We start from the raw sequence: 56587 nt of genomic DNA on the forward strand, positions 1-56587 counted from the left end.
GCCCCTCACCGGGCCGGGCACCAGGCCCTCGTCGTGCCGTCGCCGTCGCCGGAGCTACGCGTCCGACTCGACGTCCGTGATCCGCAGCCCCGCGTGGGCCTTGTAACGGCGGTTCACCGAGATGAGGTTGGCGACCAGCGACTCCACCTGGTGGGCGTTGCGCAGCCGGCCCGCGAAAACCCCGCGCATCCCGGGGATCCGGCTCGCCAGCGCCTGGACGAGGTCGGTGTCCGCGCGTGCCTCGCCCAGCACCATCACGTCCGTCTCGATCCGCTCCACCTCCGCGTCCTGGAGGAGCACCGCGGAGAGGTGGTGGAAGGCGGCGGTCACCCGTGAGTCCGGCAGCAGGGCGGCGGCCTGTTCGGCCGCGCTGCCCTCCTCGGGCTTCAGGGCGTACGCGCCCTTCTTGTCGAAGCCGAGCGGGTTGACGCAGTCGACGACCAGCTTGCCCGCCAGTTCCTCGCGCAGCGACTCCAGCGTCTTGGCGTGCCCGTCCCACGGCACGGCGACGATGACGAGGTCGCTGCGGCGCGCGCAGTCGGCGTTGTCGGCCCCCTCGACGCCGTTGCCGAGTTCGGCCGCCGCCGCCTCGGCCCGCTCGGCCGCCCGGGACCCGATGATCACCTTCTGTCCGGCCCGTGCCAGCCGGTAGGCGAGCCCCTTGCCCTGCGGCCCCGTACCGCCCAGCACGCCGACGACCAGCCCCGAGACGTCGGGGAGGTCCCACGGGTCCTTGGCGGCGGGCCTGGCCGCGGGCTGAGCGGGCTGGTTCGGCGTGCTGCCACTGTCCGTTGAAGTCATGGTCAGACTCTACGGGTCGGTAACCGGGGCTTCCGACAGCCCCGTTCGCCGGGTGCCGGGCCCCCGGTCCCCGTTCGGGTGAGACGTGCCGGGATCCGCCACGCCCGGCGCCCTCCTGCGGCAGGATGCGGGCCCATGGATGCCGTACGCGTCGCACTGCTCCGCGAAGTCCTCACCGGTACGGAGTGGCCGTCGGCGACCCGGCGGTTCGCGGGGGCGCTGCGCTCCTCCGTCGTACCGCACGGCGGCGGCCTGCTGCTGGTCGGGACCGAGGCGTACGAGCCGTGGCACCTCGCCGCGCATCTGGTGGACGAGGCGGCCTGGTCCGGTCAGCCGGAGCTGAACCCCACCCTCGTACGCCACCGGGTGCGGCCCGGCGATCCGGCGCATCTCGCCGTCGGGCTCGGCCGTCTGGAGGCGGCGGGCCGGGGTGAGACCCTGCTCGTCGTGGCGCCGGAACGGCCGGACGGCGGGCTGCTGGAGCGGGTGCACGACGCGCGGCGCGCCGGGGCGACGGTGCTGTCGCTGGACGGCGGCGACGCGGAGGTACGGGGGCTCGCGCACGACGCGCTGACGGTGGCCGTGGCGGACGCGGCACAGGGCGTGGACCTGGACACCGTGCAGCATCTGGTGGCCGCCGCCACCGGCGAGAACACCCTGCCCGCGTCACGCGGCCGGCGGCGCTTCCGGGACCGGTTGTCGCGCCTGGCGGACCAGTTGACGGCGCCGCCGCCCGCCCGCTGGTGAACCGCGACCTCCCTGGTGAGCCGCACGGTCTCCGACGGGCCGCCCGGCCCCGCCCGTTGAGCCACCTGGCCTCCCCGTGGAGCCACCCGCTCCTCCCCGGGCGCGTCACACGATCGGTTTGCCGTAACACCCCCACCCCACGCACCATGGCCTCTCGTGACCACAGCCCCTCTCCGTTCGATCCGCTCGATCCTGCCGGATCTCTCCCCGTTCCGCTCCTCCCGGGATTTCCGGCTGCTCTGGGTGCAGGGGCTGGTGACGACCTTCGGCAGCTTCATGGCGATGATCGCGCTGCCGCTCCAGATCAAGGACCTCACCGGATCCCCCCTCGCCGTCGGCGCGATGGGCGCCGTGGAGCTGGTGCCGCTGATCGTTTTCGGACTGTACGGCGGGGCCCTCGCCGACGCCGTCGACCGGCGCCGCGTCATCCTGCTCACCGAGGCGGGGCTCGGCCTGCTGGCCGCCCTCCTGCTGCTGAACGCCCTGCTGCCGCAGCCCATGCTGTGGCCGCTCTACGTCGTGGCCGCCGGGGTCTCCGCGCTCGCCGGGCTCCAACGGCCCGCGCTCGACTCGCTGATGGCCCGCATCGTGCCGCACGACCAGCTCACCGCGGCGGCGGCGCTCAACGCGGCGCGCTGGCAGCTCGGTACGATCGCGGGCCCCTCGGTGGCGGGCGTGGTCGTCGCGTACGCCGGTCACGCCACCGCGTACGGGATCACGATCCTGGGCTTCGCCGCCTCCGTACTCCTCTGCCTGCGCCTGTCGCCCGCGCCCGCCGCGCACGACGCCGAGCGCCCGTCGCTGCGCGGCATCGCGGAGGGCGCGCGCTACGCGTGGAGCCGGCCGGTGCTGCTGGGGACGTACGCGATCGACCTGGCCGCGATGTTCTTCGCCTTCCCGAACGCGATCTTCCCCTTCCTCGCCGACGAACTGGACGCGCCCTGGTCGCTCGGGCTGATGTACGCGGCGGGCGCGGTCGGTTCGGTCATCCTCAGCGTGACCAGCGGCTGGACCTCCCGGGTGCGGCGGCACGGCCTCTTCGTGGTGTTCGGCGCCGCCGGGTGGGGGCTGGCGATCACGGCCGCCGGGTGGTTCTCCAACATCTGGCTGGTACTGGTCTGCCTGGCCTTCGCCGGCATGGGAGACACCCTGAGCGGGCTGGGCCGCTCGACCATCTGGAACCAGACGATCCCGGAGGAGCTGCGCGGCAGGCTCGCGGGCATCGAGGTGCTCTCGTACAGCATCGGCCCGCAGCTCGGCCAGGTGCGCGCGGGCGCGATGGCGGGCTGGACGGGGACCAGGCCGGCGGTCTGGAGTGGCGGGATCGCGTGCCTGGCGACGGTGGGGCTGCTGGCGGCGGTGCTGCCGAGGCTGGTGACGTACGACGCGGACACGGACGAGGACGCGCTGCGCCGCCGCGCCCAGAAGGAGGCGTCCGCTCCGGGGGCGGTCGCGGGGACGGCGACGGGGACGGCGGTGCCGGGCGCCACCGCTCCCGGTACGCCCGCTCCCGGTACGGAGACGGCGGCGCCCTGAGCCGGCGCGGTCCGCGAGAGCCGGACGGCGGGACGGCCCGGATTCATCCCACAGCCCACGCAGGCCCGTCAGGCCCGTTCAGGCCCATCGGGGCCTTCAGGTCCGTCAGGGCCGCTCTTCGACGCGTCGTGCCAGCGCGGGTCCGTCTCCCACTCCAGGTTCCGTTCCCGCGCCGTCTCCATCGCGTGCTCCGCCTCCTGGCGGTTGGGGTACGGCCCGAAGCGGTCCTTGGCGGGGCACTCGGGCCCCTCCTCCACCTTCTGGTGCAGCAGGCAGTAGTACCACTCGCCGGGCTTGCCGACCGTGCGCTTCTTGAACAGGGCCATCATCGGCTCCTTCCTCTGTCCTCTGACGTCATGCTGCCCCACCTGGACCGGTTGAGCCCTGCCATAGACTCGCTGGCATGTCTGGCCAGTCGCTGCTCGCACCAGGGGAGATCTCTCCCGCCCGTTCCGTCCCCGGAAAGATCCGGCGCCCCGAGTACGTCGGGAAGCCCGCTCCCACCCCGTACACCGGGCCGGAGGTGCAGACCGCCGAAACGATCGAGCTGATGCGGATCGCCGGACGCATCGCCGCCCAGGCGATGGAGGAGGCCGCGAAGCTCATCGCGCCGGGCGTGACCACGGACGAGCTGGACCGGGTCGCGCACGAGTTCATGTGCGACCACGGCGCCTACCCCTCGACGCTCGGTTACCGGGGGTTCCCCAAGTCGCTCTGCACTTCGGTCAACGAGGTCATCTGCCACGGGATCCCGGACTCGACCGTGCTCCAGGACGGCGACATCGTCAACCTGGACGTCACCGCGTACATCAACGGGGTGCACGGCGACAACAACGCCACCTACTTCTGCGGGAACGTCGACGAGGAGTCGAAGCTCCTGGTGGAGCGGACGCGCGAGGCGCTGAACCGCGCCATCAAGGCGGTACGGCCGGGGCGCAGGATCAATGTGATCGGGCGGGTCATCGAGTCGTACGCCAAGCGGTTCGGCTACGGCGTGGTCCGGGACTTCACCGGGCACGGGATCAGCTCGTCCTTCCACTCCGGGCTGATCATCCCGCACTACGACAGCCCGCACGCCACCACGCTGATCGAGCGGGGCATGACGTTCACGATCGAGCCGATGCTCACCCTCGGCACGTACGAGCACGACATGTGGGCCGACGGCTGGACCGTGGTGACGAAGGACCACAAGCGGACCGCGCAGTTCGAGCACACGCTCGTGGTGACGGAGACGGGCGCGGAGATCCTGACGCTGCCGTGAGCCGCGCGGACGCCTGACCACGCGAAACCCCGGTATTGCCCTGTGGCGGTACCGGGGTTACGTTTTTACCGACAGGACGTCGGGAACCATTGACTTAGGTAAGCCTAAGTAAGAGTATCGGTCATGGCGGCCGTCCGTGCCTACGCACGTACGCCGGACCCGGCGCCAGTCCGTCCTTCCCGTCCCCCTCGGTCTCCGGAGGCCCGCCTTGGACGCAACCGCCACCACCGCCACCCCCTTCTCCACGCTGATCCGGGTCGCCTCGCACCAGCAGCACACGGAGGCGGAGACGTCGTCGTTCATGAGCGACCTCCTCGGCGGCCGGCTCGGGGTGGACGCGTACACCCGCTACACGGAGCAGCTCTGGTTCGTGTACCGCGCACTGGAGGGCGCTTCCGAGACGCTGAGAGAGGACCCGGTCGCCGGGCCCTTCATACAGAACGAACTGGCGCGCACCCCCGAGCTGGAGCGCGACCTGGCCCACCTGCGGGGCGCCGACTGGCGTACGGGGCTTGAGCCGCTGCCCGCGACCGCCGCGTACGCCGCGCGGGTCGAGGAGTGCGCGCGCGAGTGGCCCGGTGGGTTCGTGGCGCACCACTACACGCGCTACCTCGGGGACCTCTCCGGCGGCCAGATCATCCGCGACAAGGCGGAGAGGACCTGGGGCTTCGCCCACAAGAGCGACGGCGTACGGTTCTACGTCTTCGAGGGGATCTCCAACCCGGCCGCCTTCAAGCGCGGATACCGGGAGCTGCTGGACGCGGTCGCGGCGGACGACCTGGAGAAGCAGCGGATCATCGACGAGTGCAAGCGGGCGTTCGACTTCAACGGAGCGGTGTTCCGGGAGCTGGGCGCGGAGTTCCCGCTGAGCGCGTAGCCGTACGTACGGCGCTCAGCGGGCGTGCTCCGAGAGCAACCGCACCCGCCCGCCGAGCTCGATGGTCCCGTCGGGTCCGGGGGCGGTGATGAGCTGCGAACCCCGGCCCTGCGTGATGTTGAGCGCACGGCCGAGCCGCGCCGTGAGCAGCAGGGCGGCGGCGCCGGTCGCCTCGTCCTCGACGATGCCGTCGTCCCGGCGCGGAAAGGCCCGCGCCCTGACCCGCCCGGCGGCCTCGTCCTCCCAGGCCCACGCGTACAGCCACCCCTCGCCGGGCGGCGGCCCGGGCAGCGCGTCGACCTCGGCGGCGGAGGCGTACCGCTCCAGCGTGCGCGGCGGCGCCCACTCGGGGCGCGCGGTGATCCAGGTGAACTCGCCGTCCTGCCGCACCCAGACCTCCCCGGCGGGCGGGTTCACCGCCTCCAGATCGAGCAGCCAGGCCGCGCCGACGAGCGGATGCCCGGCGAACGGCAGCCGCAGCCCGGGGGTGTAGATGTCGACCACGCCCCGGTCGGGATCGTCCACGAACACGGTCTCGCTGTAGCCGAGTCCGGCGGCGATGGCCTGCCGCGCCACCCGGTCGGGGTGGTGCCGCCCCTCGCGGACGACCCCGAGCAGGTTGCCGTGCCGGCCGTCGGGACCGCAGAAGACGCTGAGTACGTCGATGTCGGCCACGGTCGGGGTCGGGGTCGGGGTCGCAGCCCCAGTCACAGTCACAGTCACGCACGCATTCAAACATCACCCGCCCTTGGCCCACCCGCACCCCCGGCGGTGGGCACGGTGGCCGGCCGCGGCCCTTCACCCCGCAAAGCGGAACGGCGTTCCGCGTTGCCGAAGTCGAACGGCGTTCCGTTTACGCGCCACAGCGGGCGGCAGCGGACAGCCAACGCAGAGGGAGCTCCATGAAGTACCGCACACTGGGCAGGACCGGCATCAAGGTCAGCCCGTACCGCCTGGGCGCGATGATGTCCGGCGCCGCGGGGAACCCGGATCACGAGGACTCCGTCCGGATCATCCACAAGGCGCTGGACGCGGGCATCAACTTCGTCGACACCGCCGACGCCTACTCACGCGGCGAGTCCGAGGAGATCGCCGGGAAGGCCCTCAAAGGCCGCCGGGACTCGGTGGTGCTGGCCACCAAGGCCCATCTCCCGATGGGGAACGACCCCAACCAGCAGGGCAATTCGCGGCGCCGGCCGGTCCGCGCGCCGGAGGACTCGCTGCGCCGCCCGGGGACCGACCACGTCGACCTGTTCCAGGTGCACAGGCCCGCACCGGACACCGACGTGGAGGAGACGCTTTCGGCGCTCACGGACCTCGTGCGCGCGGGCAAGGTCCGGACCATCGGCGCCTCGACGTTTCCCGCCTCGGACATCGTCGAGGCGCAGTGGGTGGCCGCCCCGACGAGCCCTCCGCCGCCTGAGGGCACGGCCGGGCCGCTCGCGGAACCGCCGCGCGTTCCCGTCGGCCCGCCCTGAGCGGCATCCGGTACACAGCGGCGCGGCATCGCGATCACCAGGGCTGGAGGGCCGGCCCCAGGGTGCCCAACGCGCCCCGGGGCGCCCCCGGACCCCTCCGGCGCGCACCCGGCCCCCCCGGTACGCGCCCTCGGCACACACCCTGATTCATAGATCCGATGTGTCGAGAGAAACTGCGGCTGAATCCACGCCTGACACCACACCTGGCGCCGCCTCATCCATTGACAGGCAGTCAGCCAGTCCGTACGTTCCCGCAATACACCCGATGTATTGACGGTCCATCAGGCATGGAGGGCACACGCATGACCTCACAGCCGAGAAAGGTCTTATCGACACGCAGAGCCGTACTCGGCTCCGCGCTGGGCGGCGCGGCGCTCGCGTCGTTGCCCGGGACCGCCCACGCGGAGCCGGGCGCCGCCGGGGGCGCCGCGACAGGGGCGGAGGCGGCGCGGGCGCAGCCGTGGAAGCTGAGCAACCGCATGTCCGGCAGCGGCGACTGGGCCGGCTTCCTGCGCCGGCAGGACCTGGTCTGGAGCCGGCTGCCCGCCCTGTGGCACGAGGGGCCGTTCCTGGGCGACGGGCTCCTGGGCAGCATGGTCTACAAGGAGCCGGACGCCAACAAGATCCGCTTCACCGTCCAGCACGGGCGGGTGCAGGACCACCGGCCCGCCCTCGGCAGCGGCTGGGGCACCTGCCGGCTGCCGGTGGGGCATCTGACGCTCGACCCGGTCGGCACCATCACGGCGGTCGACTGGCGGCTGAGCCTGTGGAACGCGGAGCTCAGCGGTACGGTCACCACCTCGTCCGGCACGCTCACCCTCACCGTCTTCATCCACGACGAGATCCTCGTCGCCCGGGTGCGGGCGGGCGGCGGCGAGCGGGTCCGCTGGACGTTCCACCCCGAGGCGGCGATGAGCCCCCGGCAGATCAGTGAGGAGCCGCCCGCCGACTACGTCGCCAACCCGGCCTGGTCGACCCGTACCACCAGCGGCGTCAAGCAGGTGCTCCAGCCGCTCACCGGTGGCGGTCAGACCGCGACGGCCTACCGGCAGACCGGTGACGTGTTCCTGCTCAGCGTCGCGCACAGCCACCCCTCCACCAGCGAGGCGGCGGCCGTCTCGCTCCGGAAGATCCAGCGGGCCGAGGCGTACGGAACCCTCCGCGACGGGCACCTCCGCTGGTGGCACGACTTCTACCGCAAGAGCTTCGTCTCCCTGCCCGACGAGCGGTTGCAGAGCTTCTACTGGATCCAGCTCTACAAGGTCGCCTGCGCCACCCGGGCGGGCACCCCGGTGATGGCCACCTCCGGGCCGTGGCTGGAGCCCACACCGTGGCCCGCGGTGTGGTGGAACCTCAACGTCCAGCTGGAGTACTGGCTCATCCACGGCTCCAACCATCTGGAACTCGACTCGCTGACCGCCACCCTCCGCCAGAACCAGGAGCGGCTGACCGCCAATGTGCCCGCCGCCTACCGCGCCGACAGCGCCGGGGTGGGCCGCAGTTCGGACATGTTCGCCACCCGGAGTGTCGGAACCCCGGGCAGCGGCGCCGAGGTCGGGGACCTGACCTGGGCGCTGCACAACGTGTGGCTGAGCTACCGGCACACCATGGACGGGACGCTGCTGCGGGACACACTCTTCCCGCTGCTGCGCCGCGCGATCAACTACTACCTGCACTTCCTCACTCCGGGCAGCGACGGCAAACTCCATCTGCCCAGCACGCTCTCCCCCGAGTACCCGGTCGTCCCGCCGCAGGACACCAACTACGACCTCGCGCTGATCCGGTGGGGCTGCCAGACCCTCCTCGACGCCTCCGCACGCCTCGGTGTCGACGATCCGCTGAAGCCGCGGTGGCAGGAGGTGCTGGCCCGGCTCACGCCGTACCCGACCGACAAGAACGGCTTCATGATCGGCGCGGACACGCCGTACGCCCAGTCGCACCGGCACTACTCGCACCTGCTGATGGTGTATCCCCTCTACCTCGTCAACTGGGACCAGCCGGAGAACCGCGAGCTGATCGAGAAGTCGCTCGTCCACTGGCACGCGCTGACCGGCGCCCACCGCGGCTACAGCTACACCGGCGCCGCCTCGCTGTACGCGATGGCGGGACGGGGGAACACCGCGCTCAGCTATCTGGAGCTGTTCTTCGACCCCACCACCCGCTTCCCCTGCCGTGCCAACACCCACTACACCGAGGCCGGACCGGTCATCGAGACGCCGCTGTCGGCCTCGCAGTCCCTGCACGACATGCTCTGCCAGAGCTGGGGCGGAACCGTCCGGGTCTTCCCCGCCGTCCCGGACGCCTGGAAGGACGTCACCCTGCACGATTTCCGGACGCAGGGCGCGTTCCTCGTCAGCGCGGTGCGCGAGGCGGGCGTCACCCGGTTCATCCGGGTCAGGAGCCTGGCGGGCGAGCCGCTCAAGCTCAAGCACGGTCTGACCGGCACCCTCACGGTGCTGCTCGACGACGGCACACCGGCCAGGACGGAGGACCTGGGGAACGGCACGCTGGCCATCACCGTGCCCAAGGGCCGTGAGGTGCTGGTCCACTCCGGGGCCCGGCCTGACCTGGTCATCGCGCCGGTCGGCATCTCGGAACCGGGCACCGCCTGGGGTCTCCCGTAACCCTTGGGTTCTCCTGTGGTCGCCGTACGCGGGAAGGGCCGGGTACGGCTCAGGCCCCCGGGGCCATATCGGTCCCGGGGGCCTTCGAACTCCGTTGTGCCGGCGGAGTGTTACGCCGTCGGCTCCCCCAGCGCCTCACCGCGGCGGCGAGCCACGAGGACCGCGGCCGCGCCCGCCGCCGCGATCGCGCCCGCCGCGCCCAGGAGGGCGCCCGTGGGGAGGCCGGAGCCCGTGGAGGCCAGGGCGCCGCCCGTGGAACCGCCCACGGTTCCGCCGCCCACCGAGCCGCCCGTGGTACCGCCGGTGGTACCGCCCGTCGTGCCGCCCGTGGCGCCGGGGAGGTTCGCGTCGGCGTCGAGGGAGATCGTGAGGGTCAGCGGGTCGAGGGCGGTGTTCTCCGGGTACATGCCGCCGAACGCCTTGGTGCCGTCGGCGGTGAGCGTCGCGGGCACGGCCTTCAGGGTGACGACGCCGTCCTTGGCGGCCGGCGGCGCGGCCGGTACGTCGAGGGTGGCGACGACGAGGTCCTTGTACGAGGAGACCTTGTGCGTCGCGCGGTCCTTGGTGGAGACGTCCGCGACCAGGGTGCCCTTGCCGTCCTTCACCTTGACCTGGAGGCCGCTGAGGCGCAGGTCGAGTGTGTACGTACCGTCGGACTCCTTGTGTCCCAGGAAGCGGACCGTACCGCCGAGGGAGGCGTCGAGGGTTCCCTCGGCCGCGTCGAAGTCGCCGGTGGCCTTCGGGAAGCGGTAGGCGGCGCCGGCGGGCTGGGTGGCGCCGTCACCGAGTTCGACCTTGCCGGAGGCGATCGGGCCGGTGACGTACGACCGGAAGGACTCCTTCACGCCCCAGTCGAGGTTGCCGTCGGCGATCGCGCCGTCCTCGGTGGACGGGGCCGGCTCCGAGGCCGTGACGCTCGGGCCTGCCGTGGGCCCGGCCGACCGGGTGGGCCGGGTGGTCGGAGTCGGGGTCGGAGTCGGCTGGGTGCTCGGCGCCTCGGAGGTGGGGGGCGCCGTCGGGGTCGGGGTGGGCGTGGGGGTCGGGGAGGAGGTGGCCGCCTCGTAACCGACGGAGAGCGTCGCCTTGTCCAGCTCCGTGCCTTCGGCGTACATGCCGTTGAACGCCTTGGCGCCGTCGGCGGTCAGTTTGGCGGGGATGTCCTTGAAGACCATCGTGCCGTCGGCGTTCTCCGGGCGAATGCCCGTCAGGTCGACGGAGGCCAGCTCGATGTCGGGCTGGGTGGCGCCGTTGAGGGTGACGTCGGCCTCGATGGCGCCGCTCGTCCCCGAGGTGACCAGTCTGATGTCGGCGATCTTGATGTCGAAGCCGTGGGCGGTGGAGGAGAAACGGACGCCGCCGTCGAACGCCGTGGCCATGTCGTTGCTCGTGGAGTCGTACGTTCCGGTGCCGTTGACGAAGGTGAACGGGCCGTTGCCGGTGGCCTGGGTGGCGCCGTCCGACGGCGTGATGGCGCCTGCGGCGATGCCCGTCACGTACTTACGGAAGGACTCCTTCAGGCCCCAGTCCAGGGTGCCGTCCTTCAGTACGAAGTTCGGCGCGGCGGCAGGCGCGGCGGCCGGGGCCGCTGCCGGGGCCGCTGCCGGGGCGGCGTTGAGGCCGCCCGACGCGAGCGCCGGGAGGGTGAGCACGGTCGCGCCGAGTGTGACCGCCGTGGCGATGGCGGCGGCGAGAGCTATGGGGCGGCGAGTGGCTGCCATGGGCGGGATACTCCTCGATGGTGTGATGCGGGAGGGCACGAACGCGTGCGAGACGTGCGGGGGAGGCGGACCGTCAGGACGGATCCGACGGATCCGACGGGCCCGAGGAACCGGAGTGACCGGAAGAGCTGGGGGAACCGGGGGAACCGGGGGCGCTGTCCGCCGCCGTGGCCGCGCGCCGCCCGCGTGCGAGGAAGACCGCGAGTCCGGCGGCCAGGACCACTCCGGCGCCGATCGCCGTGTACGTCCCCGCCCCCACGGAGGACACGGACGACACGGACGACCCGGTGTCGGTCCTGGCCGCGGCGGACTCCGTACGGGACGGCGTGGGCGAGGGCGCCGGGGTGGCCGTCGCCGCGTCGCTGCCCAGGTCCGGCAGCGCGGGGAGCTTCGCCTTCGCGTCGACGGTGACGGCGAGCGAGACGGGGTCCATCTCCGTACCGGCCGGGTAGAGGGAGCCGAAGCTCTTGGCGCCCTGTTCGGTCAGTTTCGCGGGGGTCTCGGTGAGGGAGGCGAGGCCGTCCTCCGGTGTGAAGTCCTGGGCGGCGAAGGTGACGAGAGGGACGGCCTTGCGCGGCGGGCTGCCCTCGGCCGTGTCGGTGACATCGGCGAAGAGCGTGCCCTTGCCGTCCTTCACCACCACGGCGACCTCGCTCAGCGTCAGATCGAGCCGGGTGCCGGTGAAGCGGACGCTGCCCGCGAAGTCGGCGTCGAGGGTGCCCTTTCCCGCGTCGTACGAGCCCTTGCCCCGGGGGAAGCGGAAGAGCGCGCCGCCGTCCTGGGCACCGTCGCCGAGCGTCCACTCGCCCTGGGCGATGGAGCCGGTGACGTACTCGCGGTACGTACGGCGGACGCCCCAGTCGACGGCGGCGTCCCGGAGTGCGGCGGTCGTGGGCTTCGCGGTCGTCCCGGCACCCTCCTCCTTCTCCTCGGCGGCCTCGGTCTCCGGCGCCGGCTCCGCCGTCTTCTTCGCGGCGGCGACGTCCACGGAGAGGCTGACGGGGTCGAGCGCCGTACCGGCCGTGTAGTACCCGGCGAACGCCGCCGCGCCCTGCGCGGTGAGCGTCGCGGGGACGCCGCTGAGGGCGATCGGCGAGGAGCCGCCGCGCATGTCGATGCCGGAGAGGTCCAGGGAGGCGAAGGGGACCTGGGAGGACGTGGTGACCTTGCCCGAGCTCTTCGCCTTGCTGACCATGTCGGCGTGGAGGGTGCCCTTGCCGCCGGAGATCCGCACGGTGGGGCGCGAGATGCTGAGGTCGAGTTCGTGCGAGCCGTCGGACTTCTGGTGGCCGGCGAAGCGCACGCCGCCGGAGAAGGCGGAGCGGAAGGCGCCGCTGTCCGGGTCGTACGAACCGGTCGCCGAGTGGAACCGGAACTGGCCGCCCACCGTGGCCGCTCCCCCGGTCAGGCCCCAACTGCCCTGCGCGACAGGCCCGGTGACATAGCTCAGGAAGGAGGATTTGATGCCCCAGTCCAGCCTGCCGCCCTGCACCGTACGGTCCGCCGCGTGCGCGCCGGCGGCCGGGAGCAGCGCCACCGGCAGCGCCATGAGGAGCGCGACGAGCAACGTGACGGGGAACGTGCCGGGGTGTCCGGCGGAGAACCCGACGCGGAACGGGCGTACGGGTCTGAAGGACAGCATGGGGTCACTCCCGCATCTGGACTCTGGACGTGAGACAGCCCGAGGTCTGGCAACCGAGGTAAGGCTAACCTAAGCTACTTCCAGCCTGTGTCGGAACCCTTCCGCCACAGAAGCCTCGAAACCGGAATCCGAATCCGCGTCCGGACGTCTGGAGTTCCGGCGTCCGGACACGGAATCCCCGAAGAAGGACGGTGCGCTCCGTGCGCAGATCACGCCTGGCGGGTGCGCTCGTCTCCGTGCTCGCCCTCGCCCTGGCCGCCACGGGCTGCGGCGGCGGTACGGGAGGTACCGGCGTTACGGGTGGTACGGGAGGTACCGGTGGTACGGGCGGTACGGAACAGCGCGCCGCGCGGGCCGCCGGGGCCGCCGACCGGCTGGAGCCTCTGGCACCGGCCCCGAAGCCCCGGCTGCCCGTCACCGTCGACTCGGCGGACGGCGGCAAGGTCACCGTCACCTCCACCGACCGGATCGTGCCGCTGACCGGATCGCTGAGCGAGATCGTCTTCACACTCGGCCTCGGCGAGCGGGTCGTGGCCCGCGACATCACCGCCACGTTCGAACAGGCCGCGAAGCTGCCCGTGGTGACGCGCGCCCATGACGTCTCGGCGGAGGGCGTGCTCTCCCTCAAGCCGACCCTCGTCCTCGCCGACACCACCACGGGCCCCGCCGAGGCCATCGGGCAGATCCGGGCGGCGGGCATCCCGCTCCTCGTCGTCGAGCCGGCCAAGAGTCTCGCCGACGTCGGCAAGCGGATCGACGCGGTGGCGGGGGCGCTCGGCGTCACGGCGGCCGGAACGGAGCTGAAGGAGCGTACGGAGCAGCGGATCGCCGCCGTACAGAAGGACATTCCGGCGCACGAGGGCGAGCGGAAGCCGCGCGTCGCCTTCCTCTATCTGCGCGGTTCGGCCTCCGTCCATCTGCTCGGCGGCGCCGCCTCCGGGGCGGGTTCGCTGCTGGAGGCGGCCGGCGCGGTCGACGCGGGCAAGGAGTCGGGGCTCACGAAGGACTTCACCCCGATCACCAGCGAGGCCCTGGTGAAGGCCGCGCCCGACGCGATCCTGGTGATGACGAAGGGGCTCGCGTCGGTGGACGGGCTCGACGGCCTGGTGAAGATCCCGGGTGTCGCGGAGACACCCGCGGGCATGGACCGCAGGGTCGTCTCCGTCGAGGACGGGGTGCTGCTGAACTACGGCCCGCGGACGGACGAGGTGCTGGCGTCCATCGTCGAGCAGCTCTACCCGGACGAGAAGTGACGGGACGAGAAGTGACGGGACGGGACGGGACGATCAGTCCTGCCGCGCGGGTCCCGAAGGCCCGGGAGGCCTCGGGTCCACCGCCGACCGGCACCGGCGCCCCCGGTACGCGGTGGCGCCCCGGCGCCACCGTCCTCCTCACCGCCGGGCTCGCCGGCGCGCTCGTCGTCCTCTGCCTGCTCTCCGCCGGGACCGGCGCGTACGACATCCCCCTCGGGGACGTCCTCGCCTCCCTCCAGCACCGGGTGGGGCTCGGCGGCGTGCCGCTCGACCGGGTCGGGGAGAGCGTCCTGTGGAACGTACGGCTCCCCCGTGTCGTCCTCGCGCTGCTCGTCGGCGCCTCGCTCGGCTGCGCGGGCGCGCTGATGCAGGGCGTGTTCGGCAACCCGCTCGCCGAGCCGGGCGTCATCGGGATCTCGTCGGGCGCGGCGGTCGGCGCGGTCGCCTCGATCGCGCTGGGGCTGAGCTTCTTCGGCAACTGGACGGTGACGGTCTGCGCGTTCGTCGCGGGGCTGGCGACGGTCCTGCTGGTGTACGCGCTGTCCCGCTCGGGCGGCCGTACGGAGGTGGTCACGCTCATCCTCACCGGCATCGCGGTCAACGCGTTCGCGGGCGCGCTGATCGGGCTGTTCATCTTCTTCGCGGACAACGCGCAGATCACCCAGATCACCTTCTGGCAGCTCGGTTCGCTGGCCCAGGCGACCTGGCCGAAGGTGCTCGCGGTGCTGCCGTGCGCGCTGGCCGGGCTGGCGATCGCGCCGTTCTCGGCGCGGAAGCTGGACCTGCTGTCGCTCGGTGAACGGCCCGCGCGTCACCTGGGTGTGGACGTCGAGAGGCTGCGGATCCTGCTGGTGCTGGTCGTCGCGCTGCTGACCGCGGCGGCGGTCGCGGTGGCCGGGATCATCACGTTCGTGGGGCTGCTGGTCCCGCATCTGCTGCGGATGGCGAACGGGCCCGGCCACCGCTTCCTGGTTCCGGGCAGCGCGCTCGGCGGCGCGCTGATCCTGGTGGCGGGCGACCTGGCGGCCCGTACGGTGGCGGCGCCCGCCGAACTTCCGCTGGGGGTGCTGACCGCGCTCTTCGGCAGCCCGTTCTTCTTCTGGCTGCTGCGCAGGACCCGTCGTAGGCAGGGTGGTTGGGCATGAGTCCGCGCGAACAGGGTGGTGGGGCATGAGCCTGCGCACGCAAGGTGGTGGGGCATGAGCCTGCGCACAACGGTCGGGAGGCTGTTCGCCGCGCGGGGGCGCGCCCTGCCCTCCCCCGTCGCCCCCGGCTCCCCGGTCGCCGAAGTGTCCGGGCTCCATCTCCGGCTCGGGCGGCGCGAGGTGCTGTCCGGGATCGAGCTGGTCGCACGGGCCGGCGAGGTCGTCGCCCTCGTCGGGCCCAACGGGGCCGGGAAGTCCACCCTGCTCGCCGCGCTCGCCGCCGATCTGCCGGCCGACCGGGGCACCGTACGGATCGACGGTCGCCCCGTGCGGGAGTGGGCCCCGGCCGAACTGGCCCTGCGCCGCTCCGTACTGCCGCAGGCCGCGACGGTCTCGTTCCCCTTCCCGGTGGCCGATGTCGTACGGATGGGCCGGGCGCCGTGGGCCGGGACCGTACGGGAGGACGAGGACGACGAGGCGGTCGCCGCGGCGATGGCGGCCACCGAGGTCGCCGGCTTCGCCGCCCGCCCCTTCTCCGCGCTCTCCGGCGGCGAGCGCGCCCGGGTGGCGCTCGCGCGGGTCCTCGCCCAGCGGGCGCCGCTGCTCCTGCTCGACGAGCCGACGGCCGCGCTCGACCTGCGCCACCAGGAACTCGTCCTGCGGCTCTGCCGGGAGCGCGCGGCGGCGGGCGACGCCGTCGTGGTCGTCCTGCACGATCTGGGGCTGGCCGCGGCCCACGCGGACCGTACGGCCGTGCTGCACGACGGGCGGATCGCGGCCGAGGGGCCGCCCGCCGAGGTCTTCCGCGACGCGTTGCTGAGCCGGGTCTACCGCCAGCCCGTGGAGGTGCTGCCGCACCCCCGTACCGGCGTCCCGCTGATCGTGCCCAAGCGTCCCGGCTGACACGCCCGTCCGCTCACCACCCGCCCTTCTTGACCCCGGCTTTGCCCTGCCGTGGGGCGGCCGAGGGGCGGCTGTGACCTGCCTGTGTCCGGGGGTCACTCCGGGGCGGGAGTGAGAGCTGAATCACTGGACGCAGGGGTACCACTCAGGTAAGCCTAAGTTAAGTTGAGCCCGCCACATTCTCCTGCGATGTCGGCATTGCCGCCTTGCCTTCCGTTTGTTCCGTTGTCCGTTGCCTCGTTCGGATCCCATCCGTTTCCCGCCCCTCGTGGAGCCTCGTATGCGACCTGCCCGTCTCTCCGTCGTCACCGCCACCGCCGCGGTGGTGGCCTTGACCGCCGTCACGGGGTGCGCCGAGAAAAGCGAGTCCAAGGGCGGCACGGGCGCCGTCCAGGTCACCGCGAAGGACGACGCCTGCGAGGTCTCCGCGAAGGAGTTCCCGGCCGGCCATCTCGAACTGGCCGTCGAGAACAAGGGATCCAAGGTCACCGAGGTCTACCTCCTCTTCCCCGACGACCGGATCGTCACCGAGCGCGAGAACATCGGCCCCGGCACGAAGGCGAAGATCACCGCCGAGGTGAAGGCCGGTGCGTACGAGATCGCCTGCAAGCCCGGCATGAAGGGCGACGGCATCCGGCAGAAGGTCACCGTGACCGGCGGGACCGCCGCCAGGCGCAGCCCGGAGATGGACGCCGCGGTCGCCGCGTACCGCACGTACGTCCAGGCACAGGCCGACGCGACGCTGCCGAAGGTGAAGGTCTTCACCGACGCCGTGCGCGCCGGGGACCTGGAGGCCGCGAAGAAGGCGTACGCGCCGTCGAGGATCGGCTGGGAGCGTACGGAGCCAGTCGCCGAGTCCTTCGGCGACATCGACCCGAAGGTGGACGTGCGCGCCGACGGCCTGGAGCCGGGCCAGAAGTGGACGGGCTGGCACCGGCTGGAGAAGGAACTCTGGCAGGACAAGAAGCTCGGTCCGGACGCGAAGGCCCTCGCCGACGCCCTCGACAAGGACCTGCTGGACTGGCAGAAGCGCGTGGGCCGCGCCGAGATCACCCCGACGTCCATGGCCAACGGCGCGAAGGAGCTCCTCGACGAGGTCGCCTCCGGCAAGGTCACCGGCGAGGAGGAGCGGTACAGCCACACCGACCTGGTGGACTTCCAGGCCAATGTCGAGGGCGCGGAACACTCGTACGAGCTGCTGAAGCCGGTGGCCGCCAAGAACGATCCGGCGCTGGTGACCGAGCTGGACAAGCGGTTCGCCGCACTCAACACGCTGCTGGACACGTACCGGGACGGCACGGACCCGGCGGGCACGTCGGGCACGTCGGGCACGAAGGACTCCACCGGCTCGGCGGACTCGTACGCGTTCACGTCGTACGACAAGGTCGGCGAGGCCGAGCGCAAGGAACTGTCCGACGGCGTCAACGCACTGGCCGAGCCGCTGTCGAAGCTCGCCGCCGCCGTGGTCAAGTAGGAGACCGCCCACGATGTCCGGCGTCGACGAGACGAACGAAGCGAAGAACGGGGCCGCGCCCGCCCCCTCCCGGCGCGCCCTGCTCGGCTGGGGCGGTGCCGGGCTCGCGCTCGGGGCCGCCGCGGCCGGGGGCGCCGTGGCGGCGGTCCGGGACGGGGCCGCGGCCGAGCCCGCCGCCGGCACCGGCGCGGCCGTGGCCTTCCGCGGCGCGCACCAGGCGGGCATCGCCACACCCGTCCAGGACCGGCTGCACTTCGCCGCGTTCGACGTGACGACCGACGACCGCGCGGAACTGGTCCAGCTGCTCAAGGACTGGACGCGGGCCGCCGAGCGGATGACGGCGGGGCACGCGGTCGGCGAGGGCGCGTACGGCGGTCTCGCCGAGGCGCCGCCGGACGACACGGGCGAGGCGCTGGGGCTCAGGCCCTCCCGGCTCACCCTGACCGTGGGCTTCGGCCCCGGGCTCTTCCAGCACGGCACGGAGCGGAAGGACCGGTTCGGGCTGGCGGCGCGCCGGCCCGACGCACTGGTCGACCTGCCACGGTTCCCCGGCGACAACCTCGACCCGGCGCGCGGCGGCGGCGACCTCTGCGTCCAGGCGTGCGCGGACGACCCGCAGGTCGCGGTGCACGCGATCCGCAATCTGGCCAGGATCGGCTTCGGGAAGGTCGCGGTGCGCTGGTCGCAGCTCGGCTTCGGCAAGACGTCGTCGACGACGCCCGGCGCGCAGACCCCGCGCAACCTGTTCGGCTTCAAGGACGGCACCAGCAACATCGCCGTCACCGAGACCGACGCCCTGGACCGCTACGTGTGGGTGGGCGCGAAGGAGGCGCCCGGCTGGCTCGCGGGCGGCTCGTACCTCGTGGCCCGCCGCATCTCGATGCGGATCGAGAGCTGGGACCGTACGCCGCTCCAGGAGCAGGAGGACGTCTTCGGCCGGGACAAGGGCGAGGGCGCGGCGGTCGGCAAAGCGCGCGAGCACGACAAGCCCAACCTCGCGGCGATGCTGCCGGCCTCCCACGTACGGCTGGCCCATCCGGACGCGCACCACGGGGTACGGATGCTGCGCCGCGGCTACTCCTTCACGGACGGTACGGACGGGCTCGGCCGGCTCGACGCGGGGCTGTTCTTCCTGGCGTACCAGCGGGACGTGCGGGACGCGTTCATCCCCGTACAGCGGTCACTGGCGCGCTCCGACGCGCTCAACGAGTACATCCAGCACGTGGGTTCAGCGGTCTTCGCGATCCCGCCGGGCGTCCGGGACGAGGACGACTGGTGGGGCCGGGCACTGCTCACCTGAACTGCGCATCTTCGCAAAGGAGTTCCGACGTGTTCGGAAACTATCTGATCGGCCTGCGTGAGGGGCTGGAGGCGAGCCTCGTCGTCTGCGTCCTCATCGCGTATCTGGTGAAGACGGGGCGGCGCGACGCGCTGCGGCCCATCTGGACCGGTATCGGCGTCGCCGTGATCCTCGCGCTGGGCTTCGGCTTCGGGCTCGAATTCGGCTCGCAGGAGCTGACGTTCGAGGCGCAGGAGGCGCTGGGCGGCTCGCTGTCGATCCTCGCGGTGGGTCTGGTGACCTGGATGGTCTTCTGGATGCGGCGTACGGCGCGGCATCTCAAGACCGAGCTGCACGGGAAGCTGGACGCGGCGCTGCGGATGGGAACGGGCGCGCTGGTCGCGACGGCGTTCCTCGCGGTGGGCCGGGAGGGGCTGGAGACGGCGCTGTTCGTGTGGGCGTCGGTGCGCGCCTCGTCGGACGGTACGCACGCGCCGCTGATCGGGGTGCTGCTCGGGATCGCCACCGCGGTCCTCTTGGGGTGGCTCTTCTACCGGGGCGCGCTGCGGATCGATCTGGCCCGGTTCTTCACGTGGACCGGCGGAATGCTGGTGGTCGTGGCGGCGGGTGTGCTCGCGTACGGGGTCCACGATCTCCAGGAGGCGCGCTTCCTGGGCGGGCTGTCGGAGAAGGCGTTCGACATCAGTGCGACGATCCCGCCGGACAGTTGGTACGGCACGCTCCTCAAGGGCGTCCTCAACTTCCAGCCGGACCCGACGGTGCTCCAGGTCACCGTCTGGTTCCTGTATCTGGTCCCGACGCTCGCGCTGTTCCTGGCCCCGGTAGGGTGGCGATCCGTTCGTACGGGTCTTGGTAGGCGTCAAGGAGCAGAGGCGGCCGATGAGCAGGCGGGGAAGGCCGATGCGGGGAACGGGCCGGACGGCGGGACGCACGGCGGGCCGGGCCACGCGCCGGGCGGTGGCGGCCCTCGCGGCGGTGACGGTGCTGTCACTGACGGCGAGCGGGTGCGTGACGGTGCACGGGGAGCTGGCGGTCCTGCCGTCGGCGGACCGGAGTGAGGCCGAGCGCGCCCTGAAGGATTTCACCGACGCGTACAACGCGGCCGACAAGGCGTACGATCCCGCGCTCGACGCGGACCGGGTGACCGGCGCGCTCGGCGCGATCAACCAGGCCGGCCTGAAGGCGCGTTCCATCACGTCCCCGAACGGGAACCCCGCGCACCAGGCGCTGGAGCTGGGGGACGCGAAGTTCACCATCCCGAAGAAGGCCGGCTGGCCGCGCTGGTTCGTGGCGGACACCGACAGCAACCGGGACCAGGACGACGGCGGCGCGCAGGACACCCGCTGGGTGCTGGTCTTCCTGCGCGGCGGGCCCGGCCAGAAGTGGGAGGTCCCGTATCTGACGATCCTCGCGGCGGACGCGGTCCCGGAGTTCAGGACGGACGGCGAGGGCTGGGGCGAGGCGGTGGAGCCGGGCAGCAAGGGGCTGGCGGTGGCGCCGAAGGATCTGAGCGCGGAGTACGCCTCGTACCTGGAGGACGGCGAACCGGACCACTTCGCTGACGGACCCCACACCAGCGAGTGGCGGGAGACCCGCAGGAAGCGGGAGCGGCTGCCGGGCCTGACGACGCAGTACATCGATCAGGCGGCCAGCAGCGGCGACTTCGATCCGCTGGGGCTCGCGACGGAGGACGGCGGCGCGCTGGTCTTCTTCGCCACGCGCTACTTCGAGCGGCTGACGGGCGCGAAGGGTGTCAAGCCGCAGGTGAACGCGGATGTGAAGGCGCTGACGACGGGCGAGGTGACGAGCACGCTCACGAAGGAGTGGATCTCCAGCCAGGCCGTCCTGGTCCCGCCGGCCGGCGCGGGCGACCCGAAGGTGACGGTGGCGGGACGGCTCCAGGGCGTCATAGCGGCGAAGGGCTCGTAGGCGCGGGGCGCGTGGTGGCGCGGCCTGTGGTGACGTGGCCGCGGTGGCGCGGGGCGCGTGGTGGTGCGGGGCGGACGTGCGCGTTACGGGCCCGATGCGGTCATCGCGGACACGGCGCACGCGTCGCGGGCGATCCACCGCGTCCCGAGCCCGCCCCCGGAAGTTCGCTCGCCGGCGGCGGGCCGTGCGGGCCGGAGACCGGCCGGCGGGTACTGGCCCGGGCGGCGGGCCGGAGACGCCAGGACGATCTTCCGCGCCGAGCGGACCGCGGCCTCGAAGGCGGCCGGATCCCGGCCGATGTGTTCGGCGCCCGCACACATGACACCGGACAGCGACTCCACCGCGAGGCGCACGTCGCGGACATCCCGGAACCCTCCGCGCGCGATGCCGTCCCGGACGACGTTCTCCACCTCGGCCAGGATCGCGTGGAACGGGTTGCCGCAGAAAGGCGAACCCGCCGATCGAGTCCGGGACGACGGGGCGGGGAAGGACGTCGCTACGCCGCCTCGCCGGTGTCGGCGTGGTCGCCGACACCGGCGTCGGCGACCACGCCGACGAGGGTGTCGATGAGCTCGTCGGCGGTGGCGTGCAACCCGTCCGCGCCCAAGTGGCCGCTGAGCTCCATTTCCGCGATGCCGTGGGTGCTGGTGAGCACCAGGGCGGCGTAGTGCCGCGCGTTCCGCTCCCCGGCGAGGCCGGTGACGATGGCCAGGAACTCGCCCTGGAAGCGTCCGGCCGCGCGCATGCGGTCCACGGCCGGGTCGTCCGCCGGTCCGCAGAGCTGGCGCCGGACGCGGTCGAGTCCTTCACCGAGTTCCTCGGGGCGGTGTCCGGAGCGCCTGAACAGCAGCTGGTACAGGTGCGGTTGATCCCGGCCGACACCAATGAGGGCGTGGAGAGCGCCACGCAGCTTGGTGGAGGCCGACAGGGCGGGGTCGGCCCGCAGGGCGTGCACCTGGTCGCCGATCCGTTGCCAGCTCTCGGTCACGACGGCGGTCAGCAGGCTGTCCTTGCCCGTGAAGTGCCGGTACGGCGCCCCCCGGCTCACGCCTGCCCGTGCGCCGACTTCGCGCAGGGTGACGGCTTCGGGGCCGCCGAGGTCGAGGAGCTGGGCGGCCGCGTCGAGCAGGGCGCGGCGAGTGAGGGCGGCGGACTCCGCACGGGTGACCATGACACCCATCATACGGTTGACAGTGTCATCCGGGCTGCTAGCGTAGCGAAGGTGACAACGTCATCTGAAACCCAGAAGCTGATCGTCGTAACCGGAGCCTCCACGGGCATGGGCGCGTCAGCCGCCCGCGAACTGGCTCGCCGGGGATTCCACGTCCTGGCCGGCGTGCGACGCGACCGTGACGCCGACGCCATCCGGTCGACCGGCGTCGAGCCGGTCATCCTCGACATCACCGAGTCCGAGCACGTGGAGGCCCTCGCAGCGAGGGTCGCCGACGACGCGCGCCCCCTGCACGCGCTCGTCAACAACGCCGGTGTCCAGGTGAACGCCCCGGTCGAGGCCCTGCCGATGGCGGAGTGGCGGCGGGTGTTCGAAGTCAACCTGTTCGGTCACATCGCCGTCACGCAGGCGCTCCTGCCCGCGCTGCTGCGCAGCAAGGGCCGTGTGATCAACATCAGTTCGATCGGCGGCAAGTTCGCCATGGCCACGTACGGCGCGTACGCCGGCGCGAAGTTCGCCCTGGAGGCGGTCAGCGACTCGCTCCGCCGCGAGGTCGCACCGCTGGGCGTCCAGGTGGTCGTGGTCGAGCCCGGCGGCGTCCGCACCGAGATCGCCGCCCGCGGGATCGCGACGGCGAACGACCTGGCCGCCCGGATGACCCCGGAGCAGGACGAGCGCTACGGCAGCCTGGTCCGGGCGAACAACAGGTTGATGGCCTCGGGCACCGCCTCGGGCCTGACCGCCGACGCCGCCGCCCGGGTCATCGCGAAGGCCGTGACGGCCCGCAAACCGCGCACCCGCTACACCGCGGGCCGGGACGCCGCCCTGATCATCCGCCTGGGCCGGGTGATGTCCGACCGCACGCTCGACCGCGTCCTCGCCGCCAACCTGCGCCGCCACTACCCGAAGGCAGCCGCGGCCTGACCCACCGGTACTCCCGAAACACGCCTGGGCTCTGTCTGGCAAATCCCGCCTGGCCCGCGACGCCTGCCACGCACGCTCGCCGCGTTGCCGGAGTCGTCCGCGTACGTCCGGGCCGTCGAGGGTGCCGATCCTCCGCCTTGCGATCGCGCTCGGCATCCAAGGGAGGATTCAGTGCGCCGAGACGGAGCGAGCGGAGCGAGTGCAGTGCACCGGACGCCGCGCGCCCCGCCCTACGTGCGGACGGCGCTACTTGTCAGACAGAGCCTAGCGACCCAGGGGCCAGGCCACCGCGTGCGGGTCCAGTTCGCCGTTCTCGCCCGCGTACCGCGCGCACGCGTCGGTCAGCGTCTCCAGGAGGGTCAGCGGATCGGGGAGCGGGTGTTCGGGGCCGCGGAGCCAGCCGACGGCCAGTTCACCGGGGAGCCGCGCCGGGGGTACGAGGACGTAGCTGCCCCGGCAGTGCCAGCGCAGCCCGGGGTGCTCGTCCATCGTCTCGGGGTGGCAGTCCAGTTCGCAGGGCCACCACTCGTCCTCGTCCTCCGGGGTGCCTCGCGTCGCGGTGAAGAAGAGCATCCGGTCGCCACCGGAATCGGCGACGGGGCCGACGTCGATGCCCTGCTCCAGCAGGCGTTCCAGGGCACGGCTGCCCGCTTCGAGAGGGACGTCGAGAACGTCGTGGATCATGCCCGTCGCGGTGATGAAGTTCGCCTCGGGCTGGTTGCGCGCCCACCGTTCGATCTGGGCCCGGTCGGTCGTGGACTGGGTCTGCCAGGCGAAGGAGATGGGGTGTCTGGCCGGGGTGGGACAGCCGATGCGGTCGCACGAACATCGGTAGCCGATGGGGTGGGCGGCGGGCGAGACGGGCATTCCCGCTTCGGCCACGGCGAGCAGCAGCGCCTCACGGCCCGCCATGTCTCCCTCAAGCGCGGAATCGCCGGCGCTCTTCTTGGGTCGCCTGCGCAGCCACTGGGGAATCCTGCTCTCCGTGCCGCGGTAGCGGCCGAAATCGTCGCCCATCTATCCCCTCACCCTCATGCTCGTCCCTGCGGACTCTTTCCATGGTCGCACCATCCTGCGCCTCGGGTGGCCGCGCTCCCTCACCGGGGCAGGAGGGCTCATCCCTCGCAAGGGAGGGAATCGCGGCTTATGTGGCGATACGAGGGGGCGATCGGCGGTTCCTGGGCCGTTCACGGGGCGGTGGTCTTCACCACACCCGCCCCACATGCCTCCACGCGCCCCCACGCGCCCCCGGGGCACCGGGGCCACTGGGCTCGACGGTTCAGGTCCGGGGGGCCAGCCCGTGGAGCGCGTACTCGACGACCGTGTCCGCGTACGCGTGCGTCAGCGGCAGTGTCCGCAGCAGCCAGCGGTGGGCGACCGGCCCGACCAGCAGCTCCAGCGCGATCCGCAGGTCGAGGTCGCGCCGTACGGCACCGGCGTCCTGCCCCGCGGCCAGGCGCCGCGTGTACAGCTTGAGCTGTGGTTCGAGCAGTTTGCGCGCGAACTCGGCGCCCAGCTCGGCGTCGATGACCCCCTCGGCGGCGAGCGCCCGGGACGGCAGGTCGTAGACGGGGTTGTTCATCTCGTCGACCGTCGCGCGCAGCACCAGCTTGAGGTCGGTCTCCAGATCGCCGGTGTCGGGGATCTCGTACCCCGTCCCGTCGCCGCCCGCCTCGCGCGCCGCCTGGTCGCTGAGATCCAGGAACGCTTCCAGCAGTACGGCGGCCTTGGAGGGCCACCAGCGGTAGATCGTCTGCTTGCCGACCCCGGCGCGGGCCGCGATGCCCTCGATGGTCGTCCGCGCGTAGCCGACCTCCGTGACCAGGGCGAGAGCGGCGTCGTAGATGGCGCGGCGCGACCGCTCACTGCGGCGCGAGGAGTCGGGTGCCTTGCTCTCAGCCATGGCGGCCAATCTAGCAACCGGTCCGGGTGGCGACGGCCACCCGGAGGAGTGGCGTAACCCGGTACGTACCGTCTCGCCCGGGCGCCTGACGTGCGCGAAGAACCACCCGAACGGTGCACAGCGCGGAGGCCGTGCGCGGCGGACCATGACTCTCACGCACACATCGTGCGCACCGCCGCTCGTGAGGAGCCTCCGTTGCCTCGTGACGCCTCGCCCCGCAGCTACCTCATGTGTCCGCCGGAGCACTTCCGGGTGACCTACTCGATCAACCCCTGGATGGACCCGACCAAGCCCGTGGACCAAGCCCTCGCGCTCGTCCAGTGGGAGGACCTGCGCGACCGCTACCGGGCGCTCGGCCACACCGTCTCCGTACTCGACGCGGAGCCGGACCTGCCCGACATGGTGTACGCGGCGAACGGTGCCACGGTCGTCGACGGCCGGGTCCTGGGGGCGCGTTTCGCGCACGAGGAGCGGTACGGGGAGGCGGAGGCGCACCTGGACTGGTTCCGGAGCCACGGCTACCCGGACATCAGCGAGCCCGTGCACATCAACGAGGGCGAGGGCGACTTCGCCGTCACCGCCTCGTACCTGCTGGCAGGACGCGGCTTCCGGTCGAGCCCGCTCTCCCACGGCGAGGCCCAGGAGTTCTTCGGCCGGCCGGTGATCGGCCTGGACCTGGTCGACCCGCGCTTCTACCACCTGGACACGGCGCTCTGCGTACTGGACGACGCGGCCGACGAGATCATGTACTACCCGGACGCGTTCTCCCCCGGCAGCCGCTCCGTCCTCGAACAGCTCTTTCCCGGCGCCCTGATCGCGGACGGCCCCGACGCGGCCAGGCTCGGCCTGAACGCGGTGAGCGACGGCCTCCACGTCCTGCTGCCGCAGGCCGCCACGGGACTCTTCGAGCCGCTGCGGGAGCGGGGGTTCGAGCCGATCGGGATGGACCTCGGCGAGCTGCTGAAGGGCGGCGGCAGCGTGAAGTGCTGCACGCAGGAACTGCGCAGACCCGCGAGAGCCGTGGAGGCCGTGGCACGGGGCTGAAGCGTGTCGCGAAAGCGGCACGCACGGTGACCCACTCGACCAGCGCATGAGGAAGGTCGAGTGCGGCGGGACAGGGAACCAACGAGGCACCTGTGCTGATGAGTTGAGACTTCGAACATCTCACTCGACGGCACGGGTGCCTCGTGCGTTGCGGCCTCGCTACCGTCACCCCCATCTGCGGCGACTCTGAAAACGCTCAGTCACGGCCAACGGCTTTTCATATCCCTGGCCGCACCGTTCACCACGTCTCCCGCGGCTGCCAGGGCAACGTAAGGGCGACACCGAAGACGCCCACGAGTCGACGACCTTGAGCTCACGCTCACCACGATCGATGGTCCGCAGCGGTCGGATCGGACATCACCCCACATCCGCCCGCCACGGCCACCAACCCGTCGAACCTATTCGGTCACAGCACAAGCAGTGTTCAACGTGCGTTCTTTGCCGCTCGAGAACGAGAGATCCGGGAGTGGGTGAAAGCGTCGATGCAGCCCGCGCCCTTTCCGGGGCGGGTGTTCCAATCACCGACGCGGTCAGCCAGCGCTTCAAGGCGCCGATCGCCTGGGGAGGTGGCTATATGGAAGTGGGACTGTTTGAGTGGGTCCAGCTCTCCGCCCCACGCTACGACTTCGCCCACGTCGGCAAGAATGTCCTCCACCACTGTCACCGCAAGCTCACTCATGCCGTTGGCGGCCGTGCCGCCCAGCGGGTAGAGCATTGGCTGAATCGCCACAGCTGTCCCCGACAGGTAATTCGATTCGAAAGCCGCCCCCACTGTACGGTCCGTGGCGTGCCCTGCCAGCTCCTCGGGCCGGAGCATGTCGATCTCGTAGGCATAGCGGCGGACTACGTACAGCAGCACGGTCGCAGCCGGGCCCTCCGCGAGCCTGACGGTGAGCTTCGGTGCGCCCTGCACCTGGTACTTGGTGGCCTCGGCCAGAATGGCCCAGCCATTTGCGGACTTACGTCCGATCCATTCCTCGCCGTCCGGCAGCTTCACCTGCTCGGCCTTCGGCAGTGGCTTCGACCGGGCCGACGCCTGTGCGGGGCTCCCGGTGGTGGCGAGAGCGAGGCCGGCAGCGGTAGCTGCGCCTGCTCCGAGCAAACGTCTACGGCTGGTTGTACCGCTCATGAGGAGACCAGCTCCTTTCTGTGGAAAATCGCATAGGCGATCCGGAACAGAGCAAGGGCAAGAGCACCGAATGCGAAGACAGCGAGAACGACGATCGTGGGGTTCACCCATGCGGGCACGAGACTGATGTGCTCGTTGCATGCGTTGGCCAACGGGAAGTAGGACGTGCCGTCCGCTCCCGTGCGGTCACGCCATGCCTGGTCGTAGGTGGTGTGATGGGTGAGCTCGCAGGTTTCCCGAACGTCCAGCCCTCCTGCGAAGACGCCGAACCCCCATACCATGACCGCGAAGCCGCCGGCGATCACTGCGGCACCGACGAGCGCAATAGGCTGCTCGTGCCGGGATCTAACCCTGCGACGCAGCATCAGCAGCCCCGCCAGAATGGCCAGGCCGAGAGCTGCGAAGACGAGGAGGAACATTAGGACTCGGCACCAACCCTTGCTACGATCGCGTCGACAAACCCCTGGCAGAAGCTCTGGAGTTTATCAAACCCGCCAGGCAGGTTCGCCATCACTGTCGGAGACTGCGCCCCCGTTGCCAGGATCAGCGCGGTGCGCGCCAGATTGAACGTTTCGTTCTCCATCGTCAGAGCGTTGTACGCCTGGTCCCTGCAATCTGCTGCGGTGAAAAACCGCTTGTTGAAATACTGCGTGAACCGGGTGAGGTGGCCACCGCCATTGCCGTAGTGCTCCCGCACGAACTGGTTGATCGGAGTCCCGGCGGCGCAGGCGCGGGCAATCAGGTAGCCGTCAGCGTCTTCGAGCAGGTCTTTGAAGGAGAAAGAAGAGGACACACCCGGCTTGGCGAGCTTTGCATCGCAGTACGCCTTGCCGGATGCGTACTGCTGCTCGTCGTTGCGCCAGTTGGCGTAGAAGGTCATGAGGTCGCCGGCCCACCCGGCGATGTCCCCACTGTTCACGGACTTGGCATTCGTGGGTTGGGGGAAAAGTAGGTGGCCGTTGGCGGTGGCCAGCAAGTGCTCGGGGCCCATCTCGTAGCCCGAGCTGGGGTCGACGAAATCCTTCTTTACCGTGCGGCCCTTACTTTCGGCATAGGCAACCCAGTCCTTGTCGTAATTCCCGATCAGAATGCCCCAGTTCAAACCGCCGTACTCTTCGTGGCGGACGAACTCCATCACCAATTGGGATGCACTGCGGCTGGTGGAGTTGGAGGCCTTGTAGTCCTGCGCGGTGGCATACAGTTGGTCAATATAGGATATGAAGTCGGCCGCAGGGGAGGCAACGGTGGCCAGGGAAGACACGCCGGGGTCCCCGCCGTCGTTGCGCAGTCGCCACACGGTGTTGTCCAGGTCGATTTTCCCGCCCGCGCCGCCGATTTCGATGTCGGAGATCTCCTTGATCTGGTTCAGCGACCAGTTCGCCGGGAGAGGGAAGCCGAGGTTCCCGGAGAACCCCCAGGACATACCTGAGACGAATGAGTACCGCGCGTAGGTTTTGTTGGTGACGTTGATGCACACGTTCCTCGACCCGTACACGCCATGGACGTACTTCTTGCCACGATCCGCAAGGCCGGCGACCACGCCGTTGAAGTACTTCACGATGTAGGGGTCCATCTGGTCCTGAGTGGCATCGTAGTCCACCGCGAAGTAGATGACCGACCCACGTGGGATACCGAACGTCGTCGCCTTCTCATGCGCTATCAAAGCGTGCTGGAAACCGGTGGTGTACTTGTACTCGGTCACGTCCCGACCGTGGACCTGCATAATCGGGAAGAATTTCAGGCCGGCGTCGAGGATAACTTTGAGCTCGCCGGGCTTGATCTCCTTCTCGAAATCGGGATCCGGACTGTACAGGTACCGGCCGACGATCTGGTAGTCGTTGCTCTTGAGCCACGTGGCACGGTCGGCATTGATGACGAACCGAGTATCGGAGCCGAACACCTTACGGTCGGGATTTCCCATGGATACGAGCAGCTGACACCAAGTGTCGTAGTCACCCTTGCCGGAACCTGGTAGGTAGGAAAATTCCTGGAACAGCTTCACGTACCTGGTGATGGCCGCGTCGAAAGTGGAGGTGAAGGCGGTGCGCTCCGAATACTCCCCGACCGGCACCGGTTCATTGAATACGCACGCGGCGGTGAACAGTCGCACCATGATGCCGGTGGCGCCTTCGGCGAGCGTGTGGTTTTTCAAGGCGGCCTGGGTTCCGGGCCCGAAGTTTCCATTCGGTGACGCGATGCCCATCTCGTACTGGAGGGCAATCACCAAGGACTTCTGCACATCTCGCGAATACAGGCCATCGCACGGGCCAATTGAGTAGGCAGACTTTTCCCAGTACAGGCCGTTCAGCCATTGCTGAATTCCGCGGATCTTGTCAGTTCCGCCAGCGACCACAACGTAGGCGTCCATGGTGAGCAGGGCCTTGAACACCTTGGCTTGTACCAAGCGGTTCCAAGCCTCCTGCCCCTCTTGCCATATACCCATGTTCTTCTTCATCGCCTCAAGGGCGTCGGCGTTGAACGTGTTGCCCGCTTCACCCCAATAGCCCTTACAGAACAGGCCGTAGCGAACAATGTAGACAATGTTCCTATTCTGATTTTCTCCATCCGAGATGCCCTTGAGCGCCTCAAGCTTGCTCATCGTCGTCGCTCCGAAGGAGGCAACGACAGGGCTAATTCCCAGCTCGTGCTGTAGGCCCATGATGAACGAGTTCATGGTCGACCAGCCGGTCTGACCGTCTTCTGGGCATTTTACGTATCCCGAAACTCCGGCATAGGTGGCATTGACCCACTTCTGACCCTCCAGGACCTTCGCATCAGCCACGAGAACCCACCTCCCCTAACTTTGAGTGAAAATATGTTCGCTCGTCACCATGGTCGGCATGGTGAGCGGCTCGGCAGGCGACGGTGAAAGAATCTGTTCCATATCGCACAAAGCCTGGTCGGACTCGCTGGACAATGGTGACCACTGATAAAAGCAGATCCGCGCACAGAAAGCTGTCCGAATAAAAGGCTGTCCCGCAATCCCTGACGGGCGCACGAGGACAGCCACCGTCACGGCAGCCCTACCTTCGCAAGACTCCGATATCGCGATTCGAGCCAGTGGTGTTGGTGGTGTTGCGGGCGACATTGATGCCGAGCGCGTTACGAGTGGCCCGTATCTCCGTGTCGCCGAGTGTGACGACCTTCGTCTTCCCCAAGTAGCTGATGACCGGAGACGGTTCAGGCTCGGCGTCAGGCGTTGTCGACCTTGACGCCCTCAACTTGCATGGTCTCGATCGACGCGTGGCCCTTCGCCTCGGTCAGATCGGCCGCCGACGCAGCGGATGCAGGCATCGACGCGGCGAGCAGGGCGGCACGTATGCCCACAAAACGCACAAGAATCTTCACAGCGTCCCCCCGAAGTGACAGCTAGGCAGTCTCGGTGCACAGAGAGTATCGCATCGAACGCACATGCGGCAGGTGTGCGATCTTCATGATTACCGTCCGGCCGTGGGCCGAGGAGGGCAACGCGGCCTGCACCAGGGAGTAATTGAGCGTTCTCAGAGTGGCCGGAGACGGCCGGCGCTCTCGCGCTGATCTGCTCCGCCCTTCCCGGACATGAGCCCTCCGCCGAACTGAAAGCGCTCGGCAGGGGCGAGGAAGCGCTGGTCGAGACCTGGCTCGGTCCGGAGGCCGACGAGACGGCCCGCGAGGCGGTACGCCGGATGCAACGGCACGCCTTCGAGGTGCAATTGGCCGCCGCCGAGGAGTTCGAGCCGACGGAGGCCGAGATCGACGTGGCGGCGATTCGGGCTCCCTGCCTGGCCGTGTCGGGCGCGCACGACCTGGCGGACTTCCGGCGGATCGCCGCCCGGCTGCCGGATCTGCTCGCGCACGCCGGCCACGTGGAACTGCCCTGGGCAGGTCATCTGCCCGGCCTGGAGCGGCCATCGGCCCACACCGCCGCGAAAGCTGCACATCCCGGTCGAGAATATGGCTCGCTCGGCTCGGGAGGCGAGGGTGAACAAGACGTCGTCGCCGGCCCGGCTCAGCCGGTAGCAGCACGCCTCTCCGGCGTCGTCCCTGTCCGGGACAGCAAGGCCCCGCCGGACCGGTGCTTCTCCTCGCCCCCGCCGCCCGGAACGACTTCGTCGTCTTCGCCGCCCGGGGACCAGGTGCGGTCAGGGACCGGGCGACGGCCAGGTATCGCGGCGCGAAGCGCGGTACGCGAAAGCTGCGGGCCTGAGGCCGCCGGCCGCGCGACGTGGGGTCGCCGCCCGCCCCGCTTCCCTTCCACTCAGCAGAAGTCCCGCTTCCAGGCGGCTCCGGCCGTATTTACGGTGCGGTCGCGCCGCGTTTTCCGGCGGCGCGCACCCGCACTCCGTCCTGGAGGTCCATCGATGCGTCCCATCCGCCGTCGGTCCGGCACGACCTCGCCGTTACGGACCCGGTCCCGTGCCCTGTCCGTGCTGATCGCGCTGGTCACCACCGTCGCCGCCGCCCTGTTGACCGCCTCCGCCTCGACCGCGGCGACCACCTCGTCCGCCGTCACCGCCGGGGGCGCTTCCGTCCGAGCGGTCCCCGATCCGACGACCGCGTCCCTGGAGGCCACGAACGGGCCGCTGGCCACCGCCGCCTACACCGTGCCCAATCCGAGCGGGTACGGATCCGGCACGATCACCTACCCGACAGCCAGTGGCTCGTACCCCGGTATCGTGCTGATGCCGGGCTATCAGGGCACGCAGCAGAATCTCCAGTGGCTCGCGCCGCGCCTCGCCTCCTGGGGCTTCGTCGTCATCAACGTCGGCACCCTCACGCTCGGCGACGACCCCACGTCGCGCGGCCGGCAGATCAGCGCCGCCGGAACCCAGCTCCTCTCGTTCAGCGCCACCGTCGGCAACCCCGTTCACCAGAAGGTCAACGGCACGCTCGGCGCGGCCGGTCACTCGATGGGCGGCGGTGGGGTGATGGTGGCCCTGCGGGACGACGCCCGGTTCACGGCGGGGGTGCCCACGGCGCCGTACTTCCCGAACGGGAACTTCTCCGGGGTCACCGACCCGACCTTCTTCCTCACGTGCGCGAGTGACCCCGTCGCGCACGGCAACACGTACGCCCTGCCCTGGTACAACTCCATGTCCCGGGCCGAGAAGCTCTTCGTGGAGGTGCCCGGCGACCATCTCTGCCCGATGACCGGCTACGGCAACAAGGCCAAGCAGGGCAAGCTGATCGTGTCGTTCTTCAGCCGCTGGCTGTACGGCGACACCCGGTTCAGCCCGTTCCTGTGCGGCGCCCCACGGGAAGCCGACAAGAACAACCCCGCCCTGGTCACCCGCTGGCAGGACTCCTGTCCGTTCTGATCGGATCCGTCCGGTCCAGCCTTCGGTGCGCTCCCGCGGTGAACCGCGGGAGCGCTGCGGTGCGTCGGCTGCCGGCGCCTCGGCTCACGCGCCGTCCTGCCGCCGGAACAGCGCCAGGGAGATGGTCCGGGCCATCGCCACGACCGCGGGCGCGAAGCTGCTCCGTCCGGCCTCCGATGTCCGCAGGACGACCGACACGGCGGCCACGACCTCGCCCGACGCGTCCCGTACGGGGGCGGCCACCGACGCGGTGTGCCCCGGCCCCGGCCGCCGGTCGCTCGTGGCGAAGCCCGTCCGGTGCACCTCGGAGAGCAGCGGGCGCAGGCCGGCGGCCGGGGCGTGGCGGGCCAGATAGTGCTCCTGTACGGCCGCCCCCGCGTAGGCGAGGAGGACCAGGCCGTCGCCGGTGGCGTGGGCGGGGCTCCGGCCGCCGGCCGGTTCGAACGGGGGGCTGTCCCGGGCGGGGATCCGCTCGACGAGTACGACCTCCGTGCCGTCCAGCACCGCCAGCCGCACCTGCTGCCGCCCGGTCCTGTGGTGCAGTTCTCTGAGGAACGGCATCGCCACCTCGCGCAGTTCCAGCCGTCGCGGGGCGAGCCCCGCGACCGCCCACAGGTGCAGGCCGATCTCGTAGCGGCCGTTCCGGTTCCGTTCGAGCGCGCCCCAGGAGAGCAGTTCGCCGACCAGCCGGTGCGTGGTGGCCAGCGGCATCCCGGTCCGCCGGCTGATGTCCGAGAGGGTGAGTTGGCGGCGTTCCCCGGCGAACGCGTCGAGCACACTGAGAACCCGGCCGGTCACCGAACGGCGGACGGGCCCGTTCTCGGCTGATCCACTCCTCATCGCGGGCAACCTCCGCCGAATTGGCATGTATGTAACAAGAGGTTCACGTACGCGTGGGGACGGGACCACCCCTCGAAGGCAGATAAGAAACCGTCGTTTACGGATAGATACCCGCGTCGTCCGCGTCGCCCGAGGCCGGCGGCGGCCAGGGGTCGCCCCAGTCCGTGTCCCTCGCCGCTCGGTAGAGGGCGCCGTGGCGCTTGGTGACGGTTTCGCGGCGGAGGGCGTCGTCCGCCGTGCACAGTTCCAGGAGTACCTGGCCCTTGCGGATCTGCGGCCTGCGGGTCACGCGCGCCGGGGCCGGGTCCGGGGTGAAGCGGACCGCCGCGACGTAGCTGAACTTCTCGTCCTCGTACGGGAGTGAGCCGCCCTTCACCTGGCGGTGCAGGGACGATCTGCTGACCCGCGCCGAGAAGTGGCACCAGTCCGTGCCCGGGGTGATCGGGCAGGGGCGGTCGTGGGGGCAGGGGGCCGCGATGTGGAAGCCCGCGCCGATCAGGAGGTCGCGGGCCTCGATGACGCGCAGGTAGCCGTCCGGGGTGCCCGGTTCCACGATCACCACGGCCTGGGCGGCCCGTGCGGCCTCCACGACGAGCGCCGTGCGGTCCGGCGCGGTCAGTTCCTTCAGGACGTACGAGACCGTCACCAGATCGCTCCCGGCCAGCTTCAGGGCCTCCTCGATCCGGCCCCCGCGCCATTCGGCGGCGCGCAGCGCGGGGAGGCCCGAGGACTGGGCCAGTTCACGGCCGAGGGCGAGCGCCGGTTCGGCCCAGTCCAGGACCGTGGTGGCGCGCGGCGCGTCCGTGCCGTCGCCCCAGACCGCGTCCGCCGCCCACACCGCCGCCCCCGTACCGCCGCCCACGTCGAGATGGCTGCCCGGCGTCCAGCCGGGCGCCGCGTCCGCCAGGGCATCCAGCGCGGACCGTACGGCTTCGAAGGTGGCGGGCATCCGGTACGCGGCGTACGCGGCGACGTCGGAGCGGTCCCGGAGTACGGGCGCGTCCGTCGGGGTGGTGCCGCGGTAGTTGGCGATCAGCCGGTCGACGGCCTGCGTGGCCTGTTTGGGCGGCAGCCCGTCGAGCAGGCGGCCGAGCTGGGCGCGCAGGGTTTCCGCGGTGGAGAGCGTGGCGTTCACCGGCCGAATTTTAGTATCTCTCCCGGCAAGCTTCGCCCCGTCGCGCCGCCCAGCACGCACGCTCGCGGCGTTGGCCAAAAGCCCTGGTAGCTCCGCTACAAGGACTTCCAGCCGCCTTGCGATCGCACGCACCGGACGACGCTCCTTCGGGGCAGACATCGCCGGTCGCGACACTGGGCAACCGGGGCAAGCCACAGCACCCTCGCCCGTCACCCCGGAGCGAACGCCAAAGGCGTCATGGCCAGTTGCTACGCTGACGGCCTTGTCAGGCGGGGCGGGGGATCTCACGGGAGGACCACGGGGGCCATGGGGACCATGTGGCAGCGGATCCGGCTCAAAGCCTTCGGGCCCACGGGGACCTTCAGACCGATGCGGCGCATGCGGCCCTTCGGGGAGGTCCCGACCAGGCGGGAGCGGATCGTCCGCAGGGCCCTGGTGGGCGGGGTGATCGTGCTCGCGCTGCTGCTCCTGCTCGCCACCTGCGGCGGCCCCGCGACGAAGGCCGAGGGCGGCCAGGACGGCAAGGCCACGACCACCGGCACCAAGGCCAGGCTGCCTTCGGCGAGCGGTGCGCCCCGGATTCCGCAGCTCCCCGTGCCGGCCACGTACGACACGGCGCGCGGCTGGGACATCATCGACGGCTCCCCGAGCTACGCGGTCGCCGAGGACACCGGGCTCGTCGCCTATCTGGACAGGACCGACGACGACCGGTACCTGATCCGTACGGTCGACCCCGCGACCGGGAAGCCCGGCTGGAACGGTGAGCCCCGGCGCACCCTGTTCCCGCCCGACCGTTTCCCCCGGCTGCTCTCCGTGACGACCGGTGACAACCGGGAGTACTTCGTCACCTGGTCGTACGGGCGGATCGGCCGGAGTCCGGGGCAGCCCTCGGACGCCATCGTCTCCCTCGACATCTACAGCGCGACCGACGGATCCGCCCGCCGGATCGAGGTCCCCTGGGCCGACGCGCCGAAGGTCACCGCGTGGGGGCCCGGCGTACTGATCAGCGACTCCAAGGCCACCAGCGCCGTCGTCGACCCGGTGGCCGGTGACGTGGTCAGTGTTCCGCCGGGCGCGCTCGGCTACCCCAAGGGGTGCAAGGAGTGCCGCAAGCTGACTCAGGTGCGCGGGACGACCGACAAGGGTCTGCTCGTCAGCGGCGCCAAGGAGTTCTGGGTGCGCGGCGGCTGGTACAGCAGGAAGGTCGCGCCGAAGGACACGGACGCGGCGTCCGGGGTGCCGGCGTCGATGGCGGGCGGGTACGTCCTCGCCACCTGGCAGAAGAAGAAGGGCGCGAAGGACGTCCGTACGCACGAGGTGTGGGCGCTGCACGACGCGGCGACGGGCAAGGCGGTGCTCCAGGTCGGGTGCCGCAAGCCGGCGATCACCCCGGCGGACGAGCCGCAGCTCGTCACCTCGCCGCGGGGCGACTACCTGGTCGCCGGGCGGCTCGCCTTCGATCTGGAGGAGAAGCGCGCGTACTGCTTCGAGGAGGAGGACGGTACGCGCCCGCTGACACTGGCGACGGTCGCGGACGACGGCACGGCGTACGGGGCGCGCAGCGCCCGGAACGCGGCGGACGCGCTGGCGGGCGGGGGCAGCGCCCCGGTCACCGTGGATCTGACCACCGCGACGCCGGAGACGCTGGCCCTCAATGTCCGGCTGCCCGGCGCGGAGATCTCCGGGGTCGGTCTCTTCCGCTGGACGGACGGCAGGGACCGGTCCCATCTGACCGGGTACCCGCTCCGCGACAACTGGAGCTGACGGAACCGGCGGGCCGAAGGCCCTCAGGCCACGGGGCGGTCCATCGGTCGCCGGTGGCGCCACGGCCGTACGAGAGCGACGAACGCGGCCAGCGCGCCCACCGCGCACACCAGCTGGACGACGGCCATCGGTACGGCCGTCTCCTCGCCCGCGATCCCCACCAGCGGCGAGGCGATGGCCCCGATCAGGAACGACGCCGTGCCGATGAGCGCGGACGCCGAGCCCGCCGCGTGCGGGGCGCGCATCAGCGCGGAGGCGTTGGTGTTCGGCATCGCGAGACCCATCGCGGACATCAGCACGAACAGCCCCGCCGCGACCGGGAAGAGGCCCACGTCGCCGAAGACCCCCGAGGTCATCAGCAGCAGCGCCAGCGCGGCGCCCGCGATGACGAGCAGGCCGAAGCCGAGCACCCGGTCCAGGGAGACCCGGCCGACCAGGACCCTGCCGTTGATCTGGCCGACGGCGATCAGGCCGATGGAGTTGACGCCGAAGAGCAGGCTGAAGGTCTGCGGCGACGCGCCGTAGATCTCCTGCACGACGAACGGTGAGGCGGCGACGTACGCGAAGAGCGCGGCGAAGGCGAGACCGCCCGCGAGGGTGTAGCCGGTGAAGACCCGGTCGGCGAGCAGGCCGCGCATGGTGCGCAGCGCCTCGCCGACGCCGCCGCTGTGCCGGCGCTCCGGCGGCAGCGTCTCGTGCAGCCACTTCCAGACGACGAGGGTGAGGAGGACACCGACCACGGTGAGGACGACGAAGATGCCGCGCCAGTCCGTGAGGCGCAGCACCTGGCCGCCGATGACGGGGGCGATGATCGGGGCGACGCCGGAGATCAGCATCAGGGTGGAGAAGAAGCGGGCCATCTCCACGCCGTCGTACAGGTCGCGGACGACGGCGCGGGCGATCACGATGCCCGCCGCGCCCGCCAGGCCCTGGAGCAGCCGGAAGCCGATGAGGAGTTCCACGGTGGGGGCGAACGCGCAGATGGCCGTGGCGATGACGTAGACGACCATGCCGAACATGAGCGGCCTGCGCCGCCCGAACTTGTCGCTCATCGGGCCGACGACGATCTGGCCGAGCGCCATGCCGGCGAGGCAGGCGGTCAGCGTGAGCTGGGCGGTCGCGGCGACCGTGCCGAGGGAACGGGTGACCTCCGGCAGGGCCGGGAGGTACATGTCCATGGAGAGCGGGGGCAGTGCGGTGAGCCCGCCGAGGACGAGGGTGACCAGCAGTCCGGCGCGGCGCGCGGCGACCACGGCCGCGGGCACGGCCGCCGGGTCGGGGACGGGCGTGGGGGGCGGTACGGGGGCGGTGCTGACCTTGGGGGTGGAGCTGACGTCGGGGGCGGGTACCGAGCGGCGCTGCTCGGGTCGTATGTGTTCGGTGCTTCCTTCGGTGGTGCGGCCGCCGTCCGGCATCCATATCTCCATGTCGTTGAAATCCTTACCTATGCTCTCAGCTCAACCGGAGTGGTCGGGACCCATTAATCAGGCACCGAGCAGACATCGAGCAGGCAGCGAGTGAGGCGGCTATGACAGCAGGACAGATTCCGGACGACCGTGCCGTGCGCTGGGGCGTGCTGGCGACGGGTGGCATCGCGGAACGGTTCACCTCCGACGTACGGGAACTGCCGGGCGCCGAGGTCGTCGCGGTGGCCTCGCGGCGCGAGGCGTCGGCGAAGGAGTTCGCGGACCGGTTCGGGATCCCGCGCGCGTACGGCGACTGGGCGGCGCTCGTGGCCGACGAGGAGGTGGACGTCGTGTACGTGGCGACCCCGCACTCCGCGCACCGGGCCGCCGCCGGTCTGGCGCTGGCGGCGGGCAGGCCGGTGCTGTGCGAGAAGGCGTTCACGCTCAACGCCCGGGAGGCCGGGGAGCTGGTCGGCCTCGCCCGGGAGCGCGGCGTCTTCCTGATGGAGGCGATGTGGACGTACTGCAACCCGGTCGTCCTGCGGCTGGCCCAGCTGGTACGGGACGGGGCGATCGGCGAGATCCGTACCGTCCAGGCGGACTTCGGCCTCCAGGGCCCCTTCCCGGCCGGTCACCGGCTGCGGGACCACGCGCTCGGCGGGGGCGCCGTACTGGACCTGGGCGTGTACCCGGTCTCCTTCGCGCAGCTCCTGCTGGGTGAGCCCGACCGCGTACAGGCCGATGCCCTGCTCTCCCCCGAGGGCGTCGACCTGAACACCGGCATGCTGCTTGGCTGGGAGTCGGGGGCGACGGCGCTGCTGTCGTGCTCGATCACGGCGGGCACCCCGGCGACGGCCACGGTGACGGGGACGGCGGGGCGGATCGACGTGCCGGCCGGTTTCTTCCACGCGGACCGGTTCGTGCTGCGCCGGGACGGCGCGGAGCCCGAGGAGATCACGGCGGGGCCGGAGGCGACGCTGCACGGCCTGCAGTACGAGGCGGCCGAGGTGATGCGCTGCCTGCGGGCGGGCGAGACGGAGTCGCCGCTGGTGCCGCTGGACGGCACGCTCGCGGTGATGCGGACGCTCGACGCGGTACGGGAACGCATCGGCGTGCGCTACCCGGTGGACCGGGAGCTGTAGCGTCCCGGCGCGGGTACGCTCCGGGGCCATGGACGCCATGCGGGGCAGTGAGGACAGTACGGACTCTGCGAACGGTGGGGACGGTGCGGACGGTACGGATCAGGGGGACGGGCGGCGCGTCGCCGTCGTGACCGGGGCGGGCTCGGGCATCGGCCGGGCCGTCTCGGTGGCGCTGAGCGGCGCGGGCTGGTCGGTGGTGCTCGCGGGGCGGCGCGAGGCGGCGCTCGCGGAGACGGCCGAGGCGATGGGACCGGGCCCCGGTGGTGGTGCCGTGCTGTCCGTACGGACGGATGTGTCGCAGCCGGCGGACGTGGACGCGCTGTTCGCCGCGGTGGGCGAGCGGTACGGCCGGCTCGACCTGCTCTTCAACAACGCGGGCACCTTCGGCCCCGGCGGCGTCCCGGTGGAGGACCTGCCGTACTCGGCCTGGCGGAAGGTCGTGGACACCAATCTGACGGGGACGTTCCTCTGCGCGCAGGCCGCGTTCCGGCTGATGAGGGCGCAGGACCCGCAGGGCGGCCGGATCATCAACAACGGCTCGATCTCGGCACACGCGCCGCGCCCCGACTCGGTCGCGTACACCGCCACGAAGCACGGTATGACCGGCCTCACCAAGTCACTGTCGCTGGACGGCCGTCCGTACCGGATCGCCTGCGGGCAGATCGACATCGGCAACGCGGCGACCGACATGACGGAGCGGATGCGGCAGGGGGTGCCGCAGGCCAACGGGGAACTGGCGGTGGAGCCGGTCATGGACGTGGCGGATGTGGCGCGGACGGTGCTGCACATGGCGGAGCTGCCGCTGGAGGCGAACGTGCAGTTCGCGACGGTGCTGGCGACGGCGATGCCGTTCGTGGGCCGGGGCTGACGGCTCCCGCGGGGGCGCGGCGCGCGCCGGGGCCGGGGCCGCCGGGGCTCAGGAGCCGTGGGTGACGCGGATCTTGGACTGGCCGTGCGGCAGCTCCTCCCAGTCATCCATGAAGCGGGCCGACAGGCCGTGCTTCTCGGCCAGGGCGATGAGCGTCTCCGTACGGTAGTAGAAGTCCTCCCGCAGGACCTGGTGTTCCTCGCCCTCCGTACGGTCGAAGGTGAAGTCGAACCAGCCGCCGGGCGCCAGTACGCGGCCGACGTGGGCCAGGCACTCCTCGATGACCGGGAGCGGGGAGTGCGAGAAGACGCTGTGCGCGTGCACGACGTCGAACCAGGCGTCGGGCAGGAACGCCAGCTTCAGGTCACGGACCGGGGTCAGGGTGGGCAACCGGTCCTGGAGCCCCCGGTCGACCAGGGTGTCCTGGGCCGCGGCGAGGATGTCGGGCGAGATGTCGATGCCGTAGTAGTGCGCGGGCTCCAGATGGCTGATGAAGCGCCAGCCCGCCCGCAGATTGCCGCAGCCGATCTCCAGCATCCGGTGCTCGGGCCGCAGCCCGTGGCCGAGGAGATAGTCGAACTGCATGGTGCCGAGCGCCAGCCACCGCTCGTGTGTGGCGCTGCCCACCGCCGCGTGCGGGGCGACGCGTGTGTCGGAGCGCATCACGGCGCGGTAGTACGCGATGTGGTCCGGCCAGCGGTAACGCAGCCAGGTGTCCCTGGCCGCGCGGGCCAGGAAGCGCGGCGCCCTGCCGGGGTGGCGCAGGGCGTAGCCGACCCGGTGCCCGAGGGAGGCACGGTTGACGGTGAGATTCTTGGCGGGCATACGGATTCCTTTGACGGGCTCGTGCTGGTGCTCGTACTCGTGCTGGTGGTCGTACTGGTGCTGGTTCCAGCCTCGGTGCGGATGCGGGGGTCCGGTGTCGGTGGCGCGGCCCCGGTTCGGGGGCGGTGCGGGGGATGCCCGTGTCGGCCGATCGGTTGACGCGGGACGGCGGAGGAGGGGTTAGGACTGCTGGAGGAAGGAAGGGTGGTGCGGGGCGATGCGGAGGTTTCCGGTGGTACGGCAGGGTGAGCCGGGGGACGCGACGCGGGCGGACGCCGGCGTACGGTCCGACTCGGACGCGCGGGCGGACGGGGACGTACGGTCCGACTCTGACGCGTGGGCGGACGCGGCGCGCGCCGACGCCGACGCGCGGGCGGGCTGGGACGCGGGGGCCGGCGGTGACGTGGACCCCGACGCGCGGTGGCTCCGCGCCGTTCTGCACGCCGCGTTCTTCCTGCTGCTGGGCTCCTCGCTCCTCCGGCATGTGCTCCTGCACGGTGACGAGCCGCTGATCGGCTGGATCGTCGCCCTCTTCGTCGCCTTCGGGCTCCTCTACGCGCTCGGCCGGGCCCTGGCCCCCGCGCCCCGCCCCGGCGCCCGCCCCACCACCCGGTATCTGATCTGGCTGGGGGCGGTGCTGGCGGTCTGGATCGTCCTGCTCGTCCTCGCGCCCAGCTCCGCCTGGTGTGCCATGCCGCTCTTCTTCGCCGGCCTGCACACCCTGCCCACCGGGCCGGCGGTGGCGCTGGCGTCCGTGCTGACGGCGCTGGTCGTCGCCTCCAAACTGCGTTTCACGGAGGGGGAGTTCGACCCCAACGTGCTGATCGTCCCGCCTGCCGTCGCCGCCGTCGGCACCGCCGTCCTGATCGCTCTCCAGCGCCAGGCGGCCCGGCAGCGCGTCCTGATCGAGGACCTGGTCCGTACCCGCCGCGACCTGGCCGCCACCGAACGGCGGGCCGGGATCCTGGCGGAGCGGCAGCGGCTGTCCGCGGAGATCCACGACACCCTCGCGCAGGGCCTGTCCAGCCAGCAGATGATGCTCCAGGCCGCCGACCGCCTCTGGCACGCGGACCCCGACGCGGCCCGCGGACATGTGCGGGAGGCGGCCGGTATCGGGGCCCGCGGGCTCACCGAGGCCCGCCGGTTCGTCCATGACCTGGCCCCCGCCGATCTCGCGGAGCGCACCCTCGTCCAGGCGCTGGGCGCGCTCGCCGACCGCGAGAGCGGCCCTGGCCTGGCCGTGGTCCTGCGGGTCGACGGCGCCCCCGGCCCGCTGCCCGAGCGGACCGAGGCGGCGCTGCTGCGCATCGCGCAGGGCGCGCTGGCCAATGTGCGCGAGCACGCCGGGGCGACGCGGGCCGCGCTGACGCTGACCTGGCTGGGCGACCAGATCTCCCTGGACGTCGCCGACAACGGGGCCGGCTTCGACGCGGACGCCGTGCCCGCCCCCGGCACGGGGTCGGGGCGCGGGCACGGGCTGCCGGCCATGCGGGTCAGGGCGTACGGTTCGGGCGGCACGCTCACGGTCGAGTCCGAGCCGGGCGGCGGCACCGTCGTGACCGTGGCCCTCCCCCTCGCCGTCCCCGACATCCTCGAAGAGGTCGCCCCATGAGCCCGTCCGATCACACCTCGCCCATCCGGTTGCTGCTGTGCGACGACCACGCCGTGGTGCGGGCCGGGCTGCGCGCGCTGCTGTCCAGCACCGAGGGCATCGAGGTGGTCGGCGAGGCGGGCAGCGGCGAGGAGGCCCTCGCCACGGCCGCCCGGGTCCGGCCCGACGTGGTGCTGATGGACCTCCAGCTCGGCGGCGGCATGGACGGCGTGACCGCCACGCGCCACCTGGTCTCGGGCACCGCGTACGGCACGGAGGCCACGCCGCGCGTCCTGGTGCTCACCATGTTCGACACCGATGCCGACATCACCCGGGCCATCGAGGCCGGCGCCACCGGCTATCTGCTCAAGGCGGAGCAGCCGGACGAACTGTTCGCCGCGATCCGGGACGCGGCGTCCGGGCGTACGGCGCTGTCGGCGCCCGTCGCCCACCGGGTGCTGGCCCAGATGCGCAGCCCGCGCCCCGCGCTCTCGGAGCGGGAGCGTGACATCCTCCAGCAGTTGGCGCGCGGGCTGGGCAACCGGGACATCGCGCGCGCCCTGTTCATCAGCGAGGCCACGGTGAAGACCCATCTCGGGCGGATCTACGGGAAGTTGGGCGTGGACACCCGGGCGGGGGCGGTGGCCGTCGCCAACGAGCGGCGCCTGCTGTCCTGAAGCGGGACCGCCGGACCGGCTCCCCGCCCGGGCCCGGGTCCCCCGGCCCGCCCTACGCGGCGAGGAGCGCGGCGATCTCCTTCATCTCGCCCTCGCCGAGCGGCCCGTACCGCAGCGCCCCGGCGTTCTCCTCGGCCTGGGCGACCGAGCGGATGCCCGGGATCGGCACGGTGTGCGGGCTGCGGGCCCAGAGCCAGGCGAGCGCTCCCTGGGCCAGGGTGCGGCCGCCGGAGGTGAGGAGGTCGCGTACGGCGGCGACCCGGGCCGCCTGTTCCGGGACCGGCAGCCCGCCCTCCCCGAACCAGCGCAGCCACGCCGGCGGTACGGTGCGGATGTCCCCGGAGCCGCGTGTCCAGCCGGTCCCCGGGTCGGCCCCGGCGCCGGGGTCCCGTGCGAGCAGGCCCATCGCGAGCGGGCTGCGCACCACGCTCGCGAGCCCGTGTTCCGCGCACAGCTCCAGCATCTCCGGCGCGTCCTGGAGCACGTTGCACGTGTGCTGGACGGCCGCGCAGTGCTCACCGCTCGCGAACACCGCCGCGCGCTCCGGGTCGTCGGTGCTCCACGCGTAGGTGCGGATCAGTCCCTCCCGTACGAACTCCTCGCAGGTTTCGCGGAGTTCGGCGGCGGCGTCGAGGGGCGCTTCGGAGAGGTGGAGCTGGTAGAGGTCCACGTACTCGGTGCCGAGGCGGCGCAGCGAGGCGGTGAGCGCCCGCCGGGCGTGGCCGGGGGTGGCGTCCTGGCCGTCGGCGACGCGGGACGTCCCGTCGAAGAGGTTGCCCCATTTGGTGGCGAGGACGACCTCGTCGCGGTGGCCGCGCAGCGCCCGGCCGAGGATGTTCTCGCTGTGGCCCGTCCCGTACACGTCGGCCGTGTCGAAGAACGTGATCCCGAGGTCGAGCGCCCGCCGGATCGCCGCGACGGACTCGTCGTCGTCGACAGCGCCCCAGCCGAGCGGGTCACCGTCGGGCCTCCGCCATTCACCGCCGATCGCCCAGCACCCGAAACCGAGTGCGCCGACGCCGATCCCGCTGTTTCCCAGGGTCCTGCCCTGCATCTCAACCATGGTCGGCACTCTAGGAGTTGGAGCGCACGCGAAGGCAAGGACATCAGCACGACCCAATCGTCAACTTCGGGTTGACGATGATGGATCGTCAACCTAAGGTTGACGACATGGAGAATCCCGAAGGTTCCGCCCGGAAGCCCGTCCAGATCACCAGCCCCGTCCGCCTCGACGACCTGATCGAAGGCATCAAGAAGGTCCACTCCGACACGCTCGACCAGCTCTCCAGCGCGGTCGTGGCCGCCGATCACCTCGGCGAGGTGGCCGACCACCTCATCGGCCACTTCGTGGACCAGGCCCGGCGCTCCGGCGCCTCCTGGACCGACATCGGCCGCAGCATGGGCGTCACCAAGCAGGCCGCCCAGAAGCGCTTCGTACCGAAGACCCCCGGCGAGCCGTCCACCCTCGACCCGAACGACGGGTTCGGCCGGTTCACCCCGGGTGCGAAGAGCGCCGTGGTGGGGTCGCAGAACGAGGCGCACGCCGCCGGGAACGACGAGATCGGTACGGCCCACCTCGCGCTCGGACTGATCAGCCTGCCGGACACCCTCGCCGCGCGGGCGATCGTCGCCCAGGGCGTGCTGCTGGACACCGTCCGGCAGACGGCGACGGCGGCGCTGCCGCCCCGGGCGGAGACGATGCCCGCGCTGGTGCCGTTCGACACGGGGGCGAAGAAGGTGCTGGAGCTGACCTTCCGCGAGGCCCTGCGGCTCGGCCACAACTTCGTGGGGACCGAGCACATCCTGCTGGCGCTGCTGGAGTTCGAGGACGGTACGGGAGTGCTCCACGAGGCGGGCGTCGACAAGACCGCCTCGGAGACCGAGATCACCAAGGCACTGGCCGCGATCACCGCGGCCACCGCCCGGCAGGCCGACACCGAGGCGTAGGAGGAAGAGCGGCCTCCCCGGAGGGTGCCGTCCCGTCGTCGTAACTTTCCCGACGCGGGGCGGCAACCTTTCCCGTACCGGCGGCGACCAGAGAGCACAGGGGCCCCAACCCCCCACCCCCTCTGGAGGATTCCGTGCGGTTCAGACCCCCACCCCCGGGCAGTCCCCGCCCGCGCGACCGCGGCTGGAAGCTGCTGGGCGTGCTCGCTCCGGCCGGCGCGGTCGTCGCCGCCCTCATGTCCCCCGTGGCGGCGCCCGCGCAGGCCGCGGACGCCCCGCCGTCCGCCCGACTCGCCGCCGCCGCACGCATGGAGCGGCTGGACCGCGGCCTGGTGAGCGTGCACACCGGCAACGACAACCTGGTGAGCTGGCGCTGGCTGGCCACCGACGCCGACAACGTCACGTTCAACCTGTACCGCGGCTCCCTCAAGGTCAACACCGACCCGATCACCACCACGAACTACCTGCACAAGGACGCGCCCAACTCGGCGGACTACACCGTGCGGGCCGTCGTGAACGGTACGGAGCAGACCGCCTCGCCCAGCGCGATCCAGTTCCGGGCGGGCTATCTCGACGTACCGATCTCGGTGCCGCCGGGCGGCTCCGACTACACCTACGAGGCCAACGACGCCTCCGTCGGTGACCTCGACGGCGACGGCGACCTCGACATCGTCCTGAAGTGGCAGCCCACCAACGCCAAGGACAACTCGCAGTCCGGTGTCACCGGCAACACGATCGTCGACGGCTACACACTCCAGGGCCAGCGGCTGTGGCGCGTCGACCTCGGCCGCAACATCCGCTCCGGCGCGCACTACACACAGTTCCAGGTCTTCGACTACGACGGCGACGGCAAGGCCGAGGTCGCCATGAAGACCGCCGACGGCACCGTCGACGGCACGGGCAAGGCCATCGGCACGGCGTCCGCCGACCACCGCAACCCCTCCGGCTACGTACTGGCCGGACCCGAGTACCTGACCGTGTTCAACGGCCAGACCGGCGCGGCGCGTTCGACGGTCGACTACGTGCCGCCGCGCGGCACCGTCTCCTCGTGGGGCGACGCGTACGGCAACCGCGTGGACCGCTTCCTGGCCGGCACCGCCTACCTGGACGGGGCCACCCCCTCCCTGATCATGGCGCGCGGCTACTACACCCGTACCGTGATCAGCGCCTGGAGCTTCACCGGCGGGCAGCTCACCCGCAGGTGGACCTTCGACACCAACAGCTCCACCAACACCGGCAAGGGGTACGACGGGCAGGGCAACCACGCCCTGACCATCGGTGACGTGGACGGCGACGGCCGGGACGAGATCGTCTACGGCTCGATGGCCGTCGACGACAACGGCTCGGGGCTGTGGACGAACAAGAACGGCCACGGCGACGCCGCCCACCTCGGCGACCTCGACCCGTCCCGCCCGGGGCTGGAGTACTTCAAGGTGGACGAGGACTCCTCGAAGCCCTCGTCCTACTTCGCGGACGCCAGGACCGGACAGGTCCTGTGGTCGACCCCGGCCTCCGGTGACAACGGCCGCGGTGTGTCGGGCGACATCTGGGCCGGCAGCCCCGGCGCCGAATCGTGGTCGGCGGCCGACGGCTCGCTGCGCGGCACCACCGGCGCGGCCCTGGGCCGCAAGCCGTCCTCGTCCAACTTCCTGGCCTGGTGGGACGGCGACCCGGTGCGCGAACTCGTCGACGCCACACGCGTCGACAAGTACGGCACGTCCGGCGACACCCGGCTGCTGACCGCCTCCGGTGTGCACTCCAACAACGGTACGAAGGCGACCCCCTCGCTCTCCGGCGACATCCTCGGCGACTGGCGCGAGGAAGTCATCTGGCCCACCACCGACAACACGGCGCTGCGCGTCTACTCCACACCGCACCTGACCGACCGCAAGATCACCACACTGCTCCACGACCGGATGTACCGGACGGCGCTGGCCTGGCAGAACACGGCGTACAACCAGCCGCCGCACCCCAGCTTCTTCATCGGCAACAACATGCCGACGCCGCCCCGCCCGGTCATCACCACCCCGTGACCCTTCTCCCCCGTAACTCCCTCCCCCGCTCAAGGGACCCGAAGAACACAAGGAGCCGTCCCCGTATGACTGACCAGCGGCACGTCAAGCAACTCGGCATCAGGAAGCGCCGGATGATCGCAGGCGGCCTCGGCGCCGTCGCCCTCACCGTCGGCGCGCTGACCTCCGGCCTCACCCTGCCGGCCGCGATGGCCGCCACCTGGCCGTCGGCCAACGGCAGCGAGGCCGTGGGCGCCACCAAGCCGATCAGCGGCACCGTCGACGGTGGCATGAAGCGCTACTACGGCACCGGCGACCTCGGCACCGGCGGCCAGGACGAGAACCAGGAGCCGCTGTTCAAGCTCGCCGACGGCGCGACCCTGAAGAACGTCATCATCGGCTCGCCCGCCTCCGACGGCATCCACTGCTCCGGGAGCTGCACGCTCCAGAACGTCTGGTGGGAGGACGTCGGCGAGGACGCGGCGACCTTCCGGGGCACCGGCAAGACGTTCAACGTCGTCGGCGGCGGCGCGCGCAAGGCCGAGGACAAGATCTTCCAGTTCAACGGCGGCGGCACGCTGAACATCTCCAACTTCGCCGGGCAGGACTTCAAGACGTTCGTGCGCTCCTGCGGAAACTGCTCCTCCCAGTACAAGCGCACGATCAACGTCACCAACACGGAGATCACCGCGCCCGGCGGGGTCATCGGCGGGATCAACACCAACTACGGTGACTCGCTGACCCTGCGCTCCATCACCGTCGTCGGGGACAGCGGCAAGAAGATCGTGCCGTGCCAGAAGTACATCGGCAACAGCACCGGTGCCGAGCCGACGAAGAACGGCACGGGCCCGGACAGCACGTACTGCAAGTACGCCGCCTCGGACCTCACCTACAAGTAGCCGGGAGGGCGGCCCCTCAGGGGCCGTAGACGTCTTCTCCGGTGCTGGTTCCGGTCCCCGTACCGTCACCGGTGCCGGAGGAGGCGTAACCGTCGCCCTCCTCGACCGAGCCGCCGAGCTTGCTCCTGGCTGCCTCGACGTGCCGCTTCTCGTTCGTGCCGATCGCCCAGCGCGTGCCGATCAGATAGGCGCCGCCGTACATCTGGGCGTAGTCGACCCACTCGCGCTTGCCCTGGTCGGTGGTGAAGCTGATGAGCGTGTAGGCGGTCTCGCCCTTCTTGCAGACCCCTTGGCGGTAGTCCTCCACCGTCATCCTGATCTGGGCCTCGCAGCCGACGGCGGCGGCGAGTTGTTCCACCGTGGCGGGCCGGGGGGACGGCGGTACGGACGGGGCGGGCCGCTTCTGGTCCTGGTCCTGGTCGGCGGCGCCGCCCCCGCATCCGGCGAGCAGCAGCACCCCCGCGGCGACCAGCCCCGCCACCACCGGACGGGGCCCCGGGCGCGACGGGTGCGGCGGGTGCGGCCTGTGCGGCCTGCGCCGCCGGTGCGGAAGAGGGCGTATCACGCCCACGGGTACGTACGCGGCGGCCCGTGCGTTCAGCCGCGGTGCGTCGCGCCCTCGTCGGGCCTCCGGGGCACGTTGTTGAGATACGTGAGGACGGCCTGCACGCGCCGGTGCCCGCTGTCGCTCGGCGGCAGTCCCAGCTTCAGGAACACATTGCCGATGTGTTTGGACACGGACCGCTCCGTGACGACCAGGGTGGCGGCCATGGTCGTGTTGTCGTGGCCCTCGGCCATCAGCTTGAGGACCTCGCGCTCGCGCGGCGTCAGCGAGTCGAGGGGCGAGTCCCGGCGGCGGGTGAGGAGTTCGGTCACCACCTCGGGGTCGAGCGCCGTGCCGCCGGCCGCCACCCGCTCCAGCGCGTCGAGGAACTCGTCCACCCGGCCCACCCGGTCCTTGAGCAGATAGCCCACGCCCCGCGCCCCGCCGCCCAGCAGCTCGGCGGCGTACGACTCCTCGACGTACTGCGAGAGGACGAGCACCGGCAGCCCGGGGATCTCCTTGCGCGCCGCGAGCGCCGCGCGCAGTCCCTCGTCACGGAAGTTCGGCGGCATCCGGACATCGAGCACGGCGATGTCCGGGCGGTGCGCGAGCAGCGCCGGCACCACCTCGGGTCCGCTGCCCGCCACGGCCACGACCTCGTGCCCGGCGGAGGAGAGCAGCAGGACGAGCCCTTCCCGCAACAGGGCATGGTCCTCGGCGATCACCACACGCACGGCAACTCCACTTCGATCAGGGTCGGGCCCCCGACGGGGCTCGTCACAGCAACGGTTCCATCCAGCGCGGCGACCCGGCGCCGCAGTCCCAGCAGCCCCGACCCGCCCGGCTCCGGACCGGAACCGGACGCGGGGCCGGTGCCGGGCGCGAGGCGCGCGAGGGCGCGCTCGGCGCCGCCCCTGCCCTCGTCGCGCACCCGCACCCGCAGCCCCGTCGCCGTACGGTCGAGCCGGACCTCGGCCCGGTCGGAGCCGCTGTGCCGGGCGGCGTTGGTCAGGGCCTCCGCGACGACGAAGTAGGCGGCGGCCTCGACCGCCGCCGGGGCGCGGGCCCCGTCGCGACCGCTGCCCCCGTCGTGCCCGTCGTGCCCGTCGTTTCCGTCCGCCAGGCCGGTCACCGTGACGGTCACGTCGAGGCCGCTGCTCGCGGCGAGCGCCCGTACGGCCCCGGCGAGACCGCGGTCGGTGAGGATCGGCGGGTGGATGCCGCGTACGACGTGCCGCAGCTCCGTCAGCGCCTCCTCGGCCTGGTCCTGCGCGTCGTCCAGGAGCTTGCGGGCGGCCACCGGGTCGCCGTCGTACATCCGCTTCGCGAGGCCGATCCGCATGGAGAGCGACACCAGCCTGGCCTGGGTGCCGTCGTGCAGGTCCCGTTCGATACGGCGCAGCTCGGCGCCGTGCGCGGCGATCGCGCCCGCCCGGGTCTCGGTCAGCGCCTCGACGCGCTCGGCGAGCCGCGCCTTCGGCGAGGGCTTGAGCAGGGCCGTCGACCAGGTGGCGTCGAGATCCGCGAGCCGGCTGATCAGCGGCAGGACGACCGCCTTCCGGCCCAGCAGCCCGCATCCCACGCCGTCGACGGCCAGACCCGCCACCCAGAGCGGGACCGCCAGGCAGATGAGGCACCCGTACACGTAGTGGGCGACCATCCAGCGCAGGTCGGCGTAGGTGCCGGGGTCGCGGGTCACCGTCCGCAGGCGCGCCCGGAGCGCTCCGGTGACGGGGAGGTACGCCTCGGGGATCTCCCGGCCCGTCCACCCGGCCACCTGGCGCCGCTTGGCCCCGGCCATCCGCCGTACCAGCAGCACCGTCTCGGGCAGTATCCCGGCGCCGACCAGCAGGAGGGTGACGGCGGCCGTGAACAGCAGCACGCAGATGAAGAGGTACGAGCCGAAGGCCAGCGCCATGGCCCTGGCGAGCTGGACCGTGGCCCGCGCCGCCTGCCGCACCGTCGTCCGCATGGGTCTCATCTCAGTGGCCTAGCCAGTAGCCGAAGCCCTTGCGGGTGTGGATCAGCGGCGGGTCCTCCTGGTTGACCTTACGGCGCAGACGGGAGACCAGCTTCTCGATGGCGTTGTCGGCGCGGTCCTCACCCCAGACGTGGCGGCGGATCTGTTCCTTCGAGAGGACCTGTTCCGCGTGGACGAGGAGGTGGCGCAGCAGCCGGTACTCGGCGGGGGTGAGGTCGAGGGTGCGCCGGCCGCGCCGGGCCCGGCAGGTGGCGTCGTCCAGGGTGAGGTCGCCGTAGCGCGGCGTCCCCGGCCGCCGGCCCTCGGCGCCGCGGGTGCGCAGCAGTGTCTCGGCCCTGGCCAGGACCTCGGCGATGCGGAACGGTTTGGTGACGTAGTCGGCGGCGCCCGTGCCGACCCCGGGGGCCAGGGAGTCGAGGTTGTCCAGGGCGGCGAGGAAGAGCAGGGGCGGGCGGTCGGCGGCGGGGATGCTGGGGTAGCCGCTGCTGTGGACCAGGTCGCGCATGGTCAGGTCGACGACGACGAGGTCGGCGGGGTGTTCCCCGAGCCGTGACAGTGCCTCCTGGCCGGAGCCGGCCGTTCCGGTGCGGAAGCCCGCGAGTTCCATGGTGGTGGAGAGGAGTTCGACCGTTCCGGAGTCGTCGCCGACGATGAGGACGCGTCGGCCGGCCCCGCGGGTCGTCGACGGTTCCTCACTGACATTCCCGTACATGGACCGACCGTTCGTCCAGGGCCCGTGGGCCGCCGTCTCGTGGACCATCGTTCTCCGCCGCCATGGGTACGTCCCCGGCGTTCAGGCGGTGGGCGGGGCCCCGGCGTCGTCCTCCTCGGCGGCGCTGCTGAGGAAGTCGTCGACCATCCGGTTGAAGAGGGTGGCGAGCTGGTGCAGTTCCTCGGGCGACCACTCCCCCAGGGCCATCTCCATGCCCCGGCGGCTCGCGTCGCGGATCCGGCCGATCGCGTCCCGGCCGACCGGGGTGAGCTGGACGCGCTGGGCCCGGCGGTCGTCCGGGTCAGGGACGCGGGTCACGTAACCGGTCTTCTGCAACTGCTGCACCTGGCGGGTGATGTGCGACGCCTCGACACCGAGCCGTACGGCCAGCTCGCCGGGGCGCAGGGCGTCGGAGTCGGCCATCGCCCGCAGGAGGGCGACGGCGGCGCGGTCCAGCGAGACGCCGGCCAGCGCCATGAGGCGCTCGTGCTGGCGGACCCGGTTGGTCAGGTACGAGATGTGGGTGAGGGCGCGCTCGATCTCGATGATGTCGGCCGAGACGGGGACGGCGGTGCGCGGCGGTGTGGGCATGTGCCCCACTTTATCATCTGCTTGCTTGACTCAAGTAAGTCAAATATGCTTGCCTGACTCAACCAAGCGGGCGCCCACCGTACCGCGCGCCCGCCCAGGACCACCCGACTCTATCGGCAGGAAGAAAGCGGGCACCCCCATGAGCACCACTGGCCTTCAGGGACGCAGTGTCGTCGTCACCGGAGCGGGATCGGGGATCGGCCGCGCCACGGCCCTCCACTTCGCCCGGGAGGGCGCACGGGTCCTGGTCGCGGACCTGGACCGGAAGGGCGCCGACGAGACCGTCGAGGCGATAGGGGCCGAGGGCGGGACGGCTCGCGCCGTCGTCGGCGACCTCAGCGACCAGCGAGTGGCTGACCAGGTCGTCGCCACGGCCGTGGAGAGCTTCGGCGGGCTGGACGTCCTGGTGAACAACGCCGGTGTCATGGACCGCATGTCGGCGCTCGGCGAGACCGAAGACGCCGAGTGGGAGCGGGTGATCGGGGTCAACCTGACGGCGCCGTTCATCCTGACCCGTGCCGCCCTGCCGCACCTGCTGGCCACGGGCAGGGGCGCGATCGTCTTCAGCGCGTCCGAGGCCGCTCTGCGCGGCAGCGCCGCCGGAGCCGCGTACACCGCCTCCAAGCACGGCGTCGTCGGGCTGACGAAGTCCCTCGCCGTGATGTACCGGTCCCGGGGCATCCGCACCAACGCCATCGCGCCCGGCGGCACCGCGACGCAGATCCGGGTCGACGCCCGGCCCGACGCCGAGGGGCCGGCCGCCCTCGCCCCGTACCTCGGTCTCGCGGGCAAGGTGGCCGAGGCCGAGGAGCAGGCCGCGGCGATCGTCTTCCTCGCCTCGGACGCGGCGAGCAACATCAACGGGGCCGTCCTGCCCGTGGACAACGGCTGGTCCGCCGTCTGATCTCCCGTCCGGTCCCCCGCTCCCCGACACGTGCCCCCGGGGAAGCGCGAGGGGCGGAGACGTTCGGTCCGAACGTCTCCGCCCCGGCTCACCCGGTCCCGGTCACCCGCCCCGGCTCACTCCGTCCCGGTCACCCGCCCCGGCCCGTCACGCGCCCCGGCTCACTCGCTCTCCGTCACGGCGATCGCGGCGGCCGGGCAGACGGTGGCGGCTTCCCGGACCGTCGGCCACAGCTCCGCGGCCGGCCGGGGTTCGAGCAGGACCACGACGCCGTCGTCGTCCCGCTGGTCGAACACCGCGGGCTCCAGCAGCACACACGTACCGGCGCCGCAGCACTTGTCCTCGTCGACGGTTACCTTCACGGTCGTTCCTCCCTCGCCTACGGGCGGTGCGTGGTGGGCGCGAGCCACATGCCGACGAGCGCGTCGACCAGGCCCGTGGCCGCGTCGTGCCAGCAGGAGCGGACCGTGCCCGCCCCCTCGGCCAGCGCCCGTTCACGCTCCGCGCACATGTGGACCATCAGATGCCGTGCCATCAGCCCGCGCTCCGCGTGCACCTCGGCGGGCAGGTCGGGCAGGGCGCGGTTGAAGCCCTCCACGATGCCCTGGAGCGCCGGGGACGTCAGCGACTCGTCGATCATGGTGGCGCGCAGCGCGGGGTCGGTCATCGCCTGGGCGCAGAACCGCGCGTACCAGGTGGGGCTGCCCAGCGCCTCCAGGTGCTCCGTCAGCGGATAGACCATGCAGGTCACCCAGGTCCGGACGTCGGTGGAGTCGCCCGCGTCGGCCAGCCGCTCCTCCCTGATCCGTTCGATCTGCGCGGCGTGCTTGCGGGCGATCGCCCGCACCAGGTCGGCCTTCGTACCGAAGTGGTAGCCGACCGCGGCGTTGTTGCCCTGGCCCGCGGCCTCGCTGACCTGCCGGTTGGAGACCGCGTACACCCCGCGCTCGGCGAACAGCTGCTCCGCCGTGGTCAGGATCGACTCCCGTGTCGCGCTGACCTGTTCGGCCCGCACCGTCCTGCCTGCCATGTTCACCATCTCACCGGTACTTCACGCAGCCCGCCGACCATCAGGCCTTCGAGCTTGGGCAACTCCTCCACGGTGACAGCGAGGCGCAGCGTGGGCAGCCGGCGCAGCAGCACGTCCAGGACGGCCTGCAGTTCGGTGCGGGCCAGCGCCTGTCCCAGGCACGAGTGGGCCCCGGAGCCGAACGCCAGATGGACGTTGGGGGTGCGGCCGAGCTCCATCTCCCCGGCGTTGTCGAAGGCCCGCTCGTCCCGGTTGGCGGCGCTCATGTTGCACATCACGGTGGTGCCGCGCGGCACGAGTACCCCGCCGACCTCGGTGTCCTCGCCAATGTATCGCGGCAGGCCGATCCCTCCGCTGGCGTCCAGCCGCAGCGCCTCCTCCACCGCCGAGCGCACCAGCGACCGGTCGGCGAGCAACTGCTCCCAGAGCCGCCGGTCGCCCAGCAGCATGGCGACCATCTTGCCGATCTGGTTGGCCGTCGTCTCGTGTCCCGCGAGCAGCAGCCCCAGTCCGGTGGCGGCCAGTTCCTCGTCGGACATCCGGTAGCCGTCGGCGCCGGTGGCCACGATCAGCTCGCCGAGCAGGTCGTCGGTCGGCTCGGCCCGTTTGGCGGCGACATGGGCCGCCATGTAGTCGGTGAACTCGCGGTGCGCCGTCCCGACCTCCTCCTCGGTGTAGCGGGTGAGGTTGAGCAGTGAGTCGGACCAGTGGGAGAACATGTCCCGGTCCGTCTCGGGCACCCCGAGCAGATCGCAGATCACCCACACCGGCAGCGGGAAGCCCAGCGCGGCCTTCAGGTCGGCGGGCTGGCCGCTCGCCACCATCTCGTCGATGAGCCGGTCGGCCATCGCCTCGATGCCGGGGCGCAGCGCGGCCATGCGCTTGGCCGTGAACCACTTGCCGACCAGCCGCCGCCACTGCTGGTGCCCCGCGCCGCTCTGCGGGATCGTGGCCGACATCTCGCTGTTGAAGAGTCCGCCCGATTCGGTGGCGGAGATCCGGGCCGCGTCGTCGGCGTCGAGCCGCCGGCTGAACCGCGGGTCGGAGAGCACCTGTTTGACGTCGTCGTACCGCGTCAGCAGCGCCGCCTCGTCCCCGCTGGGCAGCTTCACCCTGGCCACCGGGCACCCCTGCCGCAGCCGCTCCCACTCGGCCGGCGGGTCCAGCGGCGCGTCGTTGGGGATCGGGTAGGTGAGGACCTGGTCGGCTTCGCTGTGGCTCATCGTGTCTCCTCGGTCAGGGAAGAACGGTTGGGGGAAGAGCGGTGGGAAGGGGCGGCGTCCGCGTCAGGGGCGGGGGCCGCGTCAGGGACAGGGGCGGGGCCGGGACGGGGGCGGGGCGGGGACGGGGCAGGGCGGGGACGGGTCACCAGGCCACGGGGAGTTCGTACACGCCGTAGACGGACCCGTCGTGCTTGAACGGGACCTTCTCGATCTCCCCGGCCAGACGCAGCCCGGGGATGCGCCGGTAGAGGGTGCTGTACGCGACCTGGAGCTCCATCCGGGCCAGCGTCTGCCCCAGGCACTGGTGGACCCCGAAGCCGAAGGCCAGGTGGCGGCGGGCGTCGCGCCGGATGTCGAGCCGGTCGGGGTCCTCGAACACGTCGGGGTCCCGGTTGGCGATGTCGTTGGGCACGATGATCCCCTCCCCCGCGCGGACCACCTCCCCGGCGATCTCGATGTCCTCCAGGGCCACCCGGCGCCGCCCGTTGTGCGTGATGTTGAGGTAGCGCAGCAGCTCGTCCACCGCCGAGGCGACCAGCGCCGGATCGTCCGTCTCCCGCAGCAGGGCGAGCTGGCCGGGGTTCTCCAGCAGGGCGAGCGTGCCGAGAGCGATCATGTTGGCGGTCGTCTCGTGGCCGGCGATCAGCAGGAGGACGCCCATCTGGGCCACCTCGGAGCGGGTCAGCACACCGGCCTCGACCTTCGCGGCCAGCCCGGACAGCAGGTCGTCGGCGGGGCGGGCGATCTTCTCGCTCATCAGCTCGTCGAGATAGCCGATCAGCGCCCCGGACGCGGCGGCCCGCTCCTCCGGCGTCACGTTCCGGTTGATGAGGATCTTGCTGTTGTCCTGGAAGAACTCGTGGTCGCCGTACGGCACTCCGAGCAGTTCCGAGATCACGAGCGAGGGCAACGGCAGGGCGAACGCCTGGACGAGGTCGACCGGTACGGGACCGGCGAGCAGCTTGTCGATCAGGTCGTCCGTGATCTTCTGTACGGCGGGCCGCATCGCCTCCACGCGCTTGAACGCGAACGGCGCCGCGACCATCCGCCGCAGCCGGGCGTGCTCGGGGTCGTCCATCAGGATGAACCCGATCGACGCGTTGCCGGTGATCGGCGCGCTGCTCGGATAGCCGGGCCTGGTGATGTCGGCGCTGAGCCGCGGGTCGCCGAGCAGGGTGCGCTGGTCCGCGTAACGGGTCACCAGCCACGGTGTGCTGCCGTCCCACAGCCGGACCTTCGCGAGCGGCCCCTCCCGCTGCTTGTCCCGCAGCTCCGGGGGCGGGTCGAACGGGCAGCGCGCCGCGCGTTCCATCGGATATGCCGGTACGGCGGCCAGGTGCTCGTCCGCCGGGTTCAGCGTGCTGGTCATCGATCCCTCAGCTCTTCTCGGAACCGGTCCCTCCGGTGCGGTCAGGCAATCCCATCCCGTAATCCAAGTCAAGCATGTGACTTAAATATGCGCGCGCCACCCGCGCGAACCGGCCACAGGACCCAGGGGACGCAGACGCGTGACGTGGGCCGGGGCGCCGGCAAGGCCGTCGGGGGCACCTGGTGCACAGGGGGCGAGCACCGGCGAGAATCACGGCCCGGTCCGCGCCTCCCCTCCCGGCAGCCGCGTACCGCCTCCCCCCGAAACCCTCCGCGCCATGTGGACGCGGCCGTTCGCCGCGCGGGGTTTCCGATCCGGGGGGACCGGCTAAACGCCCCGCATGGCGCAATTCGGATACACGATGATGACGGAGCAGGCGGGGCCGCGCGCGCTCGTGGAGCATGTGGTCGGTGCCGAACGGGCCGGGTTCGACTTCTCCGTGACCTCGGACCACTCCTCCCCCTGGCTCGACTCCCAGGGGCACGCCCCCTACGCGTGGAGCGTCCTCGGGGCGGCGGCCCACGCCACCACCCGCATCCCCCTGATGACGTACGTGACCTGCCCGACCAAGCGCTACCACCCGGCGGTGATCGCGCAGAAGGCCGCGACGATGCAGTTGCTGTCCGAAGGCCGCTTCCGCCTCGGACTGGGCTCGGGCGAACAGCTCAACGAGCATGTGACCGGCGGCGGCTGGCCCTCCGCGCCGACCAGGATCGACATGCTCGAAGAAGCCGTCGAGATCATCCGCGCCCTGTTCGCCGGCGGCGCCGTGAACCACCGGGGCACCCACTTCGAGGTGGACAACGCCAAACTGTGGGACCTCCCGGACGAACCGCCGCCGCTGGGCATCGCGGTATCCGGGGAGCGTTCCTGCGCACTCGCCGGGCGGCTGGCCGATCTGGTGATCTCCACGGAGCCCAAGGGCGAACTGCTCAAGGCGTTCGACGCCCACGGCGGTACGGGAAAGCCCA

At 71.5% G+C, this 56587-nt stretch carries 53 protein-coding genes and 1 pseudogene (1 of these 54 cut by a window edge); 26 read left to right on the forward strand and 28 right to left on the reverse strand.

Translation table 11 applies throughout. From position 1 onward, the window contains the following. Positions 1–54: 54 nt before the first annotated feature. Positions 55–801: an NADPH-dependent F420 reductase gene (npdG, locus tag ACFXPL_RS07860; RefSeq protein WP_384914215.1), complete on the reverse strand. Its 747-nt coding sequence runs from the start codon at positions 799–801 to the stop codon at positions 55–57. A 135-nt stretch (positions 802–936) separates the two neighbouring features. On the opposite strand from npdG, the gene ACFXPL_RS07865 reads away from it, so the two are divergent. Together ACFXPL_RS07865 and ACFXPL_RS07870 are read left to right on the forward strand one after the other, a co-directional pair. Continuing rightward, positions 937–1548 carry a hypothetical protein gene (locus ACFXPL_RS07865; protein WP_384914218.1) on the forward strand — a complete coding sequence of 204 codons (612 nt, stop codon included), beginning with the start codon at positions 937–939 and terminating at the stop codon, positions 1546–1548. 156 nt (positions 1549–1704) lie between these two features. Then, positions 1705–3084, forward strand: coding sequence for an MFS transporter (locus tag ACFXPL_RS07870; protein ID WP_384914221.1), 1380 nt, complete (start codon positions 1705–1707; stop codon positions 3082–3084). Between the two features lie 68 nt (positions 3085–3152). On the opposite strand, the gene ACFXPL_RS07875 is transcribed toward ACFXPL_RS07870, so the two are convergent. Next, positions 3153–3410: a hypothetical protein gene (locus ACFXPL_RS07875; RefSeq protein WP_384914600.1), complete on the reverse strand. Its 258-nt coding sequence runs from the start codon at positions 3408–3410 to the stop codon at positions 3153–3155. A gap of 77 nt (positions 3411–3487) precedes the next feature. Between ACFXPL_RS07875 and map the strand changes: the two genes are divergently transcribed. Next, the gene (gene map / locus ACFXPL_RS07880) at positions 3488–4345 is read left to right on the forward strand and encodes a type I methionyl aminopeptidase (RefSeq protein WP_384914224.1); all 858 of its coding nucleotides are present in this window, start codon (positions 3488–3490) and stop codon (positions 4343–4345) included. Between the two features lie 208 nt (positions 4346–4553). Further along, entirely contained in the window at positions 4554–5222 is a 669-nt protein-coding gene (locus ACFXPL_RS07885; RefSeq protein WP_384914227.1) for a heme oxygenase (biliverdin-producing), read from the forward strand. Positions 5223–5237: 15 nt separating this feature from the next. Here ACFXPL_RS07885 and ACFXPL_RS07890 read toward each other — a convergent pair whose 3' ends face one another. Next, complete coding sequence (locus ACFXPL_RS07890; RefSeq protein WP_384914230.1) at positions 5238–5945, reverse strand: PhzF family phenazine biosynthesis protein; 708 nt, start codon at positions 5943–5945, stop codon at positions 5238–5240. Positions 5946–6124: 179 nt separating this feature from the next. Here ACFXPL_RS07890 and ACFXPL_RS07895 point away from each other — a divergent pair. Together ACFXPL_RS07895 and ACFXPL_RS07900 are read left to right on the forward strand one after the other, a co-directional pair. Further along, positions 6125–6647 (forward strand): annotated as a pseudogene (locus ACFXPL_RS07895) (aldo/keto reductase); the annotation flags it as partial. A gap of 355 nt (positions 6648–7002) precedes the next feature. Next, entirely contained in the window at positions 7003–9324 is a 2322-nt protein-coding gene (locus tag ACFXPL_RS07900; protein ID WP_384914233.1) for a Tat pathway signal sequence domain protein, read from the forward strand. Between the two features lie 110 nt (positions 9325–9434). Here ACFXPL_RS07900 and ACFXPL_RS07905 read toward each other — a convergent pair whose 3' ends face one another. Together ACFXPL_RS07905 and ACFXPL_RS07910 are read right to left on the reverse strand one after the other, a co-directional pair. Next, a complete protein-coding gene (locus tag ACFXPL_RS07905) occupies positions 9435–11042 on the reverse strand; it encodes an HtaA domain-containing protein (RefSeq protein ID WP_384914236.1) in 1608 nt (535 codons plus the stop codon). A gap of 73 nt (positions 11043–11115) precedes the next feature. Next, positions 11116–12684 carry an HtaA domain-containing protein gene (locus tag ACFXPL_RS07910; protein WP_384914239.1) on the reverse strand — a complete coding sequence of 523 codons (1569 nt, stop codon included), beginning with the start codon at positions 12682–12684 and terminating at the stop codon, positions 11116–11118. Positions 12685–12884: 200 nt separating this feature from the next. Here ACFXPL_RS07910 and ACFXPL_RS07915 point away from each other — a divergent pair, with 200 nt between their 5' ends. The 7 genes from ACFXPL_RS07915 to ACFXPL_RS07945 all read left to right on the forward strand — a co-directional run bounded on the left by ACFXPL_RS07915 (position 12885) and on the right by ACFXPL_RS07945 (position 20688). Beyond that, the gene (locus tag ACFXPL_RS07915) at positions 12885–13937 is read left to right on the forward strand and encodes a hemin ABC transporter substrate-binding protein (protein WP_384914242.1); all 1053 of its coding nucleotides are present in this window, start codon (positions 12885–12887) and stop codon (positions 13935–13937) included. Positions 13938–13969: 32 nt separating this feature from the next. Further along, complete coding sequence (locus ACFXPL_RS07920) at positions 13970–15082, forward strand: FecCD family ABC transporter permease (protein ID WP_384914603.1); 1113 nt, start codon at positions 13970–13972, stop codon at positions 15080–15082. A gap of 54 nt (positions 15083–15136) precedes the next feature. Beyond that, positions 15137–15985: a heme ABC transporter ATP-binding protein gene (locus tag ACFXPL_RS07925; protein WP_384914244.1), complete on the forward strand. Its 849-nt coding sequence runs from the start codon at positions 15137–15139 to the stop codon at positions 15983–15985. A gap of 280 nt (positions 15986–16265) precedes the next feature. Further along, on the forward strand, positions 16266–17459 hold the full coding sequence (efeO, locus tag ACFXPL_RS07930) for an iron uptake system protein EfeO (RefSeq protein ID WP_384914247.1): 1194 nt from the start codon (positions 16266–16268) through the stop codon (positions 17457–17459). A gap of 13 nt (positions 17460–17472) precedes the next feature. After that, on the forward strand, positions 17473–18759 hold the full coding sequence (efeB, locus tag ACFXPL_RS07935) for an iron uptake transporter deferrochelatase/peroxidase subunit (protein ID WP_384914250.1): 1287 nt from the start codon (positions 17473–17475) through the stop codon (positions 18757–18759). 29 nt (positions 18760–18788) lie between these two features. Continuing rightward, on the forward strand, positions 18789–19817 hold the full coding sequence (efeU, locus tag ACFXPL_RS07940) for an iron uptake transporter permease EfeU (RefSeq protein ID WP_384914253.1): 1029 nt from the start codon (positions 18789–18791) through the stop codon (positions 19815–19817). Further along, on the forward strand, positions 19768–20688 hold the full coding sequence (locus tag ACFXPL_RS07945) for a hypothetical protein (RefSeq protein WP_384914256.1): 921 nt from the start codon (positions 19768–19770) through the stop codon (positions 20686–20688). The genes efeU and ACFXPL_RS07945 overlap by 50 nt, the downstream gene beginning before the upstream one ends. Positions 20689–20771: 83 nt before the next feature. Here the strand turns inward: ACFXPL_RS07945 and ACFXPL_RS07950 are convergent, their stop codons facing one another. Together ACFXPL_RS07950 and ACFXPL_RS07955 are read right to left on the reverse strand one after the other, a co-directional pair. After that, positions 20772–21098, reverse strand: coding sequence for a hypothetical protein (locus tag ACFXPL_RS07950; protein ID WP_384914260.1), 327 nt, complete (start codon positions 21096–21098; stop codon positions 20772–20774). An 86-nt stretch (positions 21099–21184) separates the two neighbouring features. Next, entirely contained in the window at positions 21185–21859 is a 675-nt protein-coding gene (locus ACFXPL_RS07955; protein WP_384914264.1) for a TetR/AcrR family transcriptional regulator, read from the reverse strand. Positions 21860–21910: 51 nt separating this feature from the next. On the opposite strand from ACFXPL_RS07955, the gene ACFXPL_RS07960 reads away from it, so the two are divergent. Next, positions 21911–22783 (forward strand): SDR family oxidoreductase, encoded by an 873-nt coding sequence (locus ACFXPL_RS07960; protein WP_384914267.1) that lies wholly within the window; start codon positions 21911–21913, stop codon positions 22781–22783. 264 nt (positions 22784–23047) lie between these two features. Here the strand turns inward: ACFXPL_RS07960 and ACFXPL_RS07965 are convergent, their stop codons facing one another. Together ACFXPL_RS07965 and ACFXPL_RS07970 are read right to left on the reverse strand one after the other, a co-directional pair. Continuing rightward, positions 23048–23800 (reverse strand): bifunctional DNA primase/polymerase, encoded by a 753-nt coding sequence (locus ACFXPL_RS07965; protein ID WP_384914269.1) that lies wholly within the window; start codon positions 23798–23800, stop codon positions 23048–23050. Positions 23801–24062: 262 nt separating this feature from the next. Continuing rightward, on the reverse strand, positions 24063–24686 hold the full coding sequence (locus ACFXPL_RS07970) for a TetR/AcrR family transcriptional regulator (RefSeq protein WP_384914272.1): 624 nt from the start codon (positions 24684–24686) through the stop codon (positions 24063–24065). Between the two features lie 162 nt (positions 24687–24848). Between ACFXPL_RS07970 and ddaH the strand changes: the two genes are divergently transcribed. Beyond that, positions 24849–25730 (forward strand): dimethylargininase, encoded by an 882-nt coding sequence (gene ddaH, locus ACFXPL_RS07975; protein ID WP_384914606.1) that lies wholly within the window; start codon positions 24849–24851, stop codon positions 25728–25730. A 424-nt stretch (positions 25731–26154) separates the two neighbouring features. Here the strand turns inward: ddaH and ACFXPL_RS07980 are convergent, their stop codons facing one another. The 5 genes from ACFXPL_RS07980 to ACFXPL_RS08000 all read right to left on the reverse strand — a co-directional run bounded on the left by ACFXPL_RS07980 (position 26155) and on the right by ACFXPL_RS08000 (position 30695). Then, positions 26155–26727, reverse strand: coding sequence for a hypothetical protein (locus ACFXPL_RS07980; protein WP_384914275.1), 573 nt, complete (start codon positions 26725–26727; stop codon positions 26155–26157). 128 nt (positions 26728–26855) lie between these two features. After that, complete coding sequence (locus ACFXPL_RS07985) at positions 26856–27278, reverse strand: hypothetical protein (RefSeq protein WP_384914278.1); 423 nt, start codon at positions 27276–27278, stop codon at positions 26856–26858. Next, positions 27278–29641, reverse strand: a complete 2364-nt coding sequence (locus tag ACFXPL_RS07990; RefSeq protein WP_384914281.1) for a glycoside hydrolase domain-containing protein — start codon at positions 29639–29641, stop codon at positions 27278–27280. The genes ACFXPL_RS07985 and ACFXPL_RS07990 overlap by 1 nt, the downstream gene beginning before the upstream one ends. A 410-nt stretch (positions 29642–30051) precedes the next feature. After that, on the reverse strand, positions 30052–30207 hold the full coding sequence (locus tag ACFXPL_RS07995; protein ID WP_384914283.1) for a hypothetical protein: 156 nt from the start codon (positions 30205–30207) through the stop codon (positions 30052–30054). A 152-nt stretch (positions 30208–30359) separates the two neighbouring features. Then, on the reverse strand, positions 30360–30695 hold the full coding sequence (locus ACFXPL_RS08000; protein ID WP_384914286.1) for a hypothetical protein: 336 nt from the start codon (positions 30693–30695) through the stop codon (positions 30360–30362). A 504-nt stretch (positions 30696–31199) separates the two neighbouring features. On the opposite strand from ACFXPL_RS08000, the gene ACFXPL_RS08005 reads away from it, so the two are divergent. Continuing rightward, a complete protein-coding gene (locus tag ACFXPL_RS08005) occupies positions 31200–32156 on the forward strand; it encodes a triacylglycerol lipase (protein ID WP_384914289.1) in 957 nt (318 codons plus the stop codon). A gap of 84 nt (positions 32157–32240) precedes the next feature. Here ACFXPL_RS08005 and ACFXPL_RS08010 read toward each other — a convergent pair whose 3' ends face one another. After that, positions 32241–32996: an IclR family transcriptional regulator gene (locus ACFXPL_RS08010; protein ID WP_384914293.1), complete on the reverse strand. Its 756-nt coding sequence runs from the start codon at positions 32994–32996 to the stop codon at positions 32241–32243. A gap of 97 nt (positions 32997–33093) precedes the next feature. Further along, entirely contained in the window at positions 33094–34131 is a 1038-nt protein-coding gene (locus ACFXPL_RS08015) for a small ribosomal subunit Rsm22 family protein (protein WP_384914296.1), read from the reverse strand. Positions 34132–34509: 378 nt separating this feature from the next. Here ACFXPL_RS08015 and ACFXPL_RS08020 point away from each other — a divergent pair, with 378 nt between their 5' ends. Then, positions 34510–35895, forward strand: coding sequence for a hypothetical protein (locus ACFXPL_RS08020; RefSeq protein WP_384914609.1), 1386 nt, complete (start codon positions 34510–34512; stop codon positions 35893–35895). A 23-nt stretch (positions 35896–35918) separates the two neighbouring features. Here ACFXPL_RS08020 and ACFXPL_RS08025 read toward each other — a convergent pair whose 3' ends face one another. Further along, on the reverse strand, positions 35919–37310 hold the full coding sequence (locus tag ACFXPL_RS08025; RefSeq protein WP_384914612.1) for a multidrug effflux MFS transporter: 1392 nt from the start codon (positions 37308–37310) through the stop codon (positions 35919–35921). A 113-nt stretch (positions 37311–37423) separates the two neighbouring features. On the opposite strand from ACFXPL_RS08025, the gene ACFXPL_RS08030 reads away from it, so the two are divergent. Together ACFXPL_RS08030 and ACFXPL_RS08035 are read left to right on the forward strand one after the other, a co-directional pair. Then, a complete protein-coding gene (locus ACFXPL_RS08030; protein WP_384914299.1) occupies positions 37424–38443 on the forward strand; it encodes a Gfo/Idh/MocA family protein in 1020 nt (339 codons plus the stop codon). A gap of 28 nt (positions 38444–38471) precedes the next feature. Further along, positions 38472–39311, forward strand: coding sequence for an SDR family oxidoreductase (locus ACFXPL_RS08035; RefSeq protein ID WP_384914303.1), 840 nt, complete (start codon positions 38472–38474; stop codon positions 39309–39311). A gap of 48 nt (positions 39312–39359) precedes the next feature. Here ACFXPL_RS08035 and ACFXPL_RS08040 read toward each other — a convergent pair whose 3' ends face one another. Then, positions 39360–40136, reverse strand: a complete 777-nt coding sequence (locus tag ACFXPL_RS08040) for a class I SAM-dependent methyltransferase (RefSeq protein WP_384914306.1) — start codon at positions 40134–40136, stop codon at positions 39360–39362. A 217-nt stretch (positions 40137–40353) separates the two neighbouring features. On the opposite strand from ACFXPL_RS08040, the gene ACFXPL_RS08045 reads away from it, so the two are divergent. Both ACFXPL_RS08045 and ACFXPL_RS08050 read left to right on the forward strand, forming a co-directional pair. Continuing rightward, positions 40354–41748 carry a sensor histidine kinase gene (locus ACFXPL_RS08045; RefSeq protein ID WP_384914310.1) on the forward strand — a complete coding sequence of 465 codons (1395 nt, stop codon included), beginning with the start codon at positions 40354–40356 and terminating at the stop codon, positions 41746–41748. Beyond that, positions 41745–42404, forward strand: coding sequence for a response regulator (locus tag ACFXPL_RS08050; protein ID WP_384914313.1), 660 nt, complete (start codon positions 41745–41747; stop codon positions 42402–42404). The genes ACFXPL_RS08045 and ACFXPL_RS08050 overlap by 4 nt, the downstream gene beginning before the upstream one ends. Before the next feature lie 52 nt (positions 42405–42456). Here ACFXPL_RS08050 and ACFXPL_RS08055 read toward each other — a convergent pair whose 3' ends face one another. Then, on the reverse strand, positions 42457–43467 hold the full coding sequence (locus ACFXPL_RS08055) for an aldo/keto reductase (RefSeq protein ID WP_384914316.1): 1011 nt from the start codon (positions 43465–43467) through the stop codon (positions 42457–42459). Between the two features lie 107 nt (positions 43468–43574). Here ACFXPL_RS08055 and ACFXPL_RS08060 point away from each other — a divergent pair, with 107 nt between their 5' ends. The 3 genes from ACFXPL_RS08060 (at position 43575) to ACFXPL_RS08070 (ending at position 47262) form a co-directional block, all read left to right on the forward strand. Next, complete coding sequence (locus ACFXPL_RS08060; protein WP_384914319.1) at positions 43575–44351, forward strand: Clp protease N-terminal domain-containing protein; 777 nt, start codon at positions 43575–43577, stop codon at positions 44349–44351. Positions 44352–44485: 134 nt separating this feature from the next. Then, positions 44486–46384 (forward strand): rhamnogalacturonan lyase, encoded by a 1899-nt coding sequence (locus tag ACFXPL_RS08065; protein WP_384914322.1) that lies wholly within the window; start codon positions 44486–44488, stop codon positions 46382–46384. Between the two features lie 65 nt (positions 46385–46449). After that, positions 46450–47262, forward strand: a complete 813-nt coding sequence (locus tag ACFXPL_RS08070; RefSeq protein WP_384914325.1) for a pectate lyase — start codon at positions 46450–46452, stop codon at positions 47260–47262. Between the two features lie 16 nt (positions 47263–47278). On the opposite strand, the gene ACFXPL_RS08075 is transcribed toward ACFXPL_RS08070, so the two are convergent. The 5 genes from ACFXPL_RS08075 to ACFXPL_RS08095 all read right to left on the reverse strand — a co-directional run bounded on the left by ACFXPL_RS08075 (position 47279) and on the right by ACFXPL_RS08095 (position 51090). Further along, positions 47279–47743 (reverse strand): hypothetical protein, encoded by a 465-nt coding sequence (locus tag ACFXPL_RS08075; protein ID WP_384914329.1) that lies wholly within the window; start codon positions 47741–47743, stop codon positions 47279–47281. A gap of 116 nt (positions 47744–47859) precedes the next feature. After that, a complete protein-coding gene (locus tag ACFXPL_RS08080; RefSeq protein ID WP_384914332.1) occupies positions 47860–48540 on the reverse strand; it encodes a response regulator in 681 nt (226 codons plus the stop codon). After that, positions 48528–49778, reverse strand: a complete 1251-nt coding sequence (locus ACFXPL_RS08085) for a histidine kinase (RefSeq protein WP_384914336.1) — start codon at positions 49776–49778, stop codon at positions 48528–48530. The genes ACFXPL_RS08080 and ACFXPL_RS08085 overlap by 13 nt, the downstream gene beginning before the upstream one ends. 10 nt (positions 49779–49788) lie before the next feature. Further along, positions 49789–50499 carry a response regulator transcription factor gene (locus ACFXPL_RS08090; RefSeq protein WP_384914339.1) on the reverse strand — a complete coding sequence of 237 codons (711 nt, stop codon included), beginning with the start codon at positions 50497–50499 and terminating at the stop codon, positions 49789–49791. Between the two features lie 81 nt (positions 50500–50580). Next, the gene (locus ACFXPL_RS08095; RefSeq protein WP_384914342.1) at positions 50581–51090 is read right to left on the reverse strand and encodes a MarR family winged helix-turn-helix transcriptional regulator; all 510 of its coding nucleotides are present in this window, start codon (positions 51088–51090) and stop codon (positions 50581–50583) included. Between the two features lie 139 nt (positions 51091–51229). On the opposite strand from ACFXPL_RS08095, the gene ACFXPL_RS08100 reads away from it, so the two are divergent. Then, positions 51230–51994, forward strand: coding sequence for an SDR family NAD(P)-dependent oxidoreductase (locus ACFXPL_RS08100; protein WP_384914345.1), 765 nt, complete (start codon positions 51230–51232; stop codon positions 51992–51994). A 161-nt stretch (positions 51995–52155) separates the two neighbouring features. Here the strand turns inward: ACFXPL_RS08100 and ACFXPL_RS08105 are convergent, their stop codons facing one another. The 4 genes from ACFXPL_RS08105 to ACFXPL_RS08120 all read right to left on the reverse strand — a co-directional run bounded on the left by ACFXPL_RS08105 (position 52156) and on the right by ACFXPL_RS08120 (position 55616). Further along, the gene (locus ACFXPL_RS08105) at positions 52156–52356 is read right to left on the reverse strand and encodes a ferredoxin (protein WP_384914349.1); all 201 of its coding nucleotides are present in this window, start codon (positions 52354–52356) and stop codon (positions 52156–52158) included. A 17-nt stretch (positions 52357–52373) separates the two neighbouring features. Beyond that, complete coding sequence (locus ACFXPL_RS08110) at positions 52374–53024, reverse strand: TetR/AcrR family transcriptional regulator (protein WP_384914352.1); 651 nt, start codon at positions 53022–53024, stop codon at positions 52374–52376. A 2-nt stretch (positions 53025–53026) separates the two neighbouring features. After that, positions 53027–54247, reverse strand: coding sequence for a cytochrome P450 (locus ACFXPL_RS08115; protein WP_384914355.1), 1221 nt, complete (start codon positions 54245–54247; stop codon positions 53027–53029). Positions 54248–54389: 142 nt separating this feature from the next. Further along, positions 54390–55616: a cytochrome P450 gene (locus ACFXPL_RS08120; protein WP_384914358.1), complete on the reverse strand. Its 1227-nt coding sequence runs from the start codon at positions 55614–55616 to the stop codon at positions 54390–54392. Positions 55617–55956: 340 nt separating this feature from the next. On the opposite strand from ACFXPL_RS08120, the gene ACFXPL_RS08125 reads away from it, so the two are divergent. After that, positions 55957–56587 carry the 5' portion of an LLM class F420-dependent oxidoreductase gene (locus tag ACFXPL_RS08125; RefSeq protein ID WP_384914362.1) on the forward strand. The gene runs 335 nt beyond the window's last position, so only the first 631 of its 966 coding nucleotides appear in the window; it begins with the start codon at positions 55957–55959; its stop codon lies off the right edge, out of view.

Source organism: Streptomyces sp. NPDC059092 (genome assembly GCF_042756365.1).
GTDB lineage: Bacteria > Actinomycetota > Actinomycetes > Streptomycetales > Streptomycetaceae > Streptomyces.

Excerpts from the sequence above, each read along its gene's own strand:
- npdG (WP_384914215.1), bottom strand. The coding sequence starts at position 801 with ATGACTTCAACGGACAGTGGCAGCACGCCGAACCAGCCCGCTCAGCCC.
- ACFXPL_RS07865 (WP_384914218.1), top strand. The coding sequence starts at position 937 with ATGGATGCCGTACGCGTCGCACTGCTCCGCGAAGTCCTCACCGGTACG.
- ACFXPL_RS07875 (WP_384914600.1), bottom strand. The coding sequence starts at position 3,410 with ATGGCCCTGTTCAAGAAGCGCACGGTCGGCAAGCCCGGCGAGTGGTAC.
- map (WP_384914224.1), top strand. The coding sequence starts at position 3,488 with ATGTCTGGCCAGTCGCTGCTCGCACCAGGGGAGATCTCTCCCGCCCGT.
- ACFXPL_RS07900 (WP_384914233.1), top strand. The coding sequence starts at position 7,003 with ATGACCTCACAGCCGAGAAAGGTCTTATCGACACGCAGAGCCGTACTC.
- ACFXPL_RS07905 (WP_384914236.1), bottom strand. The coding sequence starts at position 11,042 with ATGGCAGCCACTCGCCGCCCCATAGCTCTCGCCGCCGCCATCGCCACG.
- ACFXPL_RS07910 (WP_384914239.1), bottom strand. The coding sequence starts at position 12,684 with ATGCTGTCCTTCAGACCCGTACGCCCGTTCCGCGTCGGGTTCTCCGCC.
- ACFXPL_RS07925 (WP_384914244.1), top strand. The coding sequence starts at position 15,137 with ATGAGCCTGCGCACAACGGTCGGGAGGCTGTTCGCCGCGCGGGGGCGC.
- efeO (WP_384914247.1), top strand. The coding sequence starts at position 16,266 with ATGCGACCTGCCCGTCTCTCCGTCGTCACCGCCACCGCCGCGGTGGTG.
- efeB (WP_384914250.1), top strand. The coding sequence starts at position 17,473 with ATGTCCGGCGTCGACGAGACGAACGAAGCGAAGAACGGGGCCGCGCCC.
- ACFXPL_RS07955 (WP_384914264.1), bottom strand. The coding sequence starts at position 21,859 with ATGGTCACCCGTGCGGAGTCCGCCGCCCTCACTCGCCGCGCCCTGCTC.
- ACFXPL_RS07965 (WP_384914269.1), bottom strand. The coding sequence starts at position 23,800 with ATGGGCGACGATTTCGGCCGCTACCGCGGCACGGAGAGCAGGATTCCC.
- ACFXPL_RS07970 (WP_384914272.1), bottom strand. The coding sequence starts at position 24,686 with ATGGCTGAGAGCAAGGCACCCGACTCCTCGCGCCGCAGTGAGCGGTCG.
- ACFXPL_RS07985 (WP_384914278.1), bottom strand. The coding sequence starts at position 27,278 with ATGTTCCTCCTCGTCTTCGCAGCTCTCGGCCTGGCCATTCTGGCGGGG.
- ACFXPL_RS08005 (WP_384914289.1), top strand. The coding sequence starts at position 31,200 with ATGCGTCCCATCCGCCGTCGGTCCGGCACGACCTCGCCGTTACGGACC.
- ACFXPL_RS08010 (WP_384914293.1), bottom strand. The coding sequence starts at position 32,996 with ATGAGGAGTGGATCAGCCGAGAACGGGCCCGTCCGCCGTTCGGTGACC.
- ACFXPL_RS08020 (WP_384914609.1), top strand. The coding sequence starts at position 34,510 with ATGCGGCCCTTCGGGGAGGTCCCGACCAGGCGGGAGCGGATCGTCCGC.
- ACFXPL_RS08025 (WP_384914612.1), bottom strand. The coding sequence starts at position 37,310 with ATGCCGGACGGCGGCCGCACCACCGAAGGAAGCACCGAACACATACGA.
- ACFXPL_RS08030 (WP_384914299.1), top strand. The coding sequence starts at position 37,424 with ATGACAGCAGGACAGATTCCGGACGACCGTGCCGTGCGCTGGGGCGTG.
- ACFXPL_RS08035 (WP_384914303.1), top strand. The coding sequence starts at position 38,472 with ATGGACGCCATGCGGGGCAGTGAGGACAGTACGGACTCTGCGAACGGT.
- ACFXPL_RS08040 (WP_384914306.1), bottom strand. The coding sequence starts at position 40,136 with ATGCCCGCCAAGAATCTCACCGTCAACCGTGCCTCCCTCGGGCACCGG.
- ACFXPL_RS08045 (WP_384914310.1), top strand. The coding sequence starts at position 40,354 with ATGCGGAGGTTTCCGGTGGTACGGCAGGGTGAGCCGGGGGACGCGACG.
- ACFXPL_RS08050 (WP_384914313.1), top strand. The coding sequence starts at position 41,745 with ATGAGCCCGTCCGATCACACCTCGCCCATCCGGTTGCTGCTGTGCGAC.
- ACFXPL_RS08055 (WP_384914316.1), bottom strand. The coding sequence starts at position 43,467 with ATGGTTGAGATGCAGGGCAGGACCCTGGGAAACAGCGGGATCGGCGTC.
- ACFXPL_RS08060 (WP_384914319.1), top strand. The coding sequence starts at position 43,575 with ATGGAGAATCCCGAAGGTTCCGCCCGGAAGCCCGTCCAGATCACCAGC.
- ACFXPL_RS08070 (WP_384914325.1), top strand. The coding sequence starts at position 46,450 with ATGACTGACCAGCGGCACGTCAAGCAACTCGGCATCAGGAAGCGCCGG.
- ACFXPL_RS08085 (WP_384914336.1), bottom strand. The coding sequence starts at position 49,778 with ATGCGGACGACGGTGCGGCAGGCGGCGCGGGCCACGGTCCAGCTCGCC.
- ACFXPL_RS08090 (WP_384914339.1), bottom strand. The coding sequence starts at position 50,499 with ATGTACGGGAATGTCAGTGAGGAACCGTCGACGACCCGCGGGGCCGGC.
- ACFXPL_RS08095 (WP_384914342.1), bottom strand. The coding sequence starts at position 51,090 with ATGCCCACACCGCCGCGCACCGCCGTCCCCGTCTCGGCCGACATCATC.
- ACFXPL_RS08100 (WP_384914345.1), top strand. The coding sequence starts at position 51,230 with ATGAGCACCACTGGCCTTCAGGGACGCAGTGTCGTCGTCACCGGAGCG.
- ACFXPL_RS08110 (WP_384914352.1), bottom strand. The coding sequence starts at position 53,024 with ATGGCAGGCAGGACGGTGCGGGCCGAACAGGTCAGCGCGACACGGGAG.
- ACFXPL_RS08115 (WP_384914355.1), bottom strand. The coding sequence starts at position 54,247 with ATGAGCCACAGCGAAGCCGACCAGGTCCTCACCTACCCGATCCCCAAC.
- ACFXPL_RS08120 (WP_384914358.1), bottom strand. The coding sequence starts at position 55,616 with ATGACCAGCACGCTGAACCCGGCGGACGAGCACCTGGCCGCCGTACCG.